Origin of the sequence: Burkholderia orbicola, assembly GCF_900100915.1 — a bacterium.
Lineage (GTDB): Bacteria > Pseudomonadota > Gammaproteobacteria > Burkholderiales > Burkholderiaceae > Burkholderia > Burkholderia orbicola.
In genome coordinates this window covers 2392205-2449875 of sequence record NZ_FNKW01000002.1, presented here as the reverse complement: position 1 = coordinate 2449875, position 57671 = coordinate 2392205, and the positions used below count along the sequence as shown (strand labels likewise).

General features: G+C 67.5%; 51 protein-coding genes (2 of these 51 running past the window's edge). 24 read left to right on the top strand and 27 right to left on the bottom strand.

The features are described 5' to 3' along the window. Positions 1–1103, bottom strand: partial view of a serine hydroxymethyltransferase gene (locus BLS50_RS27845; RefSeq protein WP_023475628.1) — the 5' portion only. Its footprint begins 172 nt before the window's first position; 1103 of the gene's 1275 nt are visible here — the first part of the coding sequence; its start codon is at positions 1101–1103; its stop codon lies off the left edge, out of view. Between the two features lie 355 nt (positions 1104–1458). Between BLS50_RS27845 and BLS50_RS27840 the strand changes: the two genes are divergently transcribed. After that, entirely contained in the window at positions 1459–2574 is a 1116-nt protein-coding gene (locus BLS50_RS27840; protein ID WP_077179390.1) for a GlxA family transcriptional regulator, read from the top strand. 55 nt (positions 2575–2629) lie between these two features. Here BLS50_RS27840 and BLS50_RS27835 read toward each other — a convergent pair whose 3' ends face one another. Continuing rightward, positions 2630–4039 carry a discoidin domain-containing protein gene (locus BLS50_RS27835; protein ID WP_074805746.1) on the bottom strand — a complete coding sequence of 470 codons (1410 nt, stop codon included), beginning with the start codon at positions 4037–4039 and terminating at the stop codon, positions 2630–2632. Between the two features lie 266 nt (positions 4040–4305). Between BLS50_RS27835 and BLS50_RS27830 the strand changes: the two genes are divergently transcribed. Then, a complete protein-coding gene (locus tag BLS50_RS27830) occupies positions 4306–5757 on the top strand; it encodes an aminotransferase-like domain-containing protein (RefSeq protein WP_074805742.1) in 1452 nt (483 codons plus the stop codon). A gap of 203 nt (positions 5758–5960) precedes the next feature. Then, the gene (locus BLS50_RS27825) at positions 5961–6722 is read left to right on the top strand and encodes a hypothetical protein (RefSeq protein WP_074805740.1); all 762 of its coding nucleotides are present in this window, start codon (positions 5961–5963) and stop codon (positions 6720–6722) included. 85 nt (positions 6723–6807) lie between these two features. Here the strand turns inward: BLS50_RS27825 and fdhA are convergent, their stop codons facing one another. The 8 genes from fdhA to BLS50_RS27780 all read right to left on the bottom strand — a co-directional run bounded on the left by fdhA (position 6808) and on the right by BLS50_RS27780 (position 16682). Next, a complete protein-coding gene (gene fdhA, locus BLS50_RS27820; protein ID WP_011547090.1) occupies positions 6808–8004 on the bottom strand; it encodes a formaldehyde dehydrogenase, glutathione-independent in 1197 nt (398 codons plus the stop codon). Between the two features lie 228 nt (positions 8005–8232). After that, entirely contained in the window at positions 8233–9423 is a 1191-nt protein-coding gene (locus tag BLS50_RS27810; RefSeq protein WP_074805738.1) for an HlyD family secretion protein, read from the bottom strand. Continuing rightward, positions 9423–11291, bottom strand: a complete 1869-nt coding sequence (locus BLS50_RS27805; protein WP_176934313.1) for an efflux transporter outer membrane subunit — start codon at positions 11289–11291, stop codon at positions 9423–9425. The genes BLS50_RS27810 and BLS50_RS27805 overlap by 1 nt, the downstream gene beginning before the upstream one ends. A gap of 2 nt (positions 11292–11293) precedes the next feature. Next, on the bottom strand, positions 11294–12232 hold the full coding sequence (locus BLS50_RS27800) for a glycosyltransferase family 2 protein (RefSeq protein ID WP_074806774.1): 939 nt from the start codon (positions 12230–12232) through the stop codon (positions 11294–11296). Between the two features lie 11 nt (positions 12233–12243). Continuing rightward, positions 12244–13839 (bottom strand): DHA2 family efflux MFS transporter permease subunit, encoded by a 1596-nt coding sequence (locus tag BLS50_RS27795; protein WP_074805732.1) that lies wholly within the window; start codon positions 13837–13839, stop codon positions 12244–12246. Further along, a complete protein-coding gene (locus BLS50_RS27790) occupies positions 13836–15125 on the bottom strand; it encodes a glycosyltransferase (RefSeq protein WP_074805729.1) in 1290 nt (429 codons plus the stop codon). Before BLS50_RS27790 ends, BLS50_RS27795 begins: the two co-directional genes overlap by 4 nt. Before the next feature lie 17 nt (positions 15126–15142). Next, positions 15143–15712 carry a methyltransferase family protein gene (locus BLS50_RS27785; protein ID WP_074805726.1) on the bottom strand — a complete coding sequence of 190 codons (570 nt, stop codon included), beginning with the start codon at positions 15710–15712 and terminating at the stop codon, positions 15143–15145. A gap of 67 nt (positions 15713–15779) precedes the next feature. Further along, positions 15780–16682 carry an alpha/beta fold hydrolase gene (locus tag BLS50_RS27780; RefSeq protein ID WP_074805722.1) on the bottom strand — a complete coding sequence of 301 codons (903 nt, stop codon included), beginning with the start codon at positions 16680–16682 and terminating at the stop codon, positions 15780–15782. Positions 16683–17406: 724 nt separating this feature from the next. Here BLS50_RS27780 and betI point away from each other — a divergent pair. From betI to betA, 3 genes are read left to right on the top strand one after another with little or no spacing between them, the layout of a single operon-like run. Continuing rightward, entirely contained in the window at positions 17407–17991 is a 585-nt protein-coding gene (gene betI / locus BLS50_RS27775) for a transcriptional regulator BetI (protein ID WP_006480642.1), read from the top strand. Between the two features lie 32 nt (positions 17992–18023). Then, positions 18024–19493, top strand: coding sequence for a betaine-aldehyde dehydrogenase (gene betB, locus BLS50_RS27770; RefSeq protein WP_074805718.1), 1470 nt, complete (start codon positions 18024–18026; stop codon positions 19491–19493). A 16-nt stretch (positions 19494–19509) separates the two neighbouring features. Beyond that, positions 19510–21210: a choline dehydrogenase gene (betA, locus tag BLS50_RS27765; protein ID WP_074805715.1), complete on the top strand. Its 1701-nt coding sequence runs from the start codon at positions 19510–19512 to the stop codon at positions 21208–21210. 72 nt (positions 21211–21282) lie between these two features. Here the strand turns inward: betA and BLS50_RS27760 are convergent, their stop codons facing one another. From BLS50_RS27760 to BLS50_RS27735, 6 genes are all read right to left on the bottom strand, one after another. After that, a complete protein-coding gene (locus tag BLS50_RS27760; RefSeq protein WP_074805711.1) occupies positions 21283–22383 on the bottom strand; it encodes a hypothetical protein in 1101 nt (366 codons plus the stop codon). A gap of 407 nt (positions 22384–22790) precedes the next feature. Further along, a complete protein-coding gene (locus BLS50_RS27755) occupies positions 22791–23294 on the bottom strand; it encodes a hypothetical protein (protein WP_012339514.1) in 504 nt (167 codons plus the stop codon). 121 nt (positions 23295–23415) lie between these two features. After that, the gene (locus tag BLS50_RS27750) at positions 23416–24240 is read right to left on the bottom strand and encodes an OmpW/AlkL family protein (protein ID WP_011547079.1); all 825 of its coding nucleotides are present in this window, start codon (positions 24238–24240) and stop codon (positions 23416–23418) included. 73 nt (positions 24241–24313) lie between these two features. Beyond that, positions 24314–25567: a DUF2957 domain-containing protein gene (locus tag BLS50_RS27745; RefSeq protein WP_074805708.1), complete on the bottom strand. Its 1254-nt coding sequence runs from the start codon at positions 25565–25567 to the stop codon at positions 24314–24316. 71 nt (positions 25568–25638) lie between these two features. Continuing rightward, complete coding sequence (locus BLS50_RS27740; protein ID WP_074805705.1) at positions 25639–27237, bottom strand: DUF2957 domain-containing protein; 1599 nt, start codon at positions 27235–27237, stop codon at positions 25639–25641. Between the two features lie 616 nt (positions 27238–27853). Beyond that, positions 27854–28150 carry a cupin domain-containing protein gene (locus BLS50_RS27735; RefSeq protein WP_074805701.1) on the bottom strand — a complete coding sequence of 99 codons (297 nt, stop codon included), beginning with the start codon at positions 28148–28150 and terminating at the stop codon, positions 27854–27856. Positions 28151–28335: 185 nt separating this feature from the next. On the opposite strand from BLS50_RS27735, the gene BLS50_RS36085 reads away from it, so the two are divergent. After that, positions 28336–28572 (top strand): hypothetical protein, encoded by a 237-nt coding sequence (locus BLS50_RS36085; RefSeq protein WP_176934311.1) that lies wholly within the window; start codon positions 28336–28338, stop codon positions 28570–28572. Between the two features lie 2 nt (positions 28573–28574). Continuing rightward, positions 28575–29519, top strand: a complete 945-nt coding sequence (locus BLS50_RS27725) for an ABC transporter ATP-binding protein (RefSeq protein ID WP_012339510.1) — start codon at positions 28575–28577, stop codon at positions 29517–29519. A 20-nt stretch (positions 29520–29539) separates the two neighbouring features. On the opposite strand, the gene BLS50_RS27720 is transcribed toward BLS50_RS27725, so the two are convergent. Continuing rightward, positions 29540–30592, bottom strand: a complete 1053-nt coding sequence (locus tag BLS50_RS27720; RefSeq protein ID WP_074805698.1) for an RNA-guided endonuclease InsQ/TnpB family protein — start codon at positions 30590–30592, stop codon at positions 29540–29542. 89 nt (positions 30593–30681) lie between these two features. Between BLS50_RS27720 and BLS50_RS27715 the strand changes: the two genes are divergently transcribed. Both BLS50_RS27715 and BLS50_RS27710 read left to right on the top strand, forming a co-directional pair. Then, positions 30682–31443: an ABC transporter permease gene (locus BLS50_RS27715; RefSeq protein WP_011547075.1), complete on the top strand. Its 762-nt coding sequence runs from the start codon at positions 30682–30684 to the stop codon at positions 31441–31443. 161 nt (positions 31444–31604) lie between these two features. Then, positions 31605–33029, top strand: a complete 1425-nt coding sequence (locus BLS50_RS27710) for an MFS transporter (protein ID WP_074805695.1) — start codon at positions 31605–31607, stop codon at positions 33027–33029. A 190-nt stretch (positions 33030–33219) separates the two neighbouring features. Here the strand turns inward: BLS50_RS27710 and BLS50_RS27705 are convergent, their stop codons facing one another. Next, complete coding sequence (locus BLS50_RS27705) at positions 33220–33450, bottom strand: hypothetical protein (RefSeq protein ID WP_011547073.1); 231 nt, start codon at positions 33448–33450, stop codon at positions 33220–33222. A 220-nt stretch (positions 33451–33670) separates the two neighbouring features. On the opposite strand from BLS50_RS27705, the gene BLS50_RS27700 reads away from it, so the two are divergent. From BLS50_RS27700 to BLS50_RS27685, 4 genes are all read left to right on the top strand, one after another. Continuing rightward, positions 33671–34102: a YciI family protein gene (locus tag BLS50_RS27700; RefSeq protein ID WP_074805693.1), complete on the top strand. Its 432-nt coding sequence runs from the start codon at positions 33671–33673 to the stop codon at positions 34100–34102. Between the two features lie 96 nt (positions 34103–34198). Next, entirely contained in the window at positions 34199–35005 is an 807-nt protein-coding gene (locus BLS50_RS27695; RefSeq protein ID WP_074805689.1) for a DinB family protein, read from the top strand. Further along, complete coding sequence (locus tag BLS50_RS27690; protein ID WP_074805685.1) at positions 35002–35742, top strand: alpha/beta fold hydrolase; 741 nt, start codon at positions 35002–35004, stop codon at positions 35740–35742. Before BLS50_RS27695 ends, BLS50_RS27690 begins: the two co-directional genes overlap by 4 nt. 96 nt (positions 35743–35838) lie before the next feature. Beyond that, positions 35839–36726: an alpha/beta hydrolase gene (locus tag BLS50_RS27685; RefSeq protein ID WP_012339503.1), complete on the top strand. Its 888-nt coding sequence runs from the start codon at positions 35839–35841 to the stop codon at positions 36724–36726. A 160-nt stretch (positions 36727–36886) separates the two neighbouring features. Here the strand turns inward: BLS50_RS27685 and BLS50_RS27680 are convergent, their stop codons facing one another. Together BLS50_RS27680 and BLS50_RS27675 are read right to left on the bottom strand one after the other, a co-directional pair. Then, positions 36887–37117 carry a hypothetical protein gene (locus tag BLS50_RS27680; protein ID WP_011547068.1) on the bottom strand — a complete coding sequence of 77 codons (231 nt, stop codon included), beginning with the start codon at positions 37115–37117 and terminating at the stop codon, positions 36887–36889. A gap of 207 nt (positions 37118–37324) precedes the next feature. Further along, positions 37325–38224 carry a hypothetical protein gene (locus BLS50_RS27675; protein WP_011694824.1) on the bottom strand — a complete coding sequence of 300 codons (900 nt, stop codon included), beginning with the start codon at positions 38222–38224 and terminating at the stop codon, positions 37325–37327. A 78-nt stretch (positions 38225–38302) separates the two neighbouring features. Between BLS50_RS27675 and BLS50_RS27670 the strand changes: the two genes are divergently transcribed. Then, positions 38303–38641 carry a helix-turn-helix domain-containing protein gene (locus tag BLS50_RS27670; RefSeq protein WP_011547066.1) on the top strand — a complete coding sequence of 113 codons (339 nt, stop codon included), beginning with the start codon at positions 38303–38305 and terminating at the stop codon, positions 38639–38641. A 252-nt stretch (positions 38642–38893) separates the two neighbouring features. On the opposite strand, the gene pqqE is transcribed toward BLS50_RS27670, so the two are convergent. From pqqE to pqqA, 5 genes are read right to left on the bottom strand one after another with little or no spacing between them, the layout of a single operon-like run. Next, on the bottom strand, positions 38894–40033 hold the full coding sequence (gene pqqE / locus BLS50_RS27665; RefSeq protein ID WP_074805682.1) for a pyrroloquinoline quinone biosynthesis protein PqqE: 1140 nt from the start codon (positions 40031–40033) through the stop codon (positions 38894–38896). Between the two features lies 1 nt (position 40034). Beyond that, positions 40035–40316, bottom strand: coding sequence for a pyrroloquinoline quinone biosynthesis peptide chaperone PqqD (gene pqqD / locus BLS50_RS27660; protein ID WP_006480620.1), 282 nt, complete (start codon positions 40314–40316; stop codon positions 40035–40037). Continuing rightward, positions 40313–41032: a pyrroloquinoline-quinone synthase PqqC gene (gene pqqC / locus BLS50_RS27655; RefSeq protein WP_006480619.1), complete on the bottom strand. Its 720-nt coding sequence runs from the start codon at positions 41030–41032 to the stop codon at positions 40313–40315. The genes pqqD and pqqC overlap by 4 nt, the downstream gene beginning before the upstream one ends. A gap of 2 nt (positions 41033–41034) precedes the next feature. After that, entirely contained in the window at positions 41035–41958 is a 924-nt protein-coding gene (gene pqqB, locus BLS50_RS27650) for a pyrroloquinoline quinone biosynthesis protein PqqB (RefSeq protein ID WP_027807466.1), read from the bottom strand. Positions 41959–42018: 60 nt separating this feature from the next. Further along, on the bottom strand, positions 42019–42093 hold the full coding sequence (gene pqqA, locus BLS50_RS27645; protein ID WP_006485436.1) for a pyrroloquinoline quinone precursor peptide PqqA: 75 nt from the start codon (positions 42091–42093) through the stop codon (positions 42019–42021). 24 nt (positions 42094–42117) lie between these two features. Between pqqA and BLS50_RS27640 the strand changes: the two genes are divergently transcribed. After that, positions 42118–42336, top strand: a complete 219-nt coding sequence (locus BLS50_RS27640) for a hypothetical protein (protein ID WP_226134011.1) — start codon at positions 42118–42120, stop codon at positions 42334–42336. Positions 42337–42409: 73 nt separating this feature from the next. On the opposite strand, the gene BLS50_RS27635 is transcribed toward BLS50_RS27640, so the two are convergent. Then, positions 42410–44443, bottom strand: coding sequence for a sigma-54-dependent Fis family transcriptional regulator (locus BLS50_RS27635; protein ID WP_074805680.1), 2034 nt, complete (start codon positions 44441–44443; stop codon positions 42410–42412). 314 nt (positions 44444–44757) lie between these two features. Between BLS50_RS27635 and BLS50_RS27630 the strand changes: the two genes are divergently transcribed. Beyond that, positions 44758–45774, top strand: a complete 1017-nt coding sequence (locus BLS50_RS27630) for an alpha/beta fold hydrolase (protein WP_074805678.1) — start codon at positions 44758–44760, stop codon at positions 45772–45774. Positions 45775–45843: 69 nt separating this feature from the next. On the opposite strand, the gene BLS50_RS27625 is transcribed toward BLS50_RS27630, so the two are convergent. Then, positions 45844–48177 (bottom strand): TonB-dependent receptor, encoded by a 2334-nt coding sequence (locus tag BLS50_RS27625; protein ID WP_074805676.1) that lies wholly within the window; start codon positions 48175–48177, stop codon positions 45844–45846. A 431-nt stretch (positions 48178–48608) separates the two neighbouring features. On the opposite strand from BLS50_RS27625, the gene BLS50_RS27620 reads away from it, so the two are divergent. From BLS50_RS27620 to BLS50_RS27590, 7 genes are all read left to right on the top strand, one after another. After that, a complete protein-coding gene (locus tag BLS50_RS27620; protein ID WP_011547059.1) occupies positions 48609–50330 on the top strand; it encodes a methanol/ethanol family PQQ-dependent dehydrogenase in 1722 nt (573 codons plus the stop codon). 79 nt (positions 50331–50409) lie between these two features. Then, positions 50410–51606 (top strand): c-type cytochrome, encoded by a 1197-nt coding sequence (locus BLS50_RS27615; RefSeq protein ID WP_074805673.1) that lies wholly within the window; start codon positions 50410–50412, stop codon positions 51604–51606. Between the two features lie 98 nt (positions 51607–51704). Next, the gene (locus tag BLS50_RS27610; protein WP_074805670.1) at positions 51705–52019 is read left to right on the top strand and encodes a high-potential iron-sulfur protein; all 315 of its coding nucleotides are present in this window, start codon (positions 51705–51707) and stop codon (positions 52017–52019) included. Beyond that, positions 52003–53889: a sigma-70 family RNA polymerase sigma factor gene (locus BLS50_RS27605; protein ID WP_074805667.1), complete on the top strand. Its 1887-nt coding sequence runs from the start codon at positions 52003–52005 to the stop codon at positions 53887–53889. The genes BLS50_RS27610 and BLS50_RS27605 overlap by 17 nt, the downstream gene beginning before the upstream one ends. A 248-nt stretch (positions 53890–54137) precedes the next feature. After that, positions 54138–56120 carry an acetate--CoA ligase gene (gene acs, locus BLS50_RS27600; RefSeq protein ID WP_074806767.1) on the top strand — a complete coding sequence of 661 codons (1983 nt, stop codon included), beginning with the start codon at positions 54138–54140 and terminating at the stop codon, positions 56118–56120. Between the two features lie 217 nt (positions 56121–56337). Next, positions 56338–57408, top strand: a complete 1071-nt coding sequence (locus BLS50_RS27595; protein ID WP_012339490.1) for a porin — start codon at positions 56338–56340, stop codon at positions 57406–57408. A gap of 250 nt (positions 57409–57658) precedes the next feature. Continuing rightward, positions 57659–57671: the 5' portion of a methyl-accepting chemotaxis protein gene (locus BLS50_RS27590; RefSeq protein WP_074805664.1), read on the top strand. It continues 1394 nt past the right edge of the window; 13 of the gene's 1407 nt are visible here — the first part of the coding sequence; the start codon lies at positions 57659–57661; its stop codon lies off the right edge, out of view.

The following is a 57671-nucleotide window of genomic DNA, read 5'->3' as shown; positions in this document are numbered from 1 at the left end:
CCGAGACGGATGCCCGACGTGACGGTCGGCTTCTCGGTGTCGAACGGGATGCCGTTCTTGTTGCAGGTGATGCCCGCGCGTTCCAGCGCCTGCTCGACCGGCGCGCCCTTCAGGCCCTTCGGGCGCAGGTCGACCAGCAGCAGGTGGTTGTCGGTGCCGCCCGTGACGAGATCGACGCCGCCGGCCTTCAGCACTTCGCCGAGCGCCTGCGCGTTCGCGAGCACGTTGTCGATGTAGGTCTTGAAGTCCGCGTGCAGCACTTCGCCGAACGCGACGGCCTTGCCGGCGATCACGTGCATCAGCGGGCCGCCCTGCAGGCCGGGGAACACGGCCGAGTTGATCTTCTTCGCGATCTCCTCGTCGTTGGTCAGCACGAAGCCGCCGCGCGGGCCGCGCAGCGTCTTGTGCGTGGTCGACGTGACGACGTGCGCGTGTTCGACCGGGTTCGCATGGCGGCCCGCAGCGATCACGCCCGCGATGTGCGCCATGTCGACCATCAGCTTCGCGCCGACGCTGTCGGCGATCGCGCGAAAGCGTGCAAAGTCGAGCGCGCGCGGGTATGCCGAGAAGCCGGCGATGATGAGGTTCGGCTTGTGCTCGTGGGCAAGGGCCTCGACCTGGTCGTAGTCGATGCGCAGCGTGTCGCGGTTCACGCCGTACTGCACGGCATTGAACCACTTGCCCGACAGCGCCGGCTTCGCGCCGTGCGTCAGGTGGCCGCCGGCATCCAGCGACATGCCGAGCACCGTGTCGCCCGGCTTCGCCAGCGCGAGCATCACCGAGCCGTTCGCCTGCGCGCCCGAGTGCGGCTGCACGTTCGCATAGCCGGCGTTGAAGATCTGCTTCACACGGTCGATCGCGAGCGCCTCGACTTCATCGGCGAATTCGCAGCCGCCGTAGTAGCGCTTGCCGGGATAGCCTTCCGCGTACTTGTTGGTCAGTACCGAGCCCTGCGCCTCGAGCACGGCGCGCGACACGATGTTTTCCGACGCGATCAGCTCGACCTGCGACTGCTGACGCTCGAGTTCCTTCAGGATGGCGCTGCGCACCGGCGCGTCGCGCTCGGCAAGGGGCTGCGAGAAGAAAGGCTGGGTGTTCGACATAGGGCGTCCGTGACGAAGAATAAAGGGCTGCAACCGAAGCTCAAGGCCCGCCGTGCCTGGGTTTCCCACGCTTCCAGTGCAAGGCTGCCGACGGCTCTATTCTTGTCGTTCGGATTTTCGGCGGATTGATGAATTTAGACGCGTTCTTTGCCTTTTCCGCCATGCACGTCCGTTTTGTACAAGTGACCGGTCGTGCTTTTCGGGGCGACCGCCCAAAACGGTGTCGTTGATTCACCTATGGACACGCACACCGGCAGTGCGTTTGCCGCACGTTCGCGTGCGGCGTCTCCCGGATACGGTGCAGCGCAACAACGGCCCGATGCCCAGACAACGTATGGAGCTAGGGTTTAGCCGTATGGCACGCTTGTTGCACTCGCTCACACAATACCGCAGCCCGATCCGTGCCCCGGGCCAAAAGCTATTAGAGATTCAAGGAACGCTCCCCATGTCGCCCGACCGCACAGCGTCGCTGTCCCACTTCGCGTTCATGCCGTTACCGAACTTCACGATGATCGCGTTCACCAATGCGATCGAGGTGCTTCGGATGGCGAACTACCTGAGCGGCCAGCCGCTCTACCGCTGGTCGGTAATCAGCCCGGACGGCGGCCCGGTCACGGCGAGCAACGGCCTCACGGTCGACACGGGCCCGGCCGAATGCGCGGGGCAGCCCGACATCGTGTTCGTGTGCGGCGGCGTCGACGTACAGCGCGCGACCACGCCCGCCCATCTGTCGACCCTGCGCCGCTTCGCGCGCTCGGGCATCCCGCTCGGCAGCCTGTGCACGGGCACCTATGCCCTCGCGAAATCGGGGCTGCTCGCGGGCTACGCGTGCGCGATCCACTGGGAGAACATGTCGGCGCTGAAGGAAGAGTTTCCGGACACGCGCTTCCTGAAGGAACTGTTCGTGATCGATCGCGACCGCATCACGTGCACGGGCGGCGTCGCACCGCTCGACATGATGCTGAACCTGATCGCCGCGCGCGTCGGCACCGCGCGCGTCACGCAGATCGCCGAGCAGTTCATCGTCGAACACGTACGCGACACGAGCGCGCAGCAGCGCATGCCGCTTGTTGCTCGCCTCGGCTCGGCGAACAAGTCGCTGTTCGAAGTGATCTCGCTGATGGAGAACAACATCGAGGAACCGCTGTCGCGCGAGGAACTCGCGCGGCTCGCGAACATGTCGCAGCGGCAATTGCAGCGCCTGTTCCGCGAGCATCTCGGGATGACACCGACGCACTACTACCTGACGCTGCGGCTGCGCCGTGCACGCGAGCTGCTGCTGCAGACCGACATGTCGATCATGCACATCACGATGGCATGCGGCTTCCAGTCGGCATGCCACTTCAGCAAGAGCTATCGCGATGCGTTCGGCGTCGCGCCGACGCGCGAACGCCGCAAGCAGGTCGCGCCGCTCGCGCAGGGTGCGGCGAGTGCTGCGCCGGCGTTTCCGGCGCGTGTGCTGCATGCGTGAGGCGGGCAGTACCTGATGCAAAAAAGCGGCCTCGAAGGCCGCTTTCCGTTTGCGCTTACGATCCCCACACCTGCATTTCATAGAGCGAATACCCCCACTGCGTCGCCCGCTTCGTGCCGAGCATCCGCACGTAGCGCCCGTGCCCGTTCAGGTTCGGCAACGTAACATGGCTGTACGACACGCCGTTGCTCGTCGAGTAGATCGTCGTCCAGTTCACGTTGTCGTTCGACGTCTGGATCTGGTAGACGAGCGCGCCCGCATCCCAGTACAGATCGATGCTGCTGATGGTCTTCGTCGCACCGAGATCGACCGAGATCCATTGCGGATCGACGCCCGCGCCTTCCGGCGAATCCCAGCGCGTGCCCGTCGTGTTGCCGTCGAATGCCTTGTCCGCCGTGAGCGACGCGTTGTAGCTCGCCGACGCCGCGGCCGGCCGCCCCTGCGACAGCAGCGTACGAGCCGCGGCAGGACCGCCGTAGTAGTTCGCCCCGAGCTTCGCCTTCGTCGCGTCGGCATTCACGCCGAACTGCGACAGGCTCCAGCGCTGACCGGTCGTCACGTCGCCGACATAGAGCTGATAACCGCCCGCCGTCGTCGACGAGAAAAACAGGTAATTCGTACCACTGACGGGTGCCGGGTCCGAGTTGTTGCTCATGCAGTCGTTGAGCGCCAGCGCGCTCGGCGTCGAGGCCGGGTCGGCCGTCTTCGCATAGATCTGGTCGGCCCCGCCGCTGTCCTTCCAGCGCGCGTAGTACACCATGCCGTCCGCACGCACGGTCGGGTAGTACGTCTGCAGCCCGGCCGGACGATCGAACACGGCGGTCGCGCCGGTGGCGATCGTGCGCTTCATCAGCCCCATGTTCGAGCCGGTGCCGGTCGCGTAGTACACGGCGCTCGCGTCCGGTGCGAGGAACGGCATCGAGTATTCGGCGCCGGCCGGCGCATTCGTCAGGCTCACGACCGACGTGAACACCGGGCCCGCGCTCGTGTACGACAGCGTCGCCTGCTTCACGTCGCCGTTTTGCTTGAACACGAGCGTCTTGCCGTCCGTGCTGAACTTCGGGTCTTCGTTGCGCGTGGCGCCCGTGCTGTTCGTCATGTTGACGGGCGGCGTACCGGCGCCGAGCTGCAGCATGAACACGTTCCATGCGCCGTTGCTGATGCCCATGAACGCGAGCCACTTGCCGTCGGGGCTGAACACACCGTTCATCGGATCGGTGATGCCCCACGCGCTCTTGCTGAGCTGCGTCAGCGTATGGGCCGAGAAATCGTACAGGAACAGCTGGCTCGTGCCGTCGCCGTACTTGACGTAGCTGTGGTAGACGAGCTTGCCGGTCAGCGCGGCGGGGAACGTCGCGTTCGGCTGGGCGGCGGGATTGTTGACGCAGGCTGCGGCGGCCACTCCGCTGAACAGGTTGAGGGCGATGCCGGCCACGAGGCCCGCGACGAGGGTATTCAGTTTCACGCTGGATACTTCCGGGTAAGGTAAGGACGCCGCAAAAAAGGACTCGCGCGACACGCGCGGACGTCACGGATTCGCGGTCGGGCTGCGTGAATTCCGTATCGGTCGGACAGCGGGAACAAAGCTTGCGGGAGGATGCCCGTTCGTCAGACGAAAGAACAGGATCAGAGCGCCGATAAAACATACGGATCAGCGATTTGGGGCGCGCTTGCACGTGACGGCTGCCGTACTACTCTTTGTCATCAGGGCACAACGGCCGGGGGACATGCATGAAGCGCTATGCGGTGCTGGCGCAGACGATCGCCGACGCGATCCGGCGCGGCGACCTGGCGGCCGGCGCGCGCATCCCTACCGTGCGCGCTGCATGCCGCGCGTATCGGGTGAGCCCGTCCACGGTGTTTCGTGCGTACTACGCGCTCGAAAGCGAGGGCCTGATCGTCGCGCGGGCGCGCTCGGGTTATTTCGTGGCGAACGTCGCGGACAAGCACGTGCGGTTCGGCCGCGATCCGCCGCGCAAGCCGGGCGCCGCGCAGAACGACGCCGCGCAGAACGACGCCGCGCAAACCGGCGATGACGATGTGCTGTTCCGCCTGCTCGACTCGCTCAAATGCGACGACATCGTGCCGCTCGGCTCGGCATTCGCGAGCTATTCGCTGTTCCCGATGAGCAGCCTGTGGCGTCAGGTGGCGTCGGCCGCCCGCCACATGGACCGCACGAAACTGCTCGAAGGCTTGCCGCCCGGCAATGAAGCACTGCGCCGCCAGATCGCGTTGCGCTACCTGAACGCGGGCGCGTCGCTGCCGCTGGAGGAAATCGTCATCACGACGGGCGCGACCGAAGCGCTGACGCTCAGCTTGCAGGCGCTGACGCGCCCGGGCGACATCGTCGCGATCGAACGGCCGGCCTTCCACGCGGTGCTGCAGGCCGTCCAGTGCCTGCATCTGAAGGCCGTCGAGATTCCGGTCGACCCGCGCACGGGCCTCGACCTCGACGCGCTCGCCGAGGCGCTCGACACGCATCCGGTACGCGCGTGCTGGTTCATGACGTCATTCCACAACCCGACCGGCGCGACGCTGACCGACGAGCGCAAGCGCGCGCTGATCGACCTGCTCGCGTCGCGCGGCGTGCCGCTGATCGAGGACGACGTATATGGCGAACTGCAGTTCGGCACTGCGCCCACGCGGCCCGCGAAACTGTATGACGACAGCGGGCTCGTCCTGCATTGCGGATCGTTCTCGAAATGTCTCGCGCCCGGGTTCCGGATCGGCTGGGTCGCGGCCGGCCGCTTCGTGCGGCAGATCCGCGAGGCCAAAGGCACGAGCGCGCCGGCCGCCGACGTACCCGCGCAGATGGCGATATCGAGCTACCTGCGCGACGGCGCATACGACCGGTTCCTGCGCAAGCTGCGACGCAATCTCGCCGCGCACCAGGCGCAAATGCTGTCGGCCGTGCGCGCGTATTTTCCGACGGATACCGAAGTGTTCGCGCCGCGCGGCGGGTATTTTCTGTGGATCGAACTGCCGCCGCACATGGATGCGATGCACTTGTTCGACGATGCGATGGAGAACGGTGTGAGCATTGCACCGGGACCGATCTTCTCCGCGACCGGCGGTTTTCGCCGCTATTTGCGGCTCAACTACGGGCGGCCGTGGACCCCGGCCGTCGAGCGCGCGCTGGAGACGCTCGGCACGCTCGCGGCCCGGCAGCGGCACGGCGGCTAGCACGAAACCGGCGGCACGAAATGTGCGCCACGCAACGCGCGACATGCACCTTGCGTTTCGCGCACGGACGACCAAGAATGAAGCGGCAGGCAGACGCGGACGAACGGGTTCCACGCGTCCGATGTTATGGAGAATCACATGAACACCGAATGCGAACGACCGCCGATGTGTAGCCCCACGATGGCATCCGTCGGTCGCTGACGATGCGCGTCCTGCCCAACCGGAGTGTCCGCGCGCGCGATGCCTGGCGTGCCGTGCTGAATGCACGCGCCGAATCGCGGCACGCGACGTGCTGCCGCTGCCGCGAATGCGGTTTCGTCGCGTTCCGCGCGCTCGAGCATTGCCCCGTCTGCGGTCGGTGGAACTGGCCGTTCGAGCCGATTCGCCACACGCCGGCCGACGCGCGTGCCGTGCATGCGCCGCGATCGTTCCATACGTGGTCGTCGCGCGTCGCCCGCGCGCTGCGCAACGCGGCTTTCCAGCGGCCGCGCGCATCGAGCGCACCGCTCCTGAGTATCCTCACGCTCGTGCTGCTGGTCGGCGGCTACGTGATGGTCGACCAGACCTGCAAGGCCGATCCCGTTTGTCGCGGCACCGCTGCGCCGGCCGCCGTCGCGACCGAAACCATGCTGCAGGCATCGAACGATCCGTTGCTGCCGGTCGTGCCGGCACCCGTCTACCCGTTTCATTCGCCTGATCAAACGCAAGTGGCGGCCAATCCGCCACCGAGCGCCCCGCTCGCCGGCAAACCTACGCGCCCGATAGCGGTTGCACAAGCCGCGCCGTCGGTGCGCACGCCCGACCGGACGCGCGCCGGCGCAGTCCGCGTGGCCGACTGGAAAGGCAGCCGCGACACCGCCCATCGCCCCGCACGCGCGATCCGCCGCGTCAGCCTGCACACCGGGCGTACACGCCGCACCGCCGCCAGCAACGCCGAACTCGCGAAGCTTTATCGCGGCCACTGAACGCGCTCGCAACGAAAAACGGGCGGCCCGTTTCCGGAGCCGCCCGTTCTCGCGTCACGCGTCGCGCGTGTCGAACGCTAGTGCATCACGCCGCCAGCAACCCGTGCGGGTCGATGACGAATTTGCGCGGCGCACCGCCGTCGAACTTCTTGTAGCCTTCCGGCGCCTGGTCGAGCGAGATCACTTCGACGTTGACGATCTTCGCGATCGGCAGCCGGTCGAACAGGATCGCCTGCATCAGGTTGCGGTTGTACTTCAGCACCGGCGTCTGGCCCGTGAAGAACGAATGCGACTTCGCCCAGCCGAGGCCGAAGCGGATGCTCAGGCTGCCGTGCTGCGCGGCCTTGTCCTTCGCGCCCGGATCGTCCGTCACGTACAGGCCCGGGATGCCGATCGCGCCGGCCGGGCGCGTGATTTCCATCAGCGAGTTCAGCACCGTCGCGGGCGCTTCCTCCGAATGGCCCGACGAGCCGTGGCCGTGCGCCTCGAAGCCGACGCAGTCGACCGCGCAATCGATCTCGGGCACGCCGAGGATCTGCTCGATCTGCTCGCCGAGCGACGCGTCCTTCGACAGGTCGACCGTCTCGAAGCCCATCGCCCGCGCATGCGCGAGGCGTTCCGCGTTCATGTCGCCGACGATCGTCACCGCCGCGCCGAGCAGGCGCGCCGACGCGGCCGCCGCCATCCCGACCGGGCCCGCGCCCGCGATATAAACCGTCGAACCGGGCTTCACGCCAGCGCTCACCGCGCCGTGATAACCGGTCGGCAGGATGTCGGACAGGCAGGTCAGGTCGCGGATCTTCGCCATCGCCTGGTCGCGATCCGGGAATTTCAGCAGGTTGAAATCGGCATACGGCACGAGCACGTACTCGGCCTGACCGCCGATCCAGCCGCCCATGTCGACGTAGCCGTACGCGCCGCCGGCACGCGACGGGTTCACGTTCAGGCACACGCCGGTATGCGTGTCCTTGCACATCGCGCAGCGGCCGCACGCGACGTTGAACGGCACCGACACGAGATCGCCGAGCTTCAGCGTCTCGACGTCACGGCCCACTTCGACCACTTCGCCGGTGATCTCGTGACCGAGCACGAGGCCGACCGGTGCAGTGGTGCGGCCGCGCACCATGTGCTGGTCGGAGCCGCAGATGTTCGTGCTGACCACTTTCAGGATCACGCCGTGGCCGATCGCGCGGCCGCTCGGGTCGACCATCTTCGGATAATCGATTTTCTGGACTTCGACCTGGCCCGGCCCAAGATAGACGACACCTCGATTGCTGCTCATCGTATTGTCTCCATGTCTCGTTGGATGGCGCCGCGGCGCGCCGGCGCCATGCGGCGCACGCGCAACGTGCTGTTCGAGAGTAGTCCGGGAGGCAGGGGCGCCGATGTCTCAAACGCGACATGCGTTTGATCGACGCCGACATCGATGGCGGAAATACGAAAGTCGGGCGGGAATCTACCGGGGGTCGGACCGGCCCTTGCGGCCGGCCCTGCCTTGGCGGCCCGGCGCTTACCCGCCCTGATTCTCGCGGATGATCGCGGCGGCGGCCGCTTCCGCGTCGCTCGCGACGCCGTCGTGCACGCGCGTGCTGACGGCCGGCGTCGGCGGCTCGCTGTCGAGCGCGTGGCCGTTGCGGTCGTGCGTGTCGACCGTCGCGCGCATCGACAGCCCGACGCGCAGCGGATGCGCGGCGACGTCGCGCGGATCGAGCGCGATCACCACCGGCACGCGCTGCACGACCTTGATCCAGTTGCCGGCCGCGTTCTGCGACGGCAGCATCGAGAACGCGCTGCCCGTGCCGGCCGAGAAGCCCTGCACGCGGCCGCGATAGGCGATGCGCGAGCCGTACAGATCCGACACGACCTCGACCGGCTGCCCGACGCGCATGTGGCGGATCTGCCCTTCCTTGAAATTCGCCTCGACCCACAGCCGGTTGAGCTGCACGATCGACATCAGCGGCACGCCGGGCCCGACCTGCTGGCCGACCTGTACCGAGCGCTGCCCGATCGTGCCGTCGACGGGCGCGACGATCGTCGTGCGCTTCAGGTTCCGGTATGCGAGCTTGAATTGCGCGGCCGCCTGCACGACGGCCGGGTTTTCGTCGACGGGCAGCTTGCTGCCGAGCGCGCGCGCCGCGTCGAGCTGCGCCTGCGCGGCCGCGAGGTTCGCCTGCGCGCCGGCCACCGCCGCGCGGGCCCGCGCCAGTTCTTCCGGCGCGACGATCTCGACCGATGCGCCCGAACGCGCGGCGAGCGCGCGCTGCGCCAGCGACAGGTCGGCGCGGCGCGCATTCACGGCCTCGACGTACATCGTGTTCGAGATCCTCGCGTTCGCGACCTGGCGCACGGCCTGCGCGAGCTGCGCCTTCGCCTGCGCGAACGCGACGGATGCCTCGGTGTCGTCGAGCCGCACGAGCGTCTGCCCGGCGCGCACGGCTTGCGTATCGGCGACCACCACGTCGGTCACGGCGCCCGGGATCTGCGCGGCGACCTGCACGATGCTGCCCGCGACGTATGCATCGTCGGTGTCTTCGTAATAGCGGTCGCTCAGCAGCCAGTAGGCGATCCATGCGATCGCGGCCAGCAGCACGATCGCGAAAAACACGGTGAAGCGCTTGCGGCGCGTCGCGCGGCGCGCGTCGAGCGCCGGGTCGTTCAGTGCGGCCGGCGGCGCGGCGGAATGGAGGTTGTCGTGGTGCATCAGTCGCTTTGCGTAACGATCAGACGATCGTGCTGGAAGACGGGAATCGCGGGCATCGGCGACGAATCGCGCGTCGGGCTCTCCGAGGCCGTGCGTGCGAGAACGGGGTTGCCGCGCGGCGTCACGTCGGGGCGGGTCGCACCGATCGTCGACGGGCGCGCCATGTCGTCGCGTCGTGCCGATGTAGACGCGGGCACGTTGCTCGTCGCGGTAGCAGCCGGCGGCACTGCCGTGCTGCCTGCGCGTGCATCGTTAGACGGGCCAGCCGTCGCCCGATTCGCGGCCACGGCGCCCGCGGCAGCCACGGCCGTTGCCGCCCCGCGCCTGGCCGCCCCACTCCGCGCCCGCTGCCCGGCCGGCGTCTGCGCTTGCGCGACCGTTGCGCCCGCATCGAACCCGCCGCCCAGCGCGCCGATCAGCCCCACCCGCAGCGTCCGCTGCTTGCCGAGCAGCGCGATCATCTGCGCGCGCTCGTCGATCAGCGTGAGATCCGCGACATCGACGTCCTTCTGCATCAGCACGCCGCGCCGATGCCGATCCGCCGCGATCTGCACGATCTTCTGCGCGGCCGCGACCGCATCCTGCTGCTGCGCGACGAGCGTCTGCGACGTCTGCAGCGACGTGACGAGTTGCGCGACCTGCCCGAGCGCGTCGTCGACGGTCTTGTTGTACAGCCCGATCGCGACGTCGGCCTGCGCGACGTCCGCGCCGAGCTTCGCCTTCAAGCGGCCGCGATCGAAGATCGGCAGCGAGATCGCGGGGCCGACGGAGCCCGCGAGCGAATCGCGCGAGAACAGCGATGCGGGCGTCAGTGCGAACACACCGCCGAGCGCGACGAGATTCACGTCCGGATAGAACTGCGCACGCGTCGAGTCGGCATTCGCGAACGCGGCCTCGACCCGCAGCCGCGCGGCGACGATGTCGGGCCGGCGGCCGAGCAGATCGGCCGGCAGCCGGGCCGGCACGGCGCCGCCCGCGAACGCGCCGACGCGCGGCCGCTGCAGCGCGAGCCCGCGCTCCGGGCCGCGGCCCGACAGCACGCCGAGTTGCAGTTGCGCGAGCTTGATCTGCTCGTCGTTCAGCGCGATCTGTTCGAGCAGGCGGCTGCGCTTGATCGACGCATCGCTCGCGTCGTACGCATTGTCGAGGCCGCGCGCAGTGCGCTCGCGCAGCACGGCCGTCACGCGCTGGCTGATCTTCAGCTTCTGCTGCAACAGGTCGCGCACCGCGTACGCCTGGTCGAGCTGGCAATACACGGTGACGATCGCGACGGCGAGCGTGAGCCGCACCTGCTCGGCCTCGACGCCGGCCGCGTCGCGCAGCGACATCAGGCTCTTCGTCGCCGCGCGGTTCTTGCCCCACAGGTCGAGCTGGTAGTTCAGCCCGACGAAGATCGACGACGGCGATACGTTCGGATCGCCAAAAATCTGCACCGGCACGCGATAGCCGCCGGCCGTCACGTCGGCAATGTCGCCGGGCTTCGGCATCCGTGCCCGGCTGATCGTCGCGCCGGCCGTGCCGGTCAAACCGGTCAGCGAATCGAACTGCTGAAGCTGCGCCTGCGCGATCCGCAACCGCGCCTGCGCGACCTGCAGATCGGGGTTGTGCTGCGACGCCTCGGCGACCAGATCGTCGAGCTGCGGGTCCTGCAACTGCTTCACCCAGTCGGGCGCCGGCCATGCGCCGTTCGCGCCCGGGCCGGCGGTATGCACGAGTGCATCGTCGGCAGGCGCACGCAGCGACAGCGACGGCAGGAAGCCCGAGGGCACGCATCCGGCCAACGCGAGCAATGCCGCGGCGGCCGCGATCATCGAGCCGCCGCCCTTCACGCCACGCGCCGAACCCGCCGCTTGAATCATCCGTCGCATCGTCACCCCTGCCGAACGCGCTGCGCCCGCGCGGCCAGACGCGGCCGTGTGCGCTCGAGCGGGCCGAGCCGACCGAACAGGCCGTCCGCAACGCCGAACAGGATGCCGACCAGCTTCGCGCGCTTGTCGCGCTCCACCAGCGCGATCTGCACGACCTGCCACACGGTCAGCAGGTTCGGCACGAGCGCCACCGGAAAGCGCAGCCCGTACTGCATCCCGAGCTGCACCGCATTGCGGGCGCTGTAGTAGCGCCGTTGCCACGAGTGATTCATCGACGTCATTTCGAAAGGGCCGATCGCGTGCCGCTGCTTCGCGCCGATCCGGTGCGGCAGCACTAGCGACGGCACGACATAGAGCGGCACGTTGCGCGCCAGCGCGCGGAAGCTGTATTCGGTATCGACGTGATCGATGAACAGCGTCTCGTCGAAGCGACCGAGCACGTCGAACGCGTCGCGCGACACGACGCAGCCCGACGAAATCAGGAACGCGCAGCGCTGCATCGGCGTGCCCGGCTCGATGCGCAGGCGGCGCAGGCCGATGCCGTTGGTCGCGAGTTCGGGCAGGAAGCTGCGCGCGTTCTCGTCGAAGATGCGCGGGCCGGCGAGGAACGCACGCCCCGCGAGCCCCGCGCAAACGTCACGCATCGTCGGGAAATACGCGGCCGGCACCGACGAATCCTGGTCGAACAGCGCGACCGCGTCGAGGCCATCGCGAAACAGCGCCGCGAGCCCCGCGTTGTACGCGCCCGCGATGCCGCCGCGATTGCCGTGATGCAGCAGCGCGATGCCTTCGCGTGCACACAGTTCGCGAGCCCGCGTATCGGGCTGCGGCGTGTTGTCGACGACGAGCAGCGCGTCGCACGCATGCCGCCATGCGCGCAGCGCGTCGAGCTGCGCGTCGCTCGGGTGATACAGGATCACGAGTGCGCCGAGTGTCGTCATGGTCTGCATCCTCAATGCCCGAACGATGCGGCCGCGCCGCGCTTGGGCCGCGTCAGCCACATCATCGCGGCGAGCGCGAGACACGTCATGCTCGCCATCCAGAACATGTCGTTGGTCGCCATCATGTAGGCCTGCTGCATCACGACGTGATGCAGCGTCGTCAGCTCGCGCACGCCGTCCACGCCCATCGCGTTCAGCGCATGCACGAAGCGTTGCGTGTTCGCCGACGCATGCGTGACCGACTGCGACACGACGTCGTAGTGATAGGTCGCGCGGTTGTCCCACAGCGTCACGCTCATCGCGGTGCCGAACGCGGCCGACAGCGTGCGCAGGAAATTCGACAGGCTCGACGCGGCGGCGAGCCGGTCGTCCGGAATGCGCGACAGCGTCGCGGCGGTCAGCGGAATGAAGAAGCACGGCAGCCCGATGCCCTGGATCAGCCCGGGTGCTGCGATTTGCGCGAACGTCATCTTCAGCGTGAACTGCGCGTCCCAGGCGAGCACGGCCGCGAACACGAGGAAGCCGAACGTCGCGAGCACGCGCGCGTCGAAGCGGTGCGCATGCAGCCCGACGAGGATCGAGAACACCAGCGCGAGCACGCCGAGCGACGCGGTCGCGAGCCCCGCATGAAACGCGTTGTAGCCCATCACGGCCTGCATCCACAGCGGAAACACCACGCCGACCACGGAGAAACTCATCATCCCGAGCGAGATGATCAGCACGCAGAACGAGAACGTGCGGTCGCGAAACAGGCTCAGGTCCACCACGGGACGCGCTTCGCCCGCTTCCCAGATCAGCAGCGACACGATCGCGAGCGCCGCGACCACCGCGAGCGTGACGATCAGCGGCGAATCGAACCAGCCGCGGTCGTGGCCGAGATCGAGCATCGCCTGCAGCGAGCCGACGCCGATCACGAGCAGCACGATGCCCGGCACGTCGATCGGGCCGGCCGCGCCGCGCTGCGCGTCGGGGCGCAGCATCGCGGTGCACACCGCGAACGAGAACAGCCCGATCGGCAAATTGATCAGGAAGATCCACGGCCACGAGAAGTTGTCGACGATCCAGCCGCCGACCACCGGCCCGAAGATCGGTGCGAGCAGCACCGTCATCGCCCATAGCGCGAGCGCGATCGTGCGTTTGTCGGGCGGGAACGTGCGCAGCAGGATCGTCTGCGACAGCGGCACCATCGGCCCCGAACACAGCCCCTGCAGCGCGCGGCAGATCACGAGCACGTGCAGGTCGCGAGCGAGCCCGCACAGCAGCGACGTCAGCGTAAACAACAGCACCGCGCCGACGAACAGGCGCAGCTCGCCGACGCGGCGGGCGAGCCAGCCGGTGAGCGGCACCGCAATCGCGGCCGCGACCGAATACGAGCTGATCACCCACGTGCCCTGGCTGTTCGATACGCCGAGACTGCCGGAGATCGCCGGCACCGCGACGTTCGTCACGGTCGAGTCGAGCACTTCGATGAAGGTCGCGAGCGACAGCGCGAACGTCAGCAGCGCGAGGCGGATGCCGCGCACCGGCTGTGCGGCCGGCGCGGGCGCCGACGCGTCGAACGCGGACGGCGCGACGCCCCCGTCGTGCAGCGGCGACGCGGTGCTCATGCGCCGGCCGCCGCGACATCGGCCCGCGCGGCCGCCCGCCCGCGCCCGCGCCGGGGCACGAACCGTTCGACGAAATCGGCGGCGGCGCCACAGCCGTCCGGCGCGGCCGCGAGCAGCGCACGCGTACGCTCCGCATGCACCGCGAACGCGGGTTCGTCGAGCACGCGTGCGAGCGCCGCGCCGAGCCGCGCGCCGTCGAGGGGGCCATCGACCCGCACGCCGCAGCCGTTCACGACGACACGTTGCGCGTTGTCGAACTGATCGTGCGCGAACGGCGTGACGACCTGCACGATGCCGGCTTCGCACGCGAGCGCCGCCGTGCCGATCCCGCCGTGATGCACGAGCGCGCGGCAACGCGGCAGCAGCGGGCGCATCGGCACGAATCGGCGCACGAGCAGCCGGTCGTCGCCCTGCACCGCATCGTGCGGCGTCAGCAGGATGCCGCGCGCGCCGGTCGCGCGCAGCGCGTCCGCCACCGCACGCGCATACGCCGCATGATCGACGAGCGTCGAACCGGCCGTGAACACGACCGGGGCTTCGCCGGCCGCGAGAAACGCATCGAGTGCCCCGTCATCGTCGGGTGTCGCGATATCGTTGAACAACGGAAAACCGCTTTGCAGATGGTTCGACGGCCAGTCGGGCTGCGGCGGCGCGAACCAGCCGGGAAACAGGCACAGCACGCCGTCGGTCGAATGCAGCCAGCGGCCGAGCACGCGCCGCGCGGGCGCGAGCCCGAGCTCGCGGCGTACCGCATCGAGCGCCGGGCCGCACACGCGGTCGAGCACCTGCCGCTCGATCAGCGTCATCAGCGCCGACTTCACCGGCAACGGCCAGCGCGCGGGAATCGTCAGGCGCGGGTGGGTCGGCGGCGCATGCGCGGACAGCAGCGTCGACGGCGACACCTGCACCGATACGTACGGCGTGCCGTGCCGTTCCTGCATGAAGCGCGCGGAGAACGCCCACAGCGTGCCGATCAGCACCGTGTCGGCATCGGTCAGCGCGCGCAGCGCGTCGTAATGCGGGCGCAACGTCGGCGCGATCACCTGCCACAGCGTGCGGAACGACGTGCGCGGATTCCACAGCGCGGGGTTCGCCATCGCCGCGTCGTATTCCGCCGCGGTGCCGACCGGCACGAACGCGAACCCGCAGCGGCGCACGGCCGCCTCGAACGGCGCATGCGTGCAGAACACGACGTCGTGACCGCGCGCCGCGAGCGTGCGCGCGACGCCGAGCAGCGGATGCACGTCGCCCGCCGAGCCGATCGCGGTCACGATCATCTTCGCCATCGCGCGCCTCGCGGGTGTCAGTAGAAACCGGGGATCAGCGCCGCGACCTCGCGGCGGTACTGCGCATACGCCGGCCCGAAATATCCGGTCAGCCAGCTCTCCTCGACGCGCACCTTGTACGCGAGCGACGCGAACACGAGCAGCACGCCGATCGCGCCGCGCCATTCGCCGCCGATCAGCGCGGCGCCGACCAGCGCGATCAGGCAGCCGGTGTAGATCGGGTGACGCACGAGCGCATACGGCCCCGTGCGCACGAGCTCGTGGTCTTCCTTCAACGTGACCGACACGCTCCAGTTCGTGCCCAGATGCAGCCGTGCCCACACCGAGAACAGCAGGCCGGCCACCAGCACCGCGAGCCCGCATTGCGCCTGCAGGCCGAAGCGCTGCCAGTCGGGCACGAGCGCCTGCCACGACGGATCGGGCAGGATGATCAGCGCACCGCCGACGATCAGCGGAATCGACTGCAGCGTGCGCGAGCGCGACGCCTCCTTGCGCACGGTGGTCTTGACGCCCTGCGACGTGACGATCCAGTACGCGAGCCACGCGGCCCACGGAACGACGATGGCGATGGTCTGAACGATATTCACGGCTGGCCTGCCTCGTTGGGATGGGAATTCGGATGCGCGGGACGCGCCCGCTGCACGACGGATGGCGTCACGACGACAGCGCGTGCATCGGCGTGGGCACGCATGCATGTGCGGCAGCACGCGCGACGCCGGCCGCGGCGGCCGCCTCGCCGCAGAAGAAATCGAGCAACGCGGCACGGGTGTATTCGCGTTGCGCCCGGCCTTCGATGTCGAGAAAGTGGCCGGCGTCCGGCACCGTCGCGAACCGTGCGCGCGCCACGTGCGCACCGAGCTGGCGCACGTCGGCCGGCGTCGTGTACTCGTCGCGCTCGCCGTTCAGGAACAGCAGCTCGCAGCCGATGTTCGCGAATTCGCTGAAGTAGCGCTCGGGCTGCAGCGACAGGATCTGGTCGACGTGGAACGCGACCTGATCCTGTTCGTCGCGCGGCAGGCGCGTGAGATACCGGTAGTTGTACAGCTTCATGATGCGCGGCAGATAGCGGCCGACGGTGTCGTTCAGCAACTGCGCGGCCTTCAGGTTCTCGCCGGCCGCGATGTGGTCGCGGGCGCGCGTCACGTAGTCGACCATCGCGTCGTTCAGGAATGGCGAGAACGAGCAGATCGCCGCGCGCCGCACGCTCGGGCAGCCGCGTGCGAGCGCGAACAGCGACGCGACGCCGCCCCACGACACCGACACGAGGTACGCCGGCGCGAAATGCTCGACCAGGTACTGGAGGATCGCGGCTTCGTCGTCCTTGGTCAGGATGAAGCAGCCGGGGTTGTGCTGGCGCGACTGCCCCGCATACGGCAGGTCGAAGCAGATCGTGTTCATCCGCTCGCCGAGATACTGGACGGTCTGGCCGAACGACGCGGTGGTCGCGAGCGCGCCGTTGACGAGCATCGCCGTGTCGAACGCCGGGTCGAACACGTTCCGTTCGACGTAGACCTTCAGACCATTCGGCAGCGGGACCACGTATTTTTCGGTCGGCATCGTCGTTCTCCGGTGAATGCGGCGTCTCGACGTCGCGGCATGCTGCAAGTGCGCAATGGCTGGCGCCGGCTGCGTGCGCGGTCGATCGACACGGCCATCGCCGACGCGCCGCGGCAATTGCCGGCGGCGCCATTCATTCCTCATGGTGCGGCGCCATACTAATACGGTCGATATTGCTTACTCAAGTCATTCCAAAAATCCCTCTACTCGGCCCGGAAATACGCGGGATTCAAATTTTCTTATCAATTTCTATGGTATGCGGAATCTCAAAAAGGATCATCGCAATCGTTTGCGAGCAATCCTCTCCAGCATTCAAAAAACATAAATTACCGTTACTATTCAATCAGTTGTAGTGTTTAGATCGCTTGATTGAAACGGTTTTTAGAAAACCGTACACCTCCACAATCCGATTCGACAATTTCATATCGTGAATAATATTGCAGTTTTCGACACTCTTTCGGTTTGTAATGAAATCGAGTCTGGAAACGGTCCTCTGCATTGCGTCATATTTTCACGGTCCGTTTTAAACAGATTCAAACTTAGTTAATCTTCTTTCAACCGTTTTTCCGCACCTGCACATGAGCTTCGGACGCGAAGCATCGTGCCCCGTTTGGAACGCATTCTCCCCTTCGGCCCCGGTTTTTTATTGATTGAACGATCAATAAAAAACCGCTAAGCTCTCGACTTCCATGGACGACGGCCCGCCCGGGCGAAGGGAGTCACGATGCCGAAAGTCGGAATGCGGGAGATCCGCCGCGCACAGTTGATCGACGCCACGCTGCGCTCGATCGACGAAGCGGGCCTGCCCGGCACGACGCTCGCATCGGTCGCGCAACGCGCGAACATCTCGACGGGCATCGTCAGCCATTACTTCGGCGACAAGGACGGCCTGCTCGAAGCGACGATGCGGCACGTGCTGCGCGACCTGTGGTCGGCCACCACGCGCCGCCGCGTCGCCGCTCGCAAGGACCCGCGTTCGCGGCTGCGCGCGGTCGTCGCCGCGAACTTCGACGACACGCAGGTCAGCGCGCCCGTGATGAAGACGTGGCTCGCGTTCTGGTCGCAGAGCATGCACGACCCGATGCTCAAGCGCCTGCAGCACGTGAACACGCGGCGCCTGCATTCGAATCTGTGCGCCGAATTCGCGAAGGCCTTGCCGCTCGCGAAGGCGCGCGAAGCCGCCAGCGGCCTCGCCGCGCTGATCGACGGCCTGTGGCTGCGCGGCGCACTCGCCGGCGGCCCGATCGACACCCGGGCCGCTTTGAAGCTCGCCCACGATTACATCGACCTGCTGCTCGCGTCCGACTGACGCGCGACGCAGTCGCCCTCAAGGAGATCCTCATGTCCGTATACGGTTTGCAGCGCCTCTACATCGGCGGCGGTTACGTCGACGCCACCAGCGGCAAGACTTTCGACACCTTCGATCCCGCCACCGGCGAACTGCTCGCACAGGTGCAGCAGGCCAGCGCGGCCGACGTCGACCGCGCCGTTGCGTCCGCCCAGGAAGGCCAGCGCAACTGGGCGGCAATGACCGCAATGCAGCGCTCGCGCATCCTGCGCCGCGCGGTCGACCTGCTGCGCGAACGCAACGACGAACTCGCGGCCATCGAGACGCGCGACACCGGCAAGCCGATCGGCGAGACGCTCGCAGTCGACATCGTCACCGGCGCGGACGTGATCGAGTACTACGCGGGCCTCGCGACCGCGATCGAAGGGCTGCAGGTGCCGCTGCGCGCCGAGTCGTTCGTCTATACGCGCCGCGAGCCGCTCGGCGTGTGCGCGGGCATCGGCGCATGGAACTATCCGATCCAGATCGCGTGCTGGAAGACGGCGCCCGCGCTCGCGGCCGGCAACGCGATGGTGTTCAAGCCGAGCGAAGTCACGCCGCTGACCGCGCTGAAGCTCGCGGAAATCTATACGGAAGCCGGCGTGCCGGCCGGCGTGTTCAACGTCGTGCAGGGCGACGGCTCGGTCGGTGCGCTGCTCACCGGCCATCCGGACATCGCGAAGGTGTCGTTCACCGGCGGCGTCGAGACCGGCAAGAAGGTGATGTCGCTGGCCGGCGCATCGTCGCTGAAGGAAGTGACGATGGAGCTCGGCGGCAAGTCGCCGCTGATCGTGTTCGACGATGCGGACCTCGATCGCGCGGCCGACATCGCGGTGACCGCCAACTTCTTCAGCTCGGGCCAGGTCTGCACGAACGGCACGCGCGTGTTCGTACACCGCTCCATCAAGGACGCGTTCACGCAGAAGGTGCTCGAACGCGTGAAGCGCATCCGCGTCGGCAAGCCGACCGAGGCCGACACCAACTTCGGCCCGCTCGTGTCGGCCGCGCAGCTCGACAAGGTGCTCGGCTTCATCGAAAGCGGCAAGGCCGAAGGCGCGAAGCTGCTCGCGGGCGGCACGCGCCTGACCGACGGTCACTTCGGCAGCGGCCAGTACGTCGCGCCGACCGTGTTCGGCGACTGCCGCGACGACATGAAGATCGTGCGCGAAGAGATTTTCGGGCCGGTGATGAGCATCCTCGAATTCGAATCGGAGGAAGAAGTGATCGCCCGCGCGAACGACACGCACTACGGGCTCGCGGCCGGTGTCGTGACCGAGAACCTGTCGCGCGCGCACCGCACGATCCATCGCCTCGAAGCCGGCATCTGCTGGATCAACACGTGGGGCGAATCGCCGGCCGAGATGCCGGTTGGCGGATACAAGCAATCCGGTGTCGGGCGCGAGAACGGCATCACGACGCTCGAGCACTACACTCGAATCAAGTCGGTGCAGGTCGAGCTCGGCCGTTACAACCCGGTGTTTTAAGACAAGGAGATCCGTCATGACGACACGCGAATACGACTACATCATCTGCGGCGCGGGTTCCGCGGGCAACGTGCTCGCAACGCGCCTGACGGAAGATCCGGACGTCACGGTGCTGCTGCTCGAAGCGGGCGGCCCCGACTACCGCTTCGACTTCCGCACGCAGATGCCGGCGGCGCTGGCCTATCCGCTGCAGGGCCGCCGCTACAACTGGGCGTACGAGACCGATCCCGAGCCGCACATGGACAACCGCCGGATGGAATGCGGGCGCGGCAAGGGGCTCGGCGGCTCGTCGCTGATCAACGGGATGTGCTACATCCGCGGCAACGCGCTCGACTACGACAACTGGTCGACGCACAAGGGCCTCGAGAACTGGACGTATCTCGACTGCCTGCCGTACTTCAAGAAAGCCGAGACGCGCGACGTCGGCCCGAACGACTATCACGGCGGCAGCGGCCCCGTGTCGGTCACGACCAGCAAGCCGGGCGTGAATCCGCTGTTCGAGGCGATGGTCGATGCGGGCGTGCAGGCCGGCTATCCGCGCACCGACGACCTGAATGGTTATCAGCAGGAAGGCTTCGGCCCGATGGACCGCACCGTCACGCCGAAGGGCCGCCGCGCGAGCACTGCGCGCGGCTACCTCGACCAGGCAAAGGTGCGGCCGAACCTCGAGATCGTCACGCACGCGCTCGCCGACCGCATCCTGTTCGACGGCAAGCGCGCGTCGGGCGTGACCTACCTGCGCGGCAGCGAACGCGCGACCGCGCATGCGCGCCGCGAAGTGCTCGTATGCAGCGGCGCGATCGCGTCGCCGCAACTGCTGCAGCGCTCGGGCGTCGGCCCCGGCGCGTGGCTGAAAGAACTCGACATTCCGGTCGTGCTCGACCTGCCCGGCGTCGGCCAGAACCTGCAGGATCACCTGGAGATGTACATCCAGTACGAGTGCAAGGAGCCGGTCTCGCTGTACCCGGCGCTCAAGTGGTGGAACCAGCCGAAGATCGGCCTCGAATGGATGCTGAACGGCACGGGCCTCGGCGCGAGCAACCACTTCGAGGCGGGCGGCTTCATCCGCACGCGCGACGACGACCCGTGGCCGAACATCCAGTATCACTTCCTGCCGGTGGCGATCAACTACAACGGCTCGAACGCGATCGAGATGCACGGCTTCCAGGCGCACGTCGGCTCGATGCGCTCGCCGAGCCGCGGCCGCGTGAAGCTGCGCTCGCGCGATCCGAACGACCATCCGAGCATCCTGTTCAACTACATGGCCGAAGCGCTCGACTGGCGCGAGTTCCGCGATGCGATCCGCGCGACGCGCGAGATCATGCGGCAGCCCGCGCTCGACCGCTATCGCGGCCGCGAGCTGAATCCGGGCGCCGACTGCAAGAGCGACAAGGAACTCGACGCGTTCGTGCGCGCCCGTGCGGAAACCGCGTTCCATCCGTCGTGCTCGTGCAAGATGGGCTACGACGACATGGCGGTGGTCGATGAAGAAGGCCGCGTGCACGGGCTCGACGGGCTGCGTGTCGTCGATGCGTCGATCATGCCGATCATCACGACCGGCAACCTGAATGCGCCGACGATCATGATCGCCGAGAAGATCGCCGACAAGATCCGCGGCCGCCAGCCACTCGCGCGGGTCGACGTGCCGTACTTCGTCGCAAACGGCGCATTGGCGAGGAATGTCGCGAAGGCCGTGCGGCAACCCGAGACGGTCTGACAAAGACGGCGCCTGCCCGGGCGCCGCGATACCCCCCGCGCGGCTCGCGGCGTTCTCGCCGCGAGCCGCATTTCATCGTGCCTTCTCGTTTGCGCTGCGCGGCCCGGCTGCCGAAACGCCTCGCATTCGCTTGGCGCGGACGATCGGATTCCTGCGCGACGTCAGGCTCATCGCGTCGCGCAGGCGGTCGAACGCGACATCCTCCTTCGCCCCGAAGCGGCTGACCGCCGGCCATGCGAGCACGTGGTCGAGCCACGTCTGCCAGGTATCGCCATGAAACCGGCGACCGATTGCCCGCACCGTATCCGGCGCGGCGATCGCGATGCCCGCCAGCAGGTAGTGGGCCCAGAAGCTGCCCGCGCCGATCAGTCGATCGAGCCGGCACACGGCGAGCGCGGCAAGGAGCCCGTCTATCGACGCGAGATCGGCGCGATGCGTTCTGATCGCTTGCGCGACGAAGTTGTGCCGACCGCCGTATGCCCGAATGGAAACGCCGTTGCCCGCGGCGAGTTCGGCCGAGAACATCGCAAGCGCAGCCATCTCGTCGACCCGGGTCACGTCGTCGCGCGGGCCGCATACGCGCAACACGATCGCATCGATGACCGCGCCGGGACGAATCGGTGTTTCCGTGCTCGTTGCCGCGACAGCGGTCAGCCTTTCTCTCAGGTTCTTCGCAGGCGGCGTCTCGCGCGGCCCGTCAGGTTCGTTCGCGACTTCGCCGTGGCATTCGACGCCATCGGCAATCCGTTCGAGCGCGGCCCAGCCGACGTCAGGATCGTCGAATGCACACGCATCGATCACGCCGTGCGCGGTGTCGAATACCGCAAGCGAGCCGGGGCAGCAACGTTCGGCTTCCGCGAGCTGCTGCGCGGAAGGAACATGCGTGCACACACCGAGCGGATCGGCCGGATCGCATGCGCAACCGCCACCGTCGGTCGCGATCCACGGGACCAGCCGGTGGAGCACGGCCGTCGCTTCGCGGGACAGATGCGCGCCAGTTCCCGCACGGATCGCATACGAAGCGACGACGGGCGTGTCGCCGACGTCGCTCGCGGCCATCGCGCAAACCGCCGTGTCGAGATGGTCGATCAGGTACTGCAACCACGCGGCCGTGCGCAGCCGGTCGGGCGTCGCGCCGCGGGCATCACCATACTTTGCTGGATCGGTCAGCATGGGTCGTCCGGGATGGTTCTGGCCAATTGGCTTGGTTTTGTTTCGATCGGATCGGGAGGCGCAATACACGCGACGCCGGCCCTGCAACTCCGCCCGTGTCGGATCGCGACACGGGCGGTCAACCGGCCGTCACGCTGGTAAGCATGACGGCTCGCATGAATCGGAGAAGCGGAAACTCGCGTATGCGCCGCACGGCTCGCATGCGCGGCGGGCGCCTCGCGTCGCGGCGCCGACTGCACGCGGCGCTTCGGCAATCGATGGACGGCGGCACAAACGACCACGCTGCCAGACGCATCCGGCCGTCGCGCCGATACGCGCGACGGCACGAACCGATCAAGCCCCGGAACCCGCCGCGCATGCCGCACGGCCCTCGCGCGCGGCGGGTCCCGGCTTCGATCGTGCGACGCTTACTGCACGTGGAACTTCGGCGACGTCAGGACCGTACCGGTCACCGTGCAGTCCGGCGTCAGGACGGAGTTGTTGAACGCCAGCGACGAGTTCGCATCGCTCCACGCGGTCACGACCTTGCTCGGCCCGCACGTGCCGAGCAGCGTGACGTTCACCTTCACGTTGTTGATCGACAGTTGCGTCGTGCTGTCGGCCTGCCCCGTCCACGGCGACGTGCTGCTCGCGCTGCCGCTGATCAGGCCGCACGTCGCGCCGCCCGCGAACGTCGTCGACGTGATGTTGACGATGCCGGTCGACGTGATCGTGCCGTTGAAGGTCGCGGTACAACTGGCGTTGATCGATCCCTTGCTGAGATTCGTGAGCCCCGACGCCGAGAACGGCTCGCCGTTCGGATTCATCGGCTGGCCATCGGCACGCGACACGGTGACGGCGAAAGCAGGCGCGGCCGAAACCGCGGTGAAAGCCACTGCAGCAACAAGCGATACGATTTTGCGAATGCTCATTTGAACTGCCCCCTCTCTTCACAAATGGCGGCACGCCGCCAGGAACGCGACCGTCCGGCCGGAACGGTCCGGCCAGCCGGTCGCAGGAAGCCGCCGGCACGCGTGATGCGCGCCGGTCGGCTCAGAACTTGTAGGAAATCCCGACGAACGTGATCAGCGGATCGGCCTTCAGCCGCGTGCGCGTGGTCGCGAGCGTCGAGCCGTCGGCTGCCTTGATCACCAGCGACGAGTAGGTCTTCAGCGGCATGTAGGTCAGCGTCGCCGTGAGCCCCCAGTGCTTGTCGATCGCGTAACTTGCGCCGATGTTGTAGACCGGCGTGAACGACGACGACGCCTTGCCCTCGACCGACGTCGCACCCGGCTTGCCGGCGCCGGCCGCGAGCACGCTGCCGAGGTTCTCGTTGATGTCCTTCGCGAAGTTGCCGTTCAGTTCGATGTTGCTGAACCAGCTGTAGGCCACGCCGATCCCGACGAACGGACGAAACTTCGCCGTCGACGAATTGAAGTAGTACTGCAGGATGATCGTCGGGCTCCACTGCCGCGCGTTCTTCACGGCCGGCTGGTTCGCGGACTTGTCCATATCGACGTTGCCGAGCGCGCCGGCCGGGCCAGGCGGCCTGATCACGCCGTGTCCGGTCAGCGTGAATTCCGGCGGCACGCCGAGCACCGACGTCACCGCGATGTGATCGGTGAAGAAGTGCGTGAGCGTGAGGCCGACCGTATCGGCGTTGTTGACCGTCAGGCTCGTGCCCGGCGACGTGAACGAACCCGGCAGGCGCAACGGCCCGTTGATCGGCATGCTCGCGAGATTCGTCGTCAGCCCGTTGGTCGAATCCTGCGGCATGATGTGCAGCCAGCCCAGCGTCGCGACGTTGTCGCCCGCCTGCTGGGCCGATGCGAGCGTCGATACGCCAGCGACGACACCCGCGACAATCAGCTTCTTCATGAAGTCTCCCCCTCATTCTGTCGGGGCGCCGCGCATTCGCGCGCGGCGCCGCCGTGTCTCCATCCACACGCGGTCACTGCACGAACGCGCCGACCGTGAAGTACGGGTTGCTCGTATCGGCCATGTCGAGGAACCCGAACACGCCGCCGGTGAACACGAACTTGCCGGTCGCCGGCCCCGATGCCGCATCCGCATGCACGGTCGTCACGACACCCGGCACCTTCTGCGTGTAGTCGAGGTTCAGCGCGCGCGTGAGCGCGGCCTGCGACGCGTTGAACGGATCGAGCAGCGTGGCCTGCGCGCCGACGAGCGCGGTCGCGCGGTAGTTGAATGCGCTGTCGACGCCGGTGTACTCGCCGTCCTGCGAACCCTGCGCGACCGCCGTCCGCGGGCTCAGGAACGAGATGCCCGATTCGTCGTCCGCGCTCGGGGGACCTTGCGTGAGGTCCGCGTTCGCGGCGCCGGTGCGGATGAAAACCGGCACGAGCTGGTTGCGCAGCTTGCCGACGATCAGGATCCCCTTGCCGGCCTTCGCCGGATCGAGCGCGGCGAGCGTCGGCGGAATCTGCGGCAGGTAGTTGAGCGACTGGAATGCCGGCGCATCGGGGCGCAGCGTGAACGGCTGGTTCACGGTCGCGCTCGACGCCAGCGGCTGTCCGCCGTTCTTCTTGCCGAAGTTGTCGGTTTCCGTATAGCTGCCGTCCGCGTTGATCGTCACCTGCTGGTCGAGCGCCACCGGCTGGAAGTTCTGCGACGGCACCTGGTGATAACCGAGCTGGTTGTACGTGCCGGCGATCTTCGTCAGGTCGGTCTCCAGCGACGAGAAGCTGACGAACGGGTAGTACGGAAACGTCGTCTTCGTGATCTTGCCGACGCCGATCACGCCGTCGAACTGGATCGTCGCGCCGGGGATCGCGCCGCCCAGCACGCCTTCGCCGAGGAACAGCCGCGCGGGCCGGCTCGGGTCGAGGCTCGCGTTCTGCATCCGGAACGTGCACTGGTTCAGCTTCACCGTCGGCAGCCCCGTCTCGTCGGCCAGCGTGCCGTCGACCACGTTCGCGGGCGCGGTGTCCCGCGTCGGCTGCACGGTACCCGTGGTGGCGGGCACCGGCGACGCGAGGTAGGTCATCCGGTACGTCATCTTCGTCGTGTCGAGCTGCACCTTCACGAGCTCGCCCGACCCCGACCCGCCGATGAACACCGTGTTGTAGTCGATCGTCTGCGGGCACAGCCGGACCACCGGCGCGGGCGGCGGGTCGCCGTCTCCGCCGCATGCGGCCAGCACGGGCGCGAGCGACGCCGCGGCCATCCATTGTTTCAAATTCATAGGAATCCTCTTGAAATTCGATTCGCCGGCGGCGACGCGTGCGCCGCCGGTGTGACGTGTTCGATACGGGGTTACTGGACGAACGCGCCGATCGTGAAGAACGGGTTGACCTTGTTGTCGTTGACGACCATCGCGTAGACGTTCCCGGCCGTCACGAGCCAGCCCGTGTCGCCCTTGCCGAAGATCGCCGCGTTCCCGTTCGCGCCTTTCGCGTTGAAGTCCTGCGCGGCCGTCACCCTGATCTTGCCGGGCGTGGCCTGCGTATAGTCCAGCGCGAACTGCGAGGTGACCGACGACGTCTGCGGATCGATGAACGCCGCGGTACTGCCCTGGAACAGCGTGGACGTATAGTTCGCGGCCAGCGTCGACACGGCGGTGCCGTCGTTGCAACTGCCTGCAACCGAATAGAAGGCGTTGTTGGCGAAGATGCCGGGCAGGTCGGGGTGCGGCACGTTCGGATTGAAGCTCGGCCCCGCCGACGCCAACTTGTTCCCCTGTCCGCTGGATGTCACGATGCCGCATGCGGAGGCACTGGTCGCGCCGATGTATCCGCCCTTCAGGGAGTTCGCGGCAATCGCCTTCGTCGACGACAGCATCGAGATGCCGACTTCGGCATCGGCGACCGATGCGAGCAGATTGACCGTATCGACGTGCGTGTAGCCGACACGAATCACGATCGGCACGAGCACGCCGTTCAGCCTGCCGACGATCATGATGCCTTTCGCCTGACTCGGTGCGATGATCAGCGTCGAGCCCTGCCCCGCGATCGGATACCCCTGCCCCCCGGCCGGATTGCTCACGAATACATTGTCCGCTGATCCGTCCGCGTTCTTGCGCTGCGCCCACGGCGTCCCGGTCGTCTGACACGAGTAGTCGCTGCCCGGCGTGATCGAACACGAGCCGTCCGCATTCAGCGTCTGATTCCAGTTGACGACGTCGGATTCCCAGCCGACCGCCCCGGTCGGGCTCTGACCATCACCGCCGATGGGCGACAGATGGATGCCGACCTCGTTGTAGTTGCCCGCCACTTTCGTGAAGTCGGTTTCAGTGTCGGTGAAGCCGATGAACGGATAGAAATCGAAGGTGCGCGACGGGACCACGCCGAGCGTAATGCCCGGCAGCAGCGGGATACCGGCGAACGCGATCGTCGCCCCCGGAATCCCGCCGCCCACCACGCCATTGCCGACGAACAGCATCGGCGGATCGGCACGGTTGATCGTCACCGAATACGCACCGTCGCTCGTCGCGCCGCTGTCGAGCACGAACGCGCAACGGTTCTGCTCGGCGGTCGGAAGCGTGGTCGGATGATGGAACGCGCCGCTGATCGTCAGGCCCGCGCGCGTGTTGTTGACTTGCCCCGCCGAGGTCGGCACCGACGATTCGATGAACTGCATCTGGTAGGTGAGCTTCGTCGTGTCGAACTTCACCTTCACGTACTCGCCGCTACCGGCGCCGCCCGTATACGTCGTCGTGTAGTCGAGCGCGTCCGGACACAGCTTCGTCACGACGGGCGGTGTCGTTTCGGCGCCGCTCGGCCCGCAGGCGCTGCCCGAGCACTGCGGTACGGTGATCGGCCCCGGATCGTCGCCGCCGCCACAACCGGCGACGAACGGCAGCGCCAGCACCGCGCACGACAGGATCGCCTTCCGCCATTCAGGAATGCAAATCATCAACCCCTCCTTTTCAGGTACGACAAGTCTCGCCCGGCCGGGCTGCATGGCCCGCCGGTTGGTATCGCGCCGCCGCACGAAGGCGCGGCGCATGACGATGCACGCAAGACCGCCGCGATGCCGGTCAGGCACAGGCGGCACACGCCGCGGCGATGGACAAGCGCGCTCCCGCGGCGCCGTCATGCGGCACGGCGCCGTCGGAACGATCGAAACGGAATTGGGTCGCCGCTACACGGCGAAGTGACGATGCAGGCACGCGACCTGTGTCGCGCCTGCATTCAGCGAAAAATCGGAAAACGACAGTCCCGCTGGGCCCTCGGATAGGCGTCTCATGATTTGGTCTCCATACGTACGCTTGATTCGTTATCGTGATGCGTCGTTTGTCGAGACTATGATCGGACCATTCGCGCAAGTAAATGGATGCAGAGTTCCAAACGACGGAACCCGCGCAATCCTAGCGTTTATACGGTATTTAACAGATTTTCAAACAGCCTTCATTTTATTTGCTCAGACAAATACCCGAGCCGTGGAACACGCGTTTGAACGGCGGCCGCCAATTCGCGCCGAGCCAAGCCAGCCGGGCTTCAGCGGCCCGCGCGCATGTTGCGGCGCAACCTCACACGTCGATGATCGCGAGCGTGCCGTGGCTGCCGGGCAGCACCGCGTGGCGCGTGCCGGCGTGCGCGAGATACATCTGGCCGGCCCCGACCACCACCGTTTCCGCGTCGACCTCGAGCATCAGCGTGCCGTCGAGCACCAGCAGCCCCTCGTTGTAGTCGTGCACTTCCGCTTCGTACGGCTGCGCATCCATGCGTAGCACCTTGATCCGCGCCGGGCCGACTTCGCCGACGATCGTGGATTTCCATGCGGCCGCCTGCGCGTCCGCCACAGATTTGAAATCGATCAAAGACATGCGCCCCGCTCCGTATCGCCGTGAAAGGAACGCATTATCGCGAGCGCCGCGCGCGCCGTCCCGGTACGGCGCGAGGGCATGCGGGCAGCACAGTCGGCCAGCCGGTCGGGCGGCAACGCGAGCGTGGCCCGATTCCCCGAAAACCCGCCGGATTGTTCGCATCATTCAAATAAAGCATCGAATCATTGAGCGATACCACGGCAATTCACGCCAATCCGGCACCGGCAGTGCCCGGCCTTTCCATCGGAATGCATTTCGATCTGCCGATTGCTAATATGGCGGTCCCGCGATCCCGCACCACCCTGCCGTTCGACATGACGCCCGTTCGCCATGCCGTGCCCGGTCCCGGCCGCTTCGCAGCGGCGGCGGCGCCGGGCATGCGCGGCGCCCGCCGTCGCGCCGGGCGGCCGTGCCATCCGTGAGCATGCAACCGATCCTTTCCGTCTCCGACCTTTCCAAGACTTACGCGTCCGGCTTCCAGGCGCTGAAGCACGTGACCCTCGACATCCGCCCCGGCGAGATCTTCGCGCTGCTCGGGCCGAACGGCGCCGGCAAGACGACGCTGATCGGCTCGATCTGCGGCATCGTCACGCCGACCGAAGGCCGCGTGACGGTCGGCGGCCACGACATCCGCGATCAATACCGCGCCGCCCGCGAAATGATCGGCCTCGTGCCGCAGGAGCTGACCACCGACGCGTTCGAAACCGTCTGGGCGACCGTGTCGTTCAGCCGCGGCCTGTTCGGCAAGGCGCCCGATCCCGCGTACATCGAGAAGACGCTGAAGGCGCTGTCGCTGTGGGACAAGCGCGACAACAAGCTGATGACGCTGTCGGGCGGCATGAAGCGCCGCGTGATGATCGCGAAGGCGCTGTCGCACGAGCCGCGCATCCTGTTCCTCGACGAGCCGACGGCCGGCGTCGACGTCGAGCTGCGCCGCGACATGTGGAAGCTCGTCGATTCGCTGCGCGAAAGCGGCGTGACGATCCTGCTGACCACGCACTACATCGAGGAAGCCGAGGAGATGGCCGACCGGATCGGCATCATCCTCGGCGGCGAGCTCGTGCTCGTCGAGGAAAAGCGCGAACTGATGCGCAAGCTCGGCAAGAAGCAGCTCACCGTGCAGCTCGAGCACCCGCTCGCGGACGTGCCGCCCGCGCTCGCGCCGTTCGGGCTCGAACGCGCGGAAGACGGCGCCGCGCTCGTCTATACGTACGACTCGCAGCGCGACGACGCGAGCATCGCGAAGCTCATCAACGCGCTCGGCTCGGCCGGCATCGGCTTTCGCGACCTGCACACGACGCAGAGCTCGCTGGAGGACATTTTCGTCAGCCTGATCGACAACCGCCGCAACGGCGTGCAAGGAGCCTGACGCTTGACGTCCTCCCCTCCCTAAAGGGAGAGGATTCCCACATCTGGCGATGCACGTCCGCATCGGAGAATGTTCAACGCAGCGTTGGTATCTCGATCATGTTCGACACCACAGTCACTACAGGCCCACTCTCTTATTCGCAGTCCCGCGATACCTTTCGGCCGCGTCGTGCTGTCTTTCGACCCGCACGACGAACAGGACTGGGTCGAACCGCTTTCGTCGACTTCCTCGAACGTGGCCCCGTGCGCCATCGCCTTGTAACGGAGCTTGTTTCGGAAGGACGACCAGGATGCGTCGTAGACGCTCTTCGCCATCCTGGTTCTGGCGAGTTTTGCGGCCGACACGTTGCCAACCGCGATGTAATCGAAGCGCCGCACCAGATCGAGCGCGAGCTTGTGCTGGAAATCGGCACGGGCATTCGCGACCTTGGCATGCAGCTTCGCGATATGCCGCTTGTGCTTTCGCGCCCGTTGCGCTTTCGCCAGCTTCTCGGCCGCTCGTCGACCGAACTGGTCATTGGGCAGCTTCTCTCCGGTCGAAAGTGTGGCGAAGTCTTTCAGGCCGAGATCGATGCCCACACCGGAACGAACCGGGCGGGCCTGCACATCGGGCATCTCGATCACGATATTGAGAAACCAGTTGCCGCGTGCATCCTGCGCAAAGTTGGTCCCATCCTTGATCTTGCCTTCGGGAAGCGGTCGGCTGGTGAACACGCGAAAGGAGTTGCCGGCAAAGCGAAACGCGTCGCCTTCGCGCTTCAAGTCACGGCCCTTCAGCGGCACCCAGCCCAGCGATTTCCTGCCGCGATAGCGCAGGTAGGGCCGACGGTGCTGACTGCGCGACTTCGCGTATTGCTCACACGTCGCGTTGATCGTGCCGGAATGAATACCAAGTTCCTTGCCACTCCCGGTCGTCAGCACGTTCAGGTCAAACCCGGTCGGCCACTTCTTGCTCCACTTGAGCGCGTGCTTCTGCGTGTCGTTGCAGAAGTTCCAGACGTAGTTCACCGCGCGGCTCTGCTTGTTGAGCAGTCCGTTGAGCGACTTCACCCGGTAGCGATAGACAAGAATCATGCCGGTGATCCTAACCCGTGGAAGAAGCTGTCTGTCAACAGCAATCCTTTCCTCCCCGTCCTGAAGGACGGGGTTTCTCGGAGCAACTGATGAACTGGCAAGGAATCCGCGCGATCTACCGCGCAGAAATGGCCCGCACGCGCCGCACGCTGATGCAGAGCATCATCGCGCCGGTGATCTCGACGTCGCTGTATTTCGTCGTGTTCGGCTCCGCGATCGGCTCGCGCATCAGCGACGTGAACGGCATCGGCTACGGGTCGTTCATCGTGCCGGGCCTCGTGATGCTGTCGCTGCTGTCGCAGAGCATCTCGAACGCGTCGTTCGGCATCTACTTCCCGCGCTTCACCGGCACGATCTACGAGATCCTGTCGGCGCCCGTGTCGTACTGGGAGATCGTGATCGCGTACGTCGGCGCGGCCGCGTCGAAGTCGATCCTGCTCGGCGTGATCATCCTCGCCACGGCCGGCCTGTTCGTGCCGCTGCACATCCTGCATCCGTTCTGGATGGTGCTGTTCCTGGTGCTGACGGCCGTCACGTTCAGCCTGTTCGGCTTCGTGATCGGCATCTGGGCCGACAGCTTCGAGAAGCTGCAGCTCGTGCCGCTGCTGATCATCACGCCGCTCACGTTCCTCGGAGGCAGCTTCTATTCGGTCGACATGCTGCCGCCCGCGTGGCGCGTCGTCACGCTGTTCAACCCGATCGTCTACCTGATCAGCGGCTTTCGCTGGTCGTTCTACGGGATCGCCGACGTGCACGTGTGGATCAGCCTCGCCGCGACCGCGCTGTTCCTCGTGATCCTGCTCGCGATCGTCGCGTGGATGTTCCGCACCGGCTACAAGCTGAAGAATTGACGCCGGCGGGCGTCACGCGCGCCGCCCGCCGATGACGCATTTGAGCAAGCCGGCGGCGCTTTTCCTCTGATGCGGCAGTTTGTGGTCGCGTCTACTGAATACGAAGCATCGGGGCCCTGGAGCATGCGCTGCGCGGCCCCTTTTTCATTTCAGAGGACGCCATGCCCGCCGCCACCGCTCCCGCCTCCGCCGCCGCCCGGCTCGAACGCCTGCCGTTCTCCGGCTATCACAAGCGCATCTTCTTCATCATCGCGATCGCGTTCTTCTTCGACTCGGTCGATCTCGGCACGATGACGTTCGTGCTCGGCTCGATCCGCAAGGAGTTCGGGCTGTCGACCGCGGCCGCCGGCCTCGTCGCGAGCGCGAGCTTCTTCGGGATGGTGCTGGGCGCGGCGGTAGCCGGCCTGCTCGCCGACCGTTTCGGCCGCCGGCCCGTGTTCCAGTGGAGCATGGTGCTGTGGGGCGCCGCGTCGTACCTGTGCTCGACCGCGCAGAGCGTCGACGCGCTGATCGTCTACCGCGTGCTGCTCGGCATCGGGATGGGGATGGAGTTTCCGGTCGCGCAGACGCTGCTGTCCGAATTCGTGCCGACCGAGAAGCGCGGCCGCCTGATCGCGCTGATGGACGGCTTCTGGCCGCTCGGCTTCATCACGGCCGGCATCGTCGCGTATTTCGTGCTGCCGCAGTTCGGCTGGCGCACCGTGTTCGCGCTGCTCGCGATTCCGGCCGTGTTCGTGCTCGTCGTGCGCCGCATCGTGCCGGAATCGCCGCGCTGGCTCGAACATGCGGGCCGGCACGCGGAAGCCGACACGGTGATGCACACGATCGAGGCGAAGGTGATGCGCTCGGCCGGCGTCACGACGCTGCCGCCGCCGTCGCGGCTCGCCGAACCGGCCGCCGCGCGCGGCCGCGGCGCGCTGCGCGAGATCTGGAGCGGCGTGTACCGCCGCCGCACGGTGATGGTGTGGCTGCTGTGGTTCTTCGCGCTGCTCGGCTTCTACGGCCTCACGTCGTGGCTCGGCGCACTGCTGCAGCAGGCCGGCTTCGAAGTCACGAAATCGGTGTTCTACACGGTGCTGATCTCGCTCGGCGGCGTGCCGGGCTTCCTGTGCGCCGCGTGGCTCGTCGAACGCTGGGGCCGCAAGCCGACCTGCATCGCGTCGCTGATCGGCGGCGGCGCGATGGCGTACGCGTACGGCCAGAGCGCGCTGTATGGCGGCAGCACGACGCTGCTGATCGTCACGGGCCTCGCAATGCAGTTCTTCCTGTTCGGGATGTGGGCGGCGCTGTACACGTACACGCCCGAGCTGTACGGCACCGGGGCGCGTGCGACGGGTTCGGGCTTCGCGTCGGCGATCGGCCGGATCGGCTCGCTGATCGGGCCTTACGTGGTCGGCGTCGTGTTGCCGGTGTTCGGCCAGGGCGGCGTGTTCACGCTCGGCGCGCTGTCGTTCATCGCGGCGGCGATCGCCGTGTGGACGCTCGGGATCGAGACGAAGGGCCTCGCGCTGGAACAACTGGCGGCAGGCGACGAAGCGGGCGGCAGCGGACGGTATCCGGCGGGGGCAGCGGACGAGGCGTCCTGATCGCTAAGGTTGGTTTTCAAGCTGCTTCGAGCCGAATCCAGGCACTCGATCTCGCCATCGCTCTGCCGATGCACGGTCCGGCGATCACGCAAGACATCCCGCGCGTGCTCGCCGGCGCAATCGCTCACGGCAAAACCGCCGCCGCGTCAGCCGCGGAGGCGGTAATACGACAGGGGTACCGCAGGGGTCGTCACGCGTCGGCGACGACGAACTCTTCGGCTGCCTTGCGCTGAACCGCGGCCATCACGGCCAGTTCACGCTTGCTGCGCGCGTCGCCGGACACGACGCCCGTCGCATGCTTCGCCTTCGCACCCAGCGGAAAAAACACGAACGACGCGCCGGCCGGCGCCGCCGGTTCCGCGCGCAGGCGTTTGTTCAGGATTTTCAGGTACTTCTTCTTCGAGACTTCCTTAGCAGCCATGGCGCCCTCCGCGTACACGTGATGCGGATCAGCATACCAGTTTTGCCGAGGCGCTCCGTGACAGCGGCCGCCCGGCGCGGCGCACCGTTTCGATCGCGCGTGAAATTTTTTTGCCCGCGATGTCGATTCCCGTCGCCGTCGCGCGTCGTGTTGTCGTAACCGATCGTTTTGCCGTCGTACCGCCGGCAAACGCCCCATTCCCGTTCAAGGAGAAACGACAATGCGCGTCATGGTCATCGTCAAAGCCACCGCCGATTCCGAATCCGGCCAAATGCCCGGCACCAAAATCATGGCTGAAATGGGCCGCTTCAATGAAGAACTCGTGAAAGCCGGCATCCTGCTCGCCGCCGACGGGTTGCGCCCGAGCAGCCACGGCAAGCGCGTGCACTTTTCCGGCAAGAACCGCTCGGTCATCGACGGCCCGTTCGCCGAAACGAAGGAACTCGTCGCCGGCTACTGGCTGTGGCAGGTCAAATCAATGGAGGAAGCCGTCGAATGGGTGAAGCGCTGTCCGAACCCGATGCCCGGCGACTCCGACATCGAGATCCGCCCGCTGTTCGAGATGGAGGATTTCGGCGACGCATTCACGCCGGAGCTGCAGGAGCAGGAAGCGCGGATGCGTGCGGAAGTCGACGCCCGACAGCAGCCCTGAGCGGCAGGCGGGCGTCGCACACGCCCGGAGCAGACGGTTGACGAAGCCCTGCCGATTAACGTATCGTTTTGTGACGTTATTCGGCAGGGCTTCGTCATGCATTCCCGTTTCGACCGTTTCCGCTTGACCCCGCTCGGCGCCCAGCTCGAAGCGCTGATCGAACAGCCCGAGCGCTATCTCGAGTTCGCGGCGCTGTCGCGCGTCGGCGTCGCCGCGATCGGCGCGATTCAGGACGAGATCGCGCACAAATTCCCCGAAATCGAAGCCGACACGACGGCCCGCCAGTTCTGCGGCGCGATGGTCGCCGACGTGATGCGCCGCCGCGGCCATGAGGTCGTGCAGGCGCGCGGCCGGCTCGGCGGTGCGCTGTTCAGCTATGGCGCGGTGTTCAGCGCGTGCCCGCACCGGCTGCCGTTCGCCGACGTCGTCGCCGCGCTGGCCCGCATGCCGGCCCGGCTCGCCGCCTATGCGGCGCATGTGCCGGCCGCGCTGGCCACGCGCCGCCCGGCCGGCACCGGCTTCTCGCTGGTCGAACATGCGTGCCACCTGCGCGATCTCGATGCGGTGTTCGCCGCGCGCATCGACGCCGTGCGCACGGCAGAACTTCCCGTGATTGAATCCGTCGACGGCACCGCGCTCGCCGCGCAACGCGACTACCTCGCGCAGCCGCTCGATCTCGCCGTCACGGCGTTCGGCAGCGGGCGCGCCGCGCTGTGCGCCACCGCGGCCGCGCTGGAACCGGCGCAACTCGCACGCTGCGGGCTGCGCGACGGCATCCGCCGCATGTCGCTCGACGAACTCGTGCGCGAGCTGCTCGATCACGACCGCACGCACCTGCTCGAACTCGACGAACTGCTCGCCGAACTCGAATTGCCGCCGCTTCCTTCAGCACACGCCGCATGATCCCGCCCACGCCCGTCGTCTTCATTCACGGCTTCATCGGCACGTTCGACGTGCGCGGATGGCACGGCCCGCACCTGTGCCCCAGCCTGCTCGGCTACGGCGCGCATCGCGCCACGCCGCCCGACGCGATCTCGCTTGCCGCGCAGGTCGCGCATGTGCGGCAAACCGTCGAGATGCACTTCGGCATGCAGCCGGTCGATGTCGTCGGCCATTCGGTCGGCGGCGCGATCGCGATGCTGTTCGCGCATGCGCACCCGGAACGCGTGCGGCGCATCGTCAACGTCGAAGGCAATTTCACGCTCGACGATGCGTTCTGGTCGGCATCGGTCGGCCGCATGACGCCCGGCGAAGCCGACGCGATGCTCGACGGCCTGCGCGCGGCCCCGCTCGACTGGCTGCGCGGCGCGATCGACCACCCGACGCCCGGCCAGCTCGACGACGCACGCCGCTGGCTCGCGCATCAGCCGGCATCGACGCTGCGCGCGATGGGCCACTCCGTGGTCGACACGACCGGCGATGCGGGCTACCTGCCGGCGCTCGCACAGGTGTTCGAGCGTCATCCCGTGTGGCTGATCGCCGGCGAACGTTCGCGCGCGGGCTGGCACGTGCCGGCCTTCGCGCTCGCACGCTGCGCCGGCTTCGACACGATCGCCGGCTGCGGGCACCTGATCGCGGCCGAGCGGCCCGATGCGTTTCGCGCGGCCGTCGCGCGCATCGTATGCAAGCCGTCCGCCTGACAACCCGTAGGATTCGCCGAAATATGGTTGAAAGGCGCGGTTGCTAGAGTCGCCGGAACAGGGTTTTCCCGGCATCCGGCCGGACTGGATCGACACATGCAAGGATCGATGCGCCTGGCACGTACTTTCTGGCTGCTTCTGCTGCTCGCCGTCACGAGCCCTGCCTTCGCCTTTCACGCGCGGGTCGTCGCGATTCCGAGCGCCGCGATGAGCGAAACGCTCAAGGCCACCATCGTGCTGCCCGACGATTACGCGCGCGACAACCACGGCGAACGCTACCCCGTCGTCTATCTGCTGCACGGCTCAGGCGGCGACCATACCGACTGGACGTCGAACACGCACATCGCCGCGCTCGCCGACCGTTATCACGTGATCCTCGTGATGCCCGACGGCGGACACGAAAGCTGGTACATCGACAGCCCGTTCGATTCGGGCAGCCGCTACGAGACCTTCATCGGCGATGAAGTCGTGTCCTATGTCGACCTGCATTTCCGCACGATCGCGGCCCAGCACGCGCGCGCGATCACCGGGCTCAGCATGGGCGGTTTCGGCGCGCTGCGCATCGCGCTCGATCGGCCCGACACGTTCGGCGCGGTCGGCAGCATCAGCGGCGCGGTCGATCCGCGCTGCTGCACGGACGAGCCGGGGATCGCCCATGTGTTCGGCGATCCCGACCGCCATCCGTCGTTCTGGAACCGCAACGTGATCGCTGAAAGCGCGCGGGCATTCGTGCGCGCGCATCTCGACCTGACGATCGATTGCGGCCGCGACGATGCATTCGTCGACTCGAACCGCACGCTGCACGAACGGCTCGTCGCGCTCGGCGTGCCGCACGACTATGCGGAGCGCCCGGGCGGCCATACGTGGGATTACTGGGCGAATGCGATCCGCTACCAGATGCGGTTCTTCGCGACGTCGTTCCAGCATCGCGGTTACGCGTCTCGTGCCGCGCCGTCCGCGCCGGGCATGACGCGCGCGGGCTGACGCACGGCTAGCCCTTAGCCCTTACGGCGGCGGCTATCCGGTCGAAGGCTGCCGGGCCTGAAAATCGAAACGGGATGATGAACCGGCATGCCGGGCAGCGCGCCCGGCAAGAAGATGAACGCGCGTCGCCCGACGCGCGAAAAGAGAAACGACGAAACCGTCAGTTGCCGTGCGTGGTGTCCGCGCCGACGACGCGATCGAAGAATTCCTGTGCACGCGCCAGCTCGTCGAGCGCGCGATCGAGACGCGACATCGCGCGGGCGTATTCGGCCGACGAGCCGTCGTCGTCGCTTTCGCCGCGTACCGCGCGAAACGCCTGGTCGACGTTGCGCGTCGCTTCGACGAAGCGTTGTGCGGCCTGTGCTTCCGGCGAACAGATGTGGGTCGACATCGACACTCCTCCCTCGGGATTGCAGTGTGAAGCACGCCGACGCTCAGTGTGCGTGGTACGCATGTCGGCGGCGTGAACCACGAGCCGCCGCGTGTCGACGCATCGGCCGCCGCACCGCGCGCTTCGTGCCGATTGTCGCTCCGCGCTCGCCGCTCCGCTACGGCGAGATTGCAACAAATTCTTGCGCGAACGGCGTCGTGCGTCCCGTCACGCGCGCCCGACGCGCGGATGCGCCAACCCCGCGAACGCGGCCGCCTCGCCCGGAGACAGGTCGAACAGATCGCCGGTGAGATCGCGCGGATGCTCGGCCGCGGGCCGGTTGCGCAGGCGCGCGACATGCGTGGGCGCCACATACGCGGCGGCCGTTTCGAGCGGCGGCACGTCGAACAGATCGCGCGTGACGCCACGCACGGCATCCGTCGGCGAACGGCCGCGCAAGCGCGCGACCAGCTCGACGAAGCGATCGAAATCGCCCGCGCGCGTGGCCTTGTTCACTTCCGCGAGATCGCGCGCCTTCAGCACGCACGGCTGCGCAAGCCGCACGAAATACGGCGCCTCGAGCTCGACCGACAGCGCGAGCGGGTAGCTCTTGCCCGTCTGCTCCTTCGCCCGCCCGATGCAGTCGACCACGGCCGCCCCTTGCGCGGCGCCCAGCGGCTTGCCGGTGCTCACGCTGCGCAGGTGGTCGGGAAACACGCGCAACTGCGTGCCGACCGTCAGCGCGGTGGACGACGCGCACACGAGCGCGTAGTGCTGCTCGCGACGCCGGCCCGACGGCAACGTCGAGCGGCTGGCGATGAACGTATGCGGCGGCAACGGCCGCACCTGCCCGCTGGCGTCGACCCACGCATTCCATAGCAGCGCGTCCTTGCGCGCGCCCGCACGCGGACGCGACGCGACCGGCGAGAACAGTGCGAGCAACGAACCCGTGCGATGCGCGGCGACCTGCGCGCTGCTGCCGAGCGGCTGGTTGATGCCCCACAGAAAACGCCCGCCCCCGAGCCGGCGCTCCCATTCCTTGCGGAGCACGACGGTCGGCAGTTCCTCGCCGGACTCGGTACCGATCTTGGTCCAGCAGAACGTGGGTGGGAGGTGTTTCAGTGTCATCAACTTTCTCGGGATACAGCCTCGCTGCTGACAGCAAGCCCATTCAACAGCCGTAACTGTATAGGTATAATGCATCGCATGGAAGCCCCGGACCAAGATTTTCCCGTTCAAGACCTGTTGCGCCGCCTGATGGCAGACACACGCTCGTCCAGCGAAATCGCGCGACTTTCCGGGGTCAGCCAGCCCACCGTATCGCGCCTTCGGCTGTCGAACGGGCACCGGCTGCGCCGTAGCGCACCATTCAACAAGCTATGCAGTTTCTATGGGGTCGACACCGAGCCGTCGCGCCGCCGATACAACGACCTGCTGCGCGACGCGATCGTCGACGCGTGGGACGGCTCGGACGAGCACGGGCGTGCGCTGCTGGTCGTGATTCAGGGGCTGAAGGATTTGCAAGCGAAGGCGGATGACGGGTAATCGCGGCAACGTACCGGTCATTCATCGAGATTGAACGTGATCGGCACGCGCGCTCGCATCGGCGTCGGCGTGCCGTTTTCTACATGCGCGGCGCAGCTACTTGCCAGCACTGCATCGCGCGCCGCGGCATCGAGGCGCGGCTAGCTGCTGCCGGCGGCAGCGACACGCGCGGCGACCACCCGGCCGCATCGGTTTCCGGTTCGACGAGCGCGGTGCCGTGTTTCCCCAGCCGTCGTCCTGGGCCGCGCCTCATCAGCAATCGCACGCCGCGCCGCATTGCGCAAGCGAATTCTCCTTGCTGCGAAAAACCAGCGGCTGTTCGTCGCTCGGCGCACGACGTCGCGCGAACTGCACGGCCTGTTCGACCTGACCGTGATGGGCGGACTTCGCACACACCGGATCGGCCTCCCGCGGATCGCCGGCCAGCAGGTAGGCCTGACACCGGCAACCGCCGTGATCTACATGCCGCTCGTCGCACGTGCGACACGGCTCGCGCATCCAGTCGTCGCCGCGAAACGCGTTGAACGCGTCGCTGTCGTACCAGATGTCCCGCAGTGAACGATCGCGCACGTTCGGCAACGCGAGCCCCGGCAGCGACCGCGCGGCATGGCACGGCAGCGCGGTACCGTCCGGCGCGACGCCGAGAAACACCGAGCCCCAGCCGTTCATGCAGGCCTTCGGACGGCGTTCGAAATAGTCGGGCACGACGAACAGGATCTTGCAACGCTCGCCGATCAGCTTGCGATAGCGGTTAACCGTGTCCTCCGCCACGCGCACCTGCTCGACGGTCGGCATCAGTTGGTCGCGATTGAGCATCGCCCAGCCGTAGTACTGCGTGTTCGCGAGCTCCAGGTAGTCGGCGCCGAGATCGAGCGCCATCTCGATGATCTGCCCCACGTGCGGCAGGTTGTAGCGATGCAGCACGCAGTTGAGCACCATCGGATAGCCGTGCGCCTTGATCAGTCGCGCCACGTCGCGCTTCAGTTCGAACGTGCGTGTGCTGGTCAGGAAATCGTTCAGCTCGCGCGTCGAATCCTGCAGCGACAGCTGGATGTGATCGAGCCCGGCGGCCTTGAGCCGCTCGATGCGCGCGACGTTCAGCCCGATGCCCGACGTGATCAGGTTCGTATAGAAGCCGAGCCCGCGCGCATGCGCGACGAGCGTCTCGAGGTCGCCGCGCTGCAGCGGCTCGCCGCCCGAGAAGCCGATCTGCGCGGCGCCGAGCGCGCGCGCGTCGCTGATGACCGTGCGCCACGCATCGGTGTCGAGTTCCGCGCCGTGCGTCGCGAAGTCGACCGGGTTGTAGCAGAACGCGCAGTGCAGCGGGCAGCGGTACGTGAGTTCCGCGAGCAGCCACAGCGGCGCGGACGGACGGGGGGTGTCGGGCGTCATGTCAGTCCAGCCAGCCGCGCAGTCGCGCATGATCGAGAAAACGGTACACGTCGGTCGCGAGATCCGATTGCATGAACAGGCGCTCGAGCTCGCCGATGATGTCGTCCAGTTCGCGCGTGCCGTCGCAGCGCGCAAGAATCTCGCCGGCGCTCGGGTTCAGCTTGACCATGCCCTCCGGATAGAGCAGCACGTACGCATCCTGGGCTGCCTCCCATTGCAGACGGTACATGCCCCTGAGGCAGGGGCGCAGCGGCACGCCGCTGGCGGCTTCGATCGCGTTCATAACGGGTAGGCCTTTTCGACGGCGTCGAGCATCGACCACAGGATGTCGAGCTTGAATTGCAGAATGCCGAGCGCGCGCTGCTGCGCCTCCGGTGTCGTGAAATGCGCGAGCGTCACCGCGAGCCCATGCTCGACGTCGCGCTGCGCGAGCGGCACGCGGCTGCGGAAGTAATGCAGCCCGGCCGGCTCGATCCACGGGTAATGCGACGGCCAGCCCGCGAGCCGGTCGAGATGGATCTGCGGCGCGAACATCTCGGTCAGCGACGAGCACACGGCTTCCTGCCACGGCGCGCGCCGCGCGAAGTTCACATACGCATCCACCGCGAAACGCACGCCGGGCAGCACGTGTTCGAGCGACCACAGCTCGTCGCGCGTGAGGCCGCATGCCTCGCCGAGCCGCACCCACGCCTCGATGCCGCCTGCGTTGTCGCCCTGCCCGTCGTGGTCGATCAGCCGCTGAATCCAGCGGCGCCGCGTCTCGCGGTCGGGGCAGTTCGACAGGATCGCCGCATCCTTGAGCGGGATGCAGATCTGGTAGTAGAAGCGGTTCGCGACCCAGCCGCGAATCTGCGTGGGCGAACAGGCGCCGCTGTTGAGCCGCCGGTTGAACGGATGATGAATGTGATAGCGCGATTCGAGCGCACGCAGGCGCGCCTCGAATTCGGTCGCGGTCCAGGGCGTCGCGTGCAACGCCGTAGCGGGGATCGGTGCGTTCATCGTCAGACCTGGAATTGCATGCCGTCGTGCGCGACGTCGATGCCGTGCGCGCGCAGGTGCGCATGCTCGACGGAATGCGGATCGAGAATCGGGTTCGTGTTGTTGATGTGCGTGAGCACCTTGCGCGTGTGGACGGGCAGCGTGTCGAGCCAGTCGATCATGCCGGGCTGCCCGGGTTCCGCGCACTGCGCGAGATGCCCCATGTCGGCCGCGTGCTTGCGCGACAGGCCGAGATCGATCATCTCGGTGCCGGTCCAGAACGTGCCGTCCACCAGCACGAGGTCGGCGCCGTCCATGGCCGCGCGCACGTCGTCGGTGACCGACGCGAGCCCCGGCGCATAGAATGCGCGCCGCCCGCTCGCGACGTCCTCGATCGACAGCGCGATGTTGTCGCCGGGCGCGGCCGACGCGCGTCGCGGCGAATAAGGCGGCGGCTTGCTGTCGACGGCGATCGCGGTGAACCGGATGCCGCGCGCCGCCGGCACGGCGAACGGCTCGCCGGGCACGATCGTGTGCGCGGCGACGCCGCAGTAATGGCCGAGCAGCGGCACGAGCGGCAAGCCGGTCGACAGGTCGTCGAGCACCGGCGCGCTCGCGTAGAGCGGCAGCGGCGTCGAGCGCTCGCGCAGCATCAGCAGGCCCGTCACGTGATCGATCTGCGCGTCGCACAGCACGACGGCGGCGATGCCGCTGTCGCGAATCGCGCGCGCCGGTTGCAGGTCCGGCGCCGCGCGCAACTGGGAAAGAATGTCGGGCGACGCGTTGACGAGAACCCAGTCGACGCCGTCGTCGCTGACCGCGATCGACGACTGCGTGCGCGGCAGCACGTGGCCGCTTCCGCTGCGCGCACGACGGCAATTCGCGCAATTGCAGTTCCATTGCGGCAGCCCGCCGCCGGCTCCCGAGCCGAGTATCTTGATCTTCATGGCGTCAGCTCCCGAGGCCGCCCGCGCCGACCACGGCGAAACGGGCGGCACGCACGGCGATCAGCGGTTGGCGATGTACATCGTGATTTCGAAGCCGAAGCGCAGGTCGGTGTAAGACGGTGTCGTCCACTGCATGGTGTGTCTCCTGTCGAGTTGATGATGGATGTGTTGCTGGGTGAATCGAACGACCGCGGCAAGCGAGCGGTCGATTTCTATTCAGCAAGGAGCGTGCCGAACGCGTATTGCGGCGGCGCGGCGGCGGTAGACGGCCGTCATCCGGGCATCGAGGCGGAATCCTTACGAATAGCCGACACGATCCGCGCGAATGCGGTCCGCCACCCCGGCGGCACGATGTCCGCGAGTGGTCACAAGTGTTGAATCGTTGAACACCGGTGTTGCAACTTGACACACCGGCTGTGACAGGTTGTGCACCCCGCGACGGCGGCGCGCGTCAGTCTTCGTCGGACGACGGCTGGCGTCCCGCGTCGGTGGCCGGCATCTTCCGGTAGATCGTGTTGCGCGAGACACCGAGCGCGCGCGCCGCGGCGGACACGTTGCCGCCATGACGCGCGAGCGCGGCGGCGATCGCGGACGCGGCGACGTCCTGCAGGCGCGCGTCGGCGGGCGGCAGCGCGTCCGCGACGTACGGCCCGGCGCTCGCCGCGGCAGGCGAATCGGGCGCCGCCGGCACGGGCTGCGCATCGCCGCGCCGCAGGTCGTCGAAGAAGTCGTCGGGCAGGTGCTCGCGGCGGATTTCGCCGTCGTCGTCGACCATCGCGGCCGCCGTGCGCAGCAGGTTGCCGAGCTGGCGGAAGTTGCCCGGCCACGTGCACCGCACGAACAACTCCATGACGTCCGGCGCGACCGACAGCGGCGGCCGGCCCGGCCCCGCGAACGCTTCGCGCTGCAGCATCTTCTGCACGACGACCGCGAGATCCGTGCGGTCGCGCAACGGCGGCAGGCGCACCACGAGGCCGTTCAGCCGGTAGTAGAGATCCTCACGAAAACGGTTCTGCGCGATCATGTCGCGCAAGTCGCGGTGCGTCGCGCAGATGATCGCGATGTCGACGGCGATCGTCTTCGTCGACCCGAGCGGGTTGACGAGGCGCTCCTGCAGCACGCGCAGCAGCCGCACCTGCAGCGGATACGGCATGTCGCCGATCTCGTCGAGGAACAGCGTGCCGCCGTTCGCCTGCAGCAGCTTGCCGATCGCCCCCTTGCGGCGCGCGCCGGTGAACGCGCCCTCCTCGTAGCCGAACAGCTCGGACTCGATCAGCGTCTCCGGAATCGACGCGCAGTTGACCGCGACGAACGGCGCGTCGCGGCGCGGCGAGTCGTTGTGGATCGCCTGCGCGAGCAGTTCCTTGCCGGTACCGGTCTCGCCGGTGATCAGGATCGGGATGTCCTTGCCGATCACCTTGCGCACCTTCGCGATCACGCTGGCGACCTGCGCATCGCCGGTGTCGAGATAGTTGAGCCGCGACAGGCCGGCCGACGTGCCCGCCGCCGGCGCGGGCACCGCATTCCCGCGCGCGCCCGGCGCCCCTGCATCGTGGACGTCCGTCGGCCGGCTGCCTTCGGCGAGCGTCGCGCGGCGAAAATGCACGCGCGCGCAGACCACCGCGCCGTTGCCGAGATTGAGCATCAGGTGCCGGTCGGTGCTCGCGCGCATGCGGTCGATCAGCTGGGCGCTGGTGACGTCGAACAGCGACGACAGCGTGTGCGCGCGCAGCGCGGCGAGCGGCATGCCGAGCTGGAATTGCGCGCTGCGATTGGCCGACAGGAAGCGGCCATCGGCGGTGAACGCGACGATCCCCTCCATCAGCGTACCGAGAAATTCGGGGCGGCCATGGAACGACACCTGCAGCGTTTCCTGAAACGTCGTCGTAAACAGATGATTCTCGATCATCTGCACCGACATCTTCGCGAGCGCCATCGTGTGCTGGTGATAGCTGCGGTGATCGCCCGTCACGTCGAGCACGCCGATCGCGTCGCCGTACGGATCGAGGATCGGCACGCTCGAACAGGTCAGGAAGCGGTTCGCGGCCAGGAAGTGCTGGTCGCCGTGGACGACCATCGGGCACAGCTCGGCCAGCGCCGTGCCGATCGCGTTGGTGCCCTGCCGGTTCTCCGCCCAGTTCGCGCCGGGGCGCAGCGCGACCTTCTCCGCGCGGCGCAGGAAATCGTCGTCGCCGATCGAATGCAGGATCAGCCCTTCCGCATCGGTCAGCACGATCATGCTCTGCGTGTTGACGATCTGCTCGTGCAGCGTCTCCATCACCGGCATCGCGTGTACGCACAGCACCCGGCTCTGCTCGCGCTTGAGCACCAGCGCCGCGTTCGACAGCACGTCGTAGTCGGGCCGTGCCGATACCTGCAGGCCGAACGTCTCCGAGCGCTCATGGGCCTTCTGGATCGACGGCGCGGGCCAGCCGGCGGGATGCGCGGCCCGTGACCCGGCCGCCTGCTCTACGTCATCGCGCATTGTCTCCTCCGGGGGATCCTTCCGGTCAACTGCCGGACTCTTTGCCGTCATTGCAAGCAAGCATCGGGCCACGCTGGCGCCACGCAACGAAACTGAAAGGATGATGTAATGAATCGACCGGGCGCAGCGGCGGCGTGTCGCGTCAGGCGACGGCCTGCCTTCGTGATACCGTGATTTCCCGACGCGTGACTACCCGTGCGAATCCGGATCTTCGCGGCTGGCGCGCTTCTGGCTTGCTTCTCGCTTGGTCGCAGGGCAGGCCCGGTCACCGTCCGGCCGCCGAAAGTGCCCCCTTCCGAACCCTATCGACAGACATGACGCGTCGCCCGACTCGATCCACGCCATCGCCCGCGCCGCGGGCCTTGCCCGATACGCCGGCGTCACCGGCCACGCCCGTACGCCGGCGCCTGCACCGCGACGCGCAATCGATCGCCTTCGCCGTGGCCGGCGCCGCGCAGGGCCATCCGGTCGTCGTGCTGCACGGCGGGCCCGGCAGCGGCAGCCAGCCCGGCATCCTGCGGCTGTTCGACCTCACCCGCGTGCGCGTCGTGCTCGTCGATCAGCGCGGCGCGGGCGCGTCGGGGCCGCGCGGCGGCACGCGCCACAACGACACCGCGCGGCTGATCGCGGATCTGGAGGCGGTGCGCGAGCAGCTCGGCATCGCCCGCTGGGGCGTCGTCGGCGGCTCGTGGGGCGCCGCGCTCGCGCTCGCGTATGCGGGCACGCATCCGGCGCGGGTGACGGGCGTCGTGCTGCGCGGCCTGTTCCTGACGTCGCCACGCGAAGTCCGCGGACTCTTCATGACGTCCCGCACGCGTGCGCCGCGCGAATGGCGGCGCCTGCATGCAGCGGCCGGCGGCGGCCGGCCGGATCGCCTGCTGTCGCGCTGCGCTGCCGGGCTGCGCCCCGGCGCGAACACAGCCCGCCAGCGCGCGGTGGCGCTCGCGTGGCACGCATACGAAAGCGCGATCCTCGCATCGGCACGCACGCGCCGCTCGCCCGTGCGTGCGGTCCGTTCGAACCGGACCGTCGGCCGTCTGATCGACAAATACCGGGTCCAGGCGCACTACCTGCAACACGACTGCTGGCTCGGCGAGCGCCGCGTGCTCGCGCTCGCGCGACGGGCCGCACAGGCCAGCGTGCCGCTGTTCGCCGCGCATGGGGTACACGATCCCGTTTGCCCGCTCGGCAACGTCGAACGCCTCGCGCGGGCCGTACCCGAAGCGGAAATCGAACGCGTGCAGGCCGGACATCTGGCAAGCGACCCGGCATTGGCGCGCAGCGTCGCGCGCGCCGTCAATGCGATGTTCGCGACGGTGCAGCTCACGTAACGGCCCCGCACTCGCTCGCGTCATGACGCGACGACACATGCAAGCGCGCCACACGCGACCGCGCGCCGCTCAATCCCACGCATAGCGCACGCCGACCCACGCGCCGCGCGGCGCGCCCGGCCCGACGAACTGCTCGTTCACCGGATGAGCGCCATCGAATGTATGGTTCGGCCCGTTGAAGAAATTCTGGCCGAGTGCGCCGAAGCTCGCGTAGCGCTTGTCGAGCAGGTTCGTCACACTCGCGAACACCTCGAACCGCTTCGTGATCCGGTAACGCATGTCGAGATCGACCAGCACGTAGCCCGCGATCCGGCCGTTCACATCCCCGTTGTTCTCGTCGCCGCGTGCGTACACGCCGCCGCGCCAGGTCACGTTCGCGCCGATGTCCCACGCGGGCGTCGCTGCGTAGTCGAGCCGCAGTTTCACCGTATGCGCGGGAATGCCGGGGATGCGGTCGCCCGGCTTGACCGTCACGTTGCCGTTCGCGTCGGCCGCCGAATTCGCCGGGCTGTGTTCGGTCCACGACGATCGGTAGGTCGCGTCGACATAGCTGTACGACAGCCCGACACCGAGCGGGCCGACCCGCGTGCGGCCGGCGAGCTCGATACCCTGCCGCCGCGTATCGCCGACGTTGCGGAAGTAACCCTGCGCGCTGGCCGGGCTGCTGATGAACTGGATATCGTCGGTCAGCGTCGTGCGATAGGCGGCGGCGCTCCAGGTCGTCGCCGCGCCGATGCGGCCGCGCATGCCGGCCTCGAACGTCTTCGAGATCACCGGTTTGAGCGCCGGGTCGGCGATGAAGTCGTTCGGCAGCGAACACGGCGCCGCCGGGTCCGCGCACGCGAGCTCGATCGCGGTCGGCGAACGCATGCCTTCGTTGTACGTCGCATAGGCGGTAAAGCCCGGGACCGGGTTCCAGTTGAGCCCGACGGCCGGGTTGAAGCGCGAGAACACATGGCTGCCGTCGAGTAGCGGCTGCACGCCGCTCTCGTCGCCGATCTGCGCTTTCGACCAGTCGTAGCGGCCCGACAGCGTCAGCGTCCAGTGCGGCGTCAGCGACAGCGCATCGCTCAGGTACAGGCCAAAGTTCGCGTTGCGCGTCTTCGCGCTGGTCTGCGGAACGAAATCGCCGATGCCGATCGCCGCGCGCGCATCGGTAAACGATGCGTCCTGCGACGACGCGACGTAGCTCGAATTCGCGACATCGGCCGAGACGCCCGCGACCAGCCGGTTCGCCAGCCCGCCGAGCTTGCCGAGCAGCGTGAGTTGCACGCTGCCGCCGTAGCTGTCGGTGACGATCGTCGATTGCGCATTGCTGCCCTGCACCGTGTCGACCGTGCCGTCCTCGTCCACCGATCCGTAATCCGTATTGTTGTTGCTGCTCGTGTTGGTGTTGCGCAGGTGCCGGTAGTACGCGTTGCCGCTCAACTCGACGTGTTCGCCGAAAAATCGCTCGCCCGACAGTGTCAGGTAGCCGGCGCTGTTGCGGTTCCGGTCCGGATACGTATACGCCTGCTTCCGGTTGTCGAGGAACGAGCGCGGGATCGTCTGGGTGCCGGACAGCGTGTTGTCCGCGCCGCCCGCGGCAATCGACAGCGTCGTGTCCGCATCGGTGTAGCGCAGCTTGCCGAACGCCTGCCGCACGCGGCTCGCGTTATGGTCGGCCCAGCCGCCGTCGTTCGCGACGTTCGCGGTCGCGTAGTAGTCGAGGTTCGAGCCGACCGTGCCGCCCTGCTCGACGCTGGCGGTCTTGCGGCCCCATGAGCCGCCCGACACCTCCGCTTCGCCGCCCGGGTTCGACCTGCCGTTCTTCGTCGTGATCGCGAGCGCACCGCCGAGCGTGTTGAGCCCGTACACCGGGTTGGAGCCCGGAATCAGCTGCACGCGGTCGATCGCCTGCGTGGGCAGGATGTCCCAGTTCACGACGTCGCCGAACGGCTCGTTCACGCGCACGCCGTCGACGAACACCGACAACCCCTGCGGCGTGCCGAGCAGCGGCGACGCGGTGAAGCCGCGATAGTTGACGTCCGCCTGATACGGGTTGCCCTGCGCGTCCGAGATCGTCACGCTCGGCAGGTTCGCCGCGAAGAAATCGGTGAGCGTCGCGCGGTGCTGCGCGTCGAGCTCCACCGCACGCACGCTCTGCACGTTCGCCGGCACTTTCGACAGCGGCGTGCCGATCCCGGGCAGCGGCGTCGTGCCGACGACGACCACCGCGGGCAGCACGATGGCCGGCGGCTCGGCCGGCGCGATCGCGCCGCCGTCGGGCTGCTGCTGCGCGCGCACGCTGCCGGGCGGCAGGCCGAACAGCGCCAACGTGCCAACGGTCACGCCAACGCATCGCGCACGCCGGCCACGCCGCATCGCGCCGTACCATCCGGCGGCCTTTGGTCTCCTGATCATTCCGTTGTCTCCGCACTTGTATTTCGCCGGGCCGTGCGATGCACCGCGCGGCGACGGGTTGTCGCGACACCGGCGTGCGAGAACCGTGCCAGCGCCGCGAGCACGAGCAGCGCGCGCTGCGCCGCACATCGCTTCGGAACGGCACGCGTGCGACCGATTCGCCGCTGTCCCGCGGACTGCACCACCTGTCATGTTTGGCAACACTTCGCGCGCGCCGGTGTACCTGAATGCAACACCTGCGTCGACGTCATGACGCGCACCGTCGCTCGGCGCATCACCCGCGATGCGTCCGCGTGCCGCGCCGCACCGGCTTCCGGCCGCGATGGCATGCGACTTGCGTAACGGGCAGTGCACTCGGCCCGGAAACCCCAACCGTGCCGGCGCGACGCAACGTTCGCGGCGGTGCGACCACAATGACCCAGGAGACAACCATGAAGAAACTCTCGGCTTCAGCGAGCCGGCTGGCGACGATCGGCATCGCGGTGGCGGCCGCCGTCGCGCTGAACCCCGGCCTCGTCGAAGCGGCCGCGGATTACCCGGCCGTGACCTACCAGCGCCTGACCGATGCACACGGCGACCCGGGCTGGCTGACCTACTACCGCACCTACGACGGCCGCTCGCATTCGCCGCTCAAGCAGATCGACACGTCGAACGCGAAGGATCTCAAGCAGGTGTGGGCGTACAAGTTCCCCGCCGACCTGAAGCAGGGCTTCGAGGCCACGCCGATCGTCAACGGCAACTACCTGTTCGTGACGACGCCGAAGGACAACGTCTACGCGTTCGATGCAAAGACCGGCAAGCAGCTGTGGAAATACGAGCCGAAGCTCGGCGCGGCCTCGTTCAAGACCGCGTGCTGCGACGTCGTCAACCGCGGCGTCGCGCTGTACGGCAAGAACGTCTACATCGCGATGCTGAACGGCGAAATCGCGGCGCTCGACGCGCAGACCGGCACGCTCGTGTGGAAGAAGCAGATGTTCGAGCCGGGTCTCGGCTACGCGTTTTCGCTGGCGCCGCTCGCGATCGACGGCGCGATCGTCGTCGGCACGTCCGGCGGCGAATACGGCATTCGCGGCTACATCGCCGCGCTGAATCCGGAGGACGGCTCGCAGGTCTGGAAACGCTACACGATCCCGGCCGCCGGCGAAAAGGGCGCGGAAACCTGGCCCGACGGCATGCAGAGCCATGGCGGCGGCGCCGCGTGGCTCACCGGCACCTACGACGCCGCGTCGCGCACGCTGTACTGGGGGGTCGGCAACCCCGGCCCGTGGCTCGCCGCGCTGCGCCCCGGCGACAACCTGTATTCCGACTCGCTGCTCGCGCTCGATGCGAAGAGCGGCAACCTGAAGTGGCACTACCAGTACACGAACAACGACACGTGGGACTACGACGGCGTGAACGCGGCCGTCCTCGCGGACATCAAGTACAAGGGCAAGGACTACGACGCGATCATCCACGCCGACCGCAACGGCTTCTTCCACGCGATCGACCGCACGACCGGCAAGCTGATCTACGCGACGCCGTTCGTGAAGGCGCTGTCGGTCACCGGCTACACGGACGACGGCAAGCCGATCCAGGACGCATCGAAGTTCCCGAAGGCCGGCACGACGATCGAAACGTGCCCGAGCTTCCTCGGCGGCAAGAACTGGTGGTCGATCTCGTACGACCAGGAACGCAACATCGCGGTCGTGCCGGCGCTGCATGCGTGCATGAGCCTGACCGGCAAGTCGGTCAGCTACATGGAAGGCCTGCCGTATCTCGGCGAAGGCTTCGAGATCAAGCCCGAACCGGGCAGCGAAGGCTACGGCGAACTGACGGCCATCGACGTGAACACCGGCAAGAAGCTGTGGAGCCACTGGTCGAAGAAGCCGTGGAACGGCGGCGTCGCGACCACCGCGAGCGGCCTCGCGTTCAGCGGCTCGCTCGACGGCCACCTGTACGCGTTCGACACGGCAACCGGCAAGGTGCTGTGGGAAAGCCCGCAACTCGCGAGCGGCATCATCTCGCAGCCGTCGGTGTATGAAGTCGACGGCAAGGAGTATGTCGCGGTGCTCGCCGGCTACGGCGGCGCGAACCCGATCTGGGGCGGCCCGATGGCCGACATCGCGAAGGACGTTCCGCGCGGCGGCACGCTCTACGTGTTCGCGCTCAACTGACCCGGCGCCACACCCGAGTCGCGCCCGCATGCGCCCGATGCGGGCGCGACGCCCCACCCGCTTCAACCGGACACCGACCATGAATACTCGCCTCACTTCCGTTACCGTCGCCAGTCTGCTCGCCGTGGGCGTGGCGCTGACACCGGCAACCGCATCGGCCGGCGTGCGCATCTGCACGCTGCCCGGCAGCCCCACCACGGCGCTCGACCGCGCCGTCGCGCGCGAAGTGTTCCGCACCGCGGGCATCGCCGCGACCTTCAACACACGCGGCGTCGACGACAACGGCGACGACGACGGCATCTCCGCCAGCGAGCTGACGAAATCGCTCGAACGCGACTGCGACGTGATCGCCGGCTTCCCGCGCTCCGCGATCGCCGATGCGTCGGGATCGAAGATGACATTCTCGCAAGGCTATCTGCGCTCCGGCTACGTCAGCGTGTCGCTGCGCGATGCGCCCGCGCCGTCCGGCGCGAAGGAAACGATCGCGGCCACCTACGGCAGCCCGTCGCAACTGATCGCCGCGCAGCAGACGAACGCGCGCTTCGATCTCGAGAACACGAGCGAGAAAACGATCGGCGCGCTCGCCGCCGGCCGTGCGCAGCGCGCGATCGTCTGGTATCCGAGCGTCGTCGCGTACGAGCGTGCTCACCCGAAACAACGGTTCCAGGTGGCGGCGACGTCATCGTCGTACTCCGACTGGCAACTATCGTTCGCGTTCGGGCCGGGCAAGGACGCGCTGCAACAGCGCATCGACGCCACGCTGTCGCAACTGAGCGGCAACGGCCGCCTCGCATCGCTCACGCGCGGCTGGACGCTGCCCGACGGCATCGCGCAAGCCGCCGCCACGCGCGTGCCCGGCCGGTTTCTCGACGGCGCGATCGCGTCCGCGCAGCGGCCCGGCTTCGTCAAGGTGTCGACGAGCGAAGGCAGCGGCGTCCCGTCGTTCGACCAGGCGCAGGTGCAACACGGCAAGAAGCTCTACGGCGATGCGTGCGCGAAATGCCACGGCGACCAGCTCGAGGGCAATACCGCGCCCGCGCTGAGCGGGGAATCGTTCGCGCCCGAAGGCAAGTCGCACATCACGGTCGGCGGCATCTTCCTGTACATGTCGAGCAACATGCCGGCCGATCGCCCCGGCAAGATGACCGCACAGGAATACGAGGACCTGATGGCGTTCCTGCTTTATTCGAACGGCTACGACGCGTCGAAGAGCAAGCTGACCGCCGAGATCGCGAATGCGTCGAAGGCGCCGCTGATCGCCGGGCCGCGCAAGTAACCGCTCCACTCTCTTTCGTTTCGATCCACCGCCGCGCCGGGCAGCTTGTCCGGCGCGCGGGCCGGGTTTTTTCCGTTCATTTCATTCAGGACCGCATCATGATCTCCCGTCATCGCAGAACCTTCTTCGTGCAGACCGCCGGCCTGTGCGCCGCGCTCGCGGCCGGCACGCGCGCATTCGCCGCCGCACCGCCCGTCGACGAAAACGACGCGGCGGCGAAGACGCTCGGCTACCGCGCCAAGGCGACGACCGTCGACGCCGGCAAGTTCCCGAAGTACCAGGCCGGCCAGACGTGCTCGAACTGCCGCTTCTACAAGGCCGCCGCGGGCGAATCCTCCGGCACGTGCCCGATGTTCGCGGGCAAGACGGTTGCCGCGGAAGGCTGGTGCAACGTCTATGCCAAGCTCGCTTGACGCCGGGCCCGCACGCGAACGCGACGGCGCGCCGTCGCCGTGTCGCGGCGCCCACGCCGACCGCGCCGCGCATCTGCATGCGCTGATCGCGCTGGGCATCGATCGCGGCTACGTGACGCACAGTGAAATCGCCGATGCGTTGCCCGACGACGCGACCGACGGCGCGGATGTGGACGCCGCCGCGTCGATGCTGCGCGAGCTCGGCATCGACGTGCGCGAGCATGCCAGCGCGCATACCGCATGGACGCTCGATCGTCATTTCGCGCAAGTGACGGAAGTCGCGTCGCCGCTCGCCGACGCATCGACGCCGCTTGCGGCCGACGATCTGCTCGCGGGCCGGACCAACGACCCGATCCGGCTCTATCTGCGGGAAATGAGCGCGACGCCGCTGCTCGAACGCGACGAAGAGATCGCGCTCGCGCTGCGTCTGGAAAGCGGCCGCGCGGCGTGCATCGACGCGTTGAGCCGCGATCCGGCGGCACTCGCCGCCGTCGCGGCGATCGCAGACGACATTCGTGCCGGCAAGGTGGCGGCGTCGGTTTACGTGACGGGGTTCGCCGGCGATGCCGAATCGCCTGCAAGTGCGCCGGCGACGTTGCCCGACGATCCGGCCACCGAATCATCGGCGCCCAACGACGACGCCGATCTTTCCCTCGACAGCCCGGCGTGGCGCGATACGGTCGTCGACGCGCTCGAACGTGTCGGTGCGCTGGCGCCCGCGATGCAGCGTGCATTGCATGCAGACGGTTTCGCGTCGGCCGCTTACCGGACGCTGCTGCGCGAGGCGACCGCGTCGACCGGCCGCATCCGCTTCACCTCGCGCGCGATCGAACGGATCGGGCAAGCGAACGGCGAGCGTGCGACTCGGGCGCGCACGTTCGAAAAACGACTCGTCGATACGCTGGCCACCGCGGGCATACGTGCCGAATCGGCGCACCACGACCTCTTCACGCCGTGCGACGACGTACGCGCATGGCTACACGCCTGCCGCGCCGCGCACCCTGACTGCGCCGCCGCGCTCGCCCGCCACGCGCCGGCGCTGATCGACGCGCGCGGCGCGCTCGCTCGCCTCGCCGGCCAGTCTGCGCTGCCGCTCGACATCGCGATCGCGCTCGATGCGCGGCTCGCGCGTATCGAGCGGGCGATGCAGCCCGCGAGAACGAAGCTGTTCCAGAGCAATCTGCGGCTCGCGGTGTCGGTCGCCAAACGCTATGCCGATCGTGGCCTGCCGTTCTCCGATCTGATCCAGGAAGGCAATATCGGCCTGATGAAGGCCGTCGATCGCTACGATCACCGGCGCGGCTTCAAATTCTCGACGTATGCGACGTGGTGGATCCGGCAGGCGATCACGCATGCGCTCGCCGATCTGGGTCGCACGATACGCGTGCCCGCGCATACGGTCGATACGCTGAACAAACTGTCGCGGCTCGCGCGACTCCATCGGCAACGCACCGGCGACGTCGCCGACGCGCGGGCGCTCTCCACGCAGATGCGGCTGCCGGTCGACAAGGTGCGCGAGCTGATGAGCATCGTGCGCGAGCCGATCTCTGCCGACCTGCCGGTTTCGCCCGATCACGACCTCACACTGTGCGACGTCACGATCGACCCCGACGCGCCGACGCCGGAAGAAGCCGCGAGCGCCGGTCAGTTGCGTGCGGCGGTTGCCGAGCTGATCGACAGCCTCCCGGTACGCGAGGCGTGGATTCTTCGCCTGAGGTACGGCATCGATGTCGACAACGAATATTCGCTGCGCGAGATCGGCCGGCAACTGAACCTGTCGGCCGAGCGCGTGCGTCAGCTCGAGGTATCGGCGCTCGAACGCATCCGGCAATTCAGGCACGCACCGGCGCTTCGCTCGCTGCTCGCCTGACGCGGCGGTGCCGCGCGACCATCTGCCGGCTCGCCCCAACTGCTCAGGACTGCAACACGACCTGCTGCATTTCTGAACGCCACACGGCATCGCGCGACCGTCCGCGATACAGCGCGACCAATCAGGTCGAGCACCACACGCCCGGCCGTCGCGACTTTCGCCGCCAGCGCATACCAGTCGCGCAACTGGCACGCATGTTGCGTTTTCCCGAGCGCCGTCAGGAATCACATGAACGCATGGAGACACGCTTGTCCAAGATCGAATCGGTTCTTCACGAAACCCGTCAGTTCGCGCCGCCCGCGGCGCTCGAGAAGACGGCGACCATTTCCGGCATGCCGGCCTACCGCGCGCTCGTCGCCGAGGCCGAGCAGGATTACGAAGGCTTCTGGGCGCGGCTCGCGCGCGAAGGCCTCACGTGGCACAAGCCGTTCACCAAGGTGCTCGACGAGCGCAACGCGCCGTTCTACACATGGTTCGACGACGGCGAGCTGAACGCGTCGTACAACTGCCTCGACCGCCACGTCGAAGCCGGCAACGGCGAGCGCGTCGCGGTGATCTTCGAGGCCGACGACGGCACCGTCACCCGCGTCACCTATGCGGACCTGCTCGCACGCGTGTCGCGCTTCGCCAATGCGCTGAAGAAACGCGGCATCGGCAAGGGCGATCGCGTCGTCATCTACATTCCGATGTCGATCGAAGGCATCGTCGCGATGCAGGCCTGCGCGCGCATCGGCGCGACGCACTCGGTCGTGTTCGGCGGCTTCTCCGCGAAATCGCTGAACGAGCGGCTCGTCGACGTCGGCGCGGTCGCGCTGATCACCGCCGACGAGCAGGCCCGCGGCGGCAAGACGCTGCCGCTCAAGAGCATCGCCGACGAGGCGATCGCGCTGGGCGGCTGCGAAGCGGTCAAGAGCGTGATCGTCTATCGCCGCACCGGCGGCAAGATCGACTGGCATGCGGAGCGCGATCTGTGGATGCATGAGCTGACCGACGGCGAATCCGACCGCTGCGAGCCGACCTGGGTCGGCGCCGAGCATCCGCTGTTCATCCTGTATACGTCGGGCTCGACCGGCAAGCCGAAGGGCGTGCAGCACAGCACGGGCGGCTACCTGCTGTGGGCCGCGCAGACGATGAAGTGGACCTTCGACTGGAAACCCGACGACGTGTTCTGGTGCACGGCCGACATCGGCTGGGTCACGGGCCATACATACATCACCTACGGCCCGCTCGCGTGCGGCGGCACGCAGGTCGTGTTCGAGGGCGTGCCGACGTATCCGGACGCCGGCCGTTTCTGGAAGATGATCGGCGATCACAAGGTCACCGTGTTCTACACCGCGCCGACCGCGATCCGTTCGCTGATCAAGGCGGCCGAAGCCGACGACAAGGTGCATCCGAAGAGCTATGACCTGTCGAGCCTGCGCATCATCGGCACGGTCGGCGAGCCGATCAATCCGGAAGCGTGGATGTGGTACCACAAGCACGTCGGCCACGAGCGCTGCCCGATCGTCGACACGTGGTGGCAGACCGAAACCGGCGGCCACATGATCACGCCGCTGCCGGGCGCCACGCCGACCGTGCCGGGCTCGTGCACGCTGCCGCTGCCGGGCATCACGGCCGCGGTGGTCGACGAGACGGGGCAGGACGCGCCGAACGGGCAAGGCGGGATTCTCGTCGTCAAGCGGCCGTGGCCCGCGATGATCCGCACCATCTGGGGCGACCCGGAGCGTTTCAAGAAGAGTTATTACCCGGAAGAACTCGGCGGCACGCTCTATCTGGCCGGCGACGGCACCGTGCGCGACAAGGAGACCGGCTACTTCACGATCATGGGCCGGATCGACGACGTGCTGAACGTGTCGGGCCACCGGCTGGGCACGATGGAGATCGAGTCGGCGCTGGTGTCGCATGAACTGGTGGCCGAGGCGGCGGTGGTCGGCCGTCCGGACGACACGACCGGTGAAGCAGTGGTCGCGTTCGTGGTGCTGAAGCGCTCGCGCCCGGAAGGCGACGAAGCGGCGGCGCTCGCGAAGACGCTGCGCGACTGGGTCGGCAAGCAGATCGGGCCGATCGCGAAGCCGAAGGACATCCGCTTCGGCGACAACCTGCCGAAGACCCGCTCGGGCAAGATCATGCGGCGCCTGCTGCGCTCGCTCGCGAAGGGCGAGGCGATCACGCAGGATACGTCCACGCTCGAGAATCCGGCCATCCTCGAGCAGTTGAACCGCTCGATGTAACGCCGCCCGCCACGGCGGGCGGATCGCTTCACCGCGGCGCCGCAGCACGGCCGCGAGCTCGACTCTCACACCGGGCTCGCAGCCAGGTTGCAGCGCCGTCGACAAGCATCGCCGTGCGGCCCCCGACGGCACGGCATGCAGGCGGCTCGTAACGCTTCCGCCACTGCATTTTTAATTAGTCATGCGTATTACAACACTCACAAAACGGAGACAGACGATGAAGAGCAGGACATGGACGATGTGCGCGGCGCTGCTCGGCGCGGCCGCCAGCACGAGCAGCTTCGCGCAGAGCAGCGTCACGCTGTACGGCGATCTCGACGCCGCATTGCTCTATACGAACCGATCGCTCGATTCGGCCACCGGCGGCAACGCCGGCCGCCAGTTCGCGCTGACCGACACGGGCATGACGCCGACCAACTTCGGCATCACGGGCACCGAGGATCTCGGCGGCGGGCTGCACGCGAGATTCAAGCTGGAAAGCGGCTTCAACATCACGGACGGCGCGTTCGGCCATTCGAACGGCAACTTCTTCGGCCGCCAGGCGTGGGTCGGGATCGACGGCGGCTTCGGCGAAACGAAGGTCGGCCTGCAGTTCTCGCCGTTCGTGCTGGCGATCCTCGGATCGGACCCGCGCAACGTCTCGCACTTCGGCGCCGCGCTGGTGCCGTATGTGGACAACGTGCTCGTCACCGGCCTCTTCAACCCGAACGCGATTTCGTACACGAGCCCGACGATCGCCGGGCTGACGGCCAGCGCGATGTTCGGCTTCGGCGGCAAGGCCGGCGACTTCCAGGCGGGGCGCCAGTATTCCGGCAGCCTCACCTATACGAACGGCGGTTTCATGCTCAACGCGGCACTCTACGACGGCAACGGCGGCACGTCGCCGACGCCGGTTGCGAGCACGGTCGCGTTCGTCGGCCGCACGATCGGCACTGCCTACACGTTCGGGCCGGTGACCGGCAAGGCATCGTTCACGAGCTACAAGGTCGCCGGCTCGTTCAGCAACAACGTGTATAGCGCCGGCCTCGACTATCGCGTCACGCCGGCCCTCGACCTGAACACCGGCGCGTGGTACACGACCGACCGCAACGATTCGCACAATCATTCGCTGCTGGCCGCGATCGGCGCCGACTACAGCCTGTCGAAGCGAACCGGCCTGTATGCGCAGGTCGGCGTGGTCAACAACCACGGCGCGATGAATACCGGCCTCGGCATCACCGGCGGCGCGCTGTACGGGTTGCCGGGCACGACGGTCGGCGTCAATGCCGGCATCCACCACGTGTTCTGACGCAGCGCCTGCGGACGGACGGCCGCGACAGGCCGCCCGTCCGGCTCCGCATCGCCGCGCAGCCGCCCCGGAAACGTCGCGCAAACGTGGTGCGAACGCGCCCTTGCCCGGCGCTTCTCAGTCCGTCCCGCGCACCGATCTCGATGTTTACCCGACCTCAAGTCTGCGGCCGTGCGGCCGTCAAGTCAGGAACGCACGCCCAACATCCGCCGGGAACCCGACGCGCGTGCCCTCAAGGAGACCCACCAACGTGAACTTCTTCG

Excerpts from the sequence above, each read along its gene's own strand:
- BLS50_RS27740 (WP_074805705.1), bottom strand. The coding sequence starts at position 27,237 with ATGATTTGCATTCCTGAATGGCGGAAGGCGATCCTGTCGTGCGCGGTG.
- BLS50_RS27635 (WP_074805680.1), bottom strand. The coding sequence starts at position 44,443 with ATGCGCGATGACGTAGAGCAGGCGGCCGGGTCACGGGCCGCGCATCCC.
- BLS50_RS27745 (WP_074805708.1), bottom strand. The coding sequence starts at position 25,567 with ATGAATTTGAAACAATGGATGGCCGCGGCGTCGCTCGCGCCCGTGCTG.
- BLS50_RS27670 (WP_011547066.1), top strand. The coding sequence starts at position 38,303 with ATGGAAGCCCCGGACCAAGATTTTCCCGTTCAAGACCTGTTGCGCCGC.
- betI (WP_006480642.1), top strand. The coding sequence starts at position 17,407 with ATGCCGAAAGTCGGAATGCGGGAGATCCGCCGCGCACAGTTGATCGAC.
- BLS50_RS27780 (WP_074805722.1), bottom strand. The coding sequence starts at position 16,682 with ATGCCGACCGAAAAATACGTGGTCCCGCTGCCGAATGGTCTGAAGGTC.
- BLS50_RS27690 (WP_074805685.1), top strand. The coding sequence starts at position 35,002 with ATGATCCCGCCCACGCCCGTCGTCTTCATTCACGGCTTCATCGGCACG.
- BLS50_RS27640 (WP_226134011.1), top strand. The coding sequence starts at position 42,118 with ATGGATGTGTTGCTGGGTGAATCGAACGACCGCGGCAAGCGAGCGGTC.
- BLS50_RS27720 (WP_074805698.1), bottom strand. The coding sequence starts at position 30,592 with ATGATTCTTGTCTATCGCTACCGGGTGAAGTCGCTCAACGGACTGCTC.
- BLS50_RS27810 (WP_074805738.1), bottom strand. The coding sequence starts at position 9,423 with ATGCACCACGACAACCTCCATTCCGCCGCGCCGCCGGCCGCACTGAAC.
- BLS50_RS27805 (WP_176934313.1), bottom strand. The coding sequence starts at position 11,291 with ATGCGACGGATGATTCAAGCGGCGGGTTCGGCGCGTGGCGTGAAGGGC.
- BLS50_RS27630 (WP_074805678.1), top strand. The coding sequence starts at position 44,758 with ATGACGCGTCGCCCGACTCGATCCACGCCATCGCCCGCGCCGCGGGCC.
- BLS50_RS27695 (WP_074805689.1), top strand. The coding sequence starts at position 34,199 with ATGCATTCCCGTTTCGACCGTTTCCGCTTGACCCCGCTCGGCGCCCAG.
- BLS50_RS27700 (WP_074805693.1), top strand. The coding sequence starts at position 33,671 with ATGCGCGTCATGGTCATCGTCAAAGCCACCGCCGATTCCGAATCCGGC.
- pqqD (WP_006480620.1), bottom strand. The coding sequence starts at position 40,316 with ATGAACGCGATCGAAGCCGCCAGCGGCGTGCCGCTGCGCCCCTGCCTC.
- BLS50_RS27760 (WP_074805711.1), bottom strand. The coding sequence starts at position 22,383 with ATGCTGACCGATCCAGCAAAGTATGGTGATGCCCGCGGCGCGACGCCC.
- pqqE (WP_074805682.1), bottom strand. The coding sequence starts at position 40,033 with ATGACGCCCGACACCCCCCGTCCGTCCGCGCCGCTGTGGCTGCTCGCG.
- betB (WP_074805718.1), top strand. The coding sequence starts at position 18,024 with ATGTCCGTATACGGTTTGCAGCGCCTCTACATCGGCGGCGGTTACGTC.
- BLS50_RS27675 (WP_011694824.1), bottom strand. The coding sequence starts at position 38,224 with ATGACACTGAAACACCTCCCACCCACGTTCTGCTGGACCAAGATCGGT.
- BLS50_RS27725 (WP_012339510.1), top strand. The coding sequence starts at position 28,575 with ATGCAACCGATCCTTTCCGTCTCCGACCTTTCCAAGACTTACGCGTCC.
- BLS50_RS27800 (WP_074806774.1), bottom strand. The coding sequence starts at position 12,232 with ATGACGACACTCGGCGCACTCGTGATCCTGTATCACCCGAGCGACGCG.
- BLS50_RS27705 (WP_011547073.1), bottom strand. The coding sequence starts at position 33,450 with ATGGCTGCTAAGGAAGTCTCGAAGAAGAAGTACCTGAAAATCCTGAAC.
- BLS50_RS27825 (WP_074805740.1), top strand. The coding sequence starts at position 5,961 with ATGCGCGTCCTGCCCAACCGGAGTGTCCGCGCGCGCGATGCCTGGCGT.
- BLS50_RS27710 (WP_074805695.1), top strand. The coding sequence starts at position 31,605 with ATGCCCGCCGCCACCGCTCCCGCCTCCGCCGCCGCCCGGCTCGAACGC.
- BLS50_RS27625 (WP_074805676.1), bottom strand. The coding sequence starts at position 48,177 with ATGATCAGGAGACCAAAGGCCGCCGGATGGTACGGCGCGATGCGGCGT.
- BLS50_RS27610 (WP_074805670.1), top strand. The coding sequence starts at position 51,705 with ATGATCTCCCGTCATCGCAGAACCTTCTTCGTGCAGACCGCCGGCCTG.
- BLS50_RS27755 (WP_012339514.1), bottom strand. The coding sequence starts at position 23,294 with ATGAGCATTCGCAAAATCGTATCGCTTGTTGCTGCAGTGGCTTTCACC.
- BLS50_RS27790 (WP_074805729.1), bottom strand. The coding sequence starts at position 15,125 with ATGGCGAAGATGATCGTGACCGCGATCGGCTCGGCGGGCGACGTGCAT.
- fdhA (WP_011547090.1), bottom strand. The coding sequence starts at position 8,004 with ATGAGCAGCAATCGAGGTGTCGTCTATCTTGGGCCGGGCCAGGTCGAA.
- BLS50_RS27830 (WP_074805742.1), top strand. The coding sequence starts at position 4,306 with ATGAAGCGCTATGCGGTGCTGGCGCAGACGATCGCCGACGCGATCCGG.
- BLS50_RS27735 (WP_074805701.1), bottom strand. The coding sequence starts at position 28,150 with ATGTCTTTGATCGATTTCAAATCTGTGGCGGACGCGCAGGCGGCCGCA.
- pqqB (WP_027807466.1), bottom strand. The coding sequence starts at position 41,958 with ATGAAGATCAAGATACTCGGCTCGGGAGCCGGCGGCGGGCTGCCGCAA.
- BLS50_RS27840 (WP_077179390.1), top strand. The coding sequence starts at position 1,459 with ATGGCACGCTTGTTGCACTCGCTCACACAATACCGCAGCCCGATCCGT.
- BLS50_RS27620 (WP_011547059.1), top strand. The coding sequence starts at position 48,609 with ATGAAGAAACTCTCGGCTTCAGCGAGCCGGCTGGCGACGATCGGCATC.
- BLS50_RS27680 (WP_011547068.1), bottom strand. The coding sequence starts at position 37,117 with ATGTCGACCCACATCTGTTCGCCGGAAGCACAGGCCGCACAACGCTTC.
- BLS50_RS27595 (WP_012339490.1), top strand. The coding sequence starts at position 56,338 with ATGAAGAGCAGGACATGGACGATGTGCGCGGCGCTGCTCGGCGCGGCC.
- BLS50_RS27715 (WP_011547075.1), top strand. The coding sequence starts at position 30,682 with ATGAACTGGCAAGGAATCCGCGCGATCTACCGCGCAGAAATGGCCCGC.
- BLS50_RS27615 (WP_074805673.1), top strand. The coding sequence starts at position 50,410 with ATGAATACTCGCCTCACTTCCGTTACCGTCGCCAGTCTGCTCGCCGTG.
- betA (WP_074805715.1), top strand. The coding sequence starts at position 19,510 with ATGACGACACGCGAATACGACTACATCATCTGCGGCGCGGGTTCCGCG.
- BLS50_RS27750 (WP_011547079.1), bottom strand. The coding sequence starts at position 24,240 with ATGAAGAAGCTGATTGTCGCGGGTGTCGTCGCTGGCGTATCGACGCTC.
- BLS50_RS27795 (WP_074805732.1), bottom strand. The coding sequence starts at position 13,839 with ATGAGCACCGCGTCGCCGCTGCACGACGGGGGCGTCGCGCCGTCCGCG.
- pqqC (WP_006480619.1), bottom strand. The coding sequence starts at position 41,032 with ATGAACGCACCGATCCCCGCTACGGCGTTGCACGCGACGCCCTGGACC.
- BLS50_RS27605 (WP_074805667.1), top strand. The coding sequence starts at position 52,003 with ATGCCAAGCTCGCTTGACGCCGGGCCCGCACGCGAACGCGACGGCGCG.
- BLS50_RS27685 (WP_012339503.1), top strand. The coding sequence starts at position 35,839 with ATGCAAGGATCGATGCGCCTGGCACGTACTTTCTGGCTGCTTCTGCTG.